Source organism: Actinoplanes awajinensis subsp. mycoplanecinus, assembly GCF_001509495.1.
GTDB lineage: Bacteria > Actinomycetota > Actinomycetes > Mycobacteriales > Micromonosporaceae > Actinoplanes > Actinoplanes palleronii.
Map to the genome: position 1 here is coordinate 1 of NZ_LLZH01000352.1, position 56,289 is coordinate 56,289.

The following is a 56,289-nucleotide window of genomic DNA, read 5'->3' on the forward strand; positions in this document are numbered from 1 at the left end:
CCCCCGCCCGGCCACCGCCACCCCGACACACCGCTGAACCCCAGCCACCACCGGAACCCGGCTGGCCCTGAGGGGTGCCTCGACAGTGTTGAGACACCCCTGAACACCAGCCGGGACCGCGACCCGCGCCGCTGCCGGAAGTTGGCTGGTGCTGGCGGCTGTTTCGACGGGCATGAGAGGACCGTGGGCGCCAGCCGGGGTCGGGCTGGTTACATTCGGGATCGGAGGACGTCCACCTCGCAGCCGGGGGCCGAGGGGTCGAAGCCGTTCTCGGAGAGCCAGCGGATCACCACGAGGCTGCGCAGGGACCACCAAGCGCGGATCAGGTCCAGGTCCACCTCCGTGCCGTAGCCGCGGACCACGTCGGTGAGGCGTTCCTCGTGGCCCAGCGTGAGGATGGCCAGGTCGAACAAGGGGTCGCCGGGGGCGGCCTCGGACCAGTCGAGCACGCCGGTGAGCTCGTCGCCGTCGGTGAACACGTGGGTGAGCTGGAAGTCGCCGTGGATGAACGCCGGGGACCACGGCCGGAGCGCGGCCTCGGCGATCCGGCGGTTGCGGGTGATCAGGGCGGTGGGCAGGACCTCGTTCATGATCAGCCAGGTGCACTCGCGGTCGAGTTCGGACGCCCAGTCGTCGACGGTCCGGCCGGGCCAGGGCGGCAGCGGCGCGTCGTGCAGGGTGCGGGCGGCGGCGCCCGCGGCGGCCCACGCCTGCGGTGACGCCGGGGACGGTTCGCCGAGCAGGCCGAGCGCCGTCCCGGGCAGGGCGGCGAGCGCGAGCACCGGCGGCTTGCGCCACAGGATCGCGGGCGTCGGCAGCGGCGCCATAGCCATCGCCGCGACCTCGGCGTCGGTCCGTTTCTGATCAGCGTCGACTTTCAGGAACACGTCACCGACGCGCAGGGTGGCGCGCTCCTGATGGGCGACGACGACCTCGATCGAATCCACGTCGGTAAGTATCGCGTCCGGATGGGCCGGACTGTGTACCGTGGCGGGATGCCGACGACCGGGACGGCGCCTGCAGCGGATCCCGGGCGAGTTGGTGCGGCAGTGGTGGCGCCAGGTGAACGGGGACGGCCCGTCCGGCGTGATCCTGACGGTGCGCGCCTCGGCGTGAGCGGGTCCTCAGTCGAACTGCAGGCTCTGGCCGTAGACGTGGGTGACCTTGAGGGCGAGCAGCACCCGGCGGTCGCTGACCATCACGGCGCGGTACTCGTCCCAGTCCGGGTGCTCGCCGGAGGCCTTGCGGAAGTAGTCGACGAGCGCCTCCACCTCCGGCCCGTGCGGATCGTCGCCGGGGCCGATCAGCGTGACGTCACCGTCGGCGGTCGCCCAGGAGCGCCCGTCCGCGCCGGTCACCTCGATGGCCGCGCGCGGGTCACGGCGCAGGTTCTGGGTCTTGGCCCGTCCCTCGGTCACCGAGACGTAGATCGTCTCGGCTTCCCGGTCGTAGAACGGCAGGATCGGTGAGAGCTGCGGCCGCCCGTCCTTGCGGAGCGTGGCGAGGATCCCGAGTCGGCTGTCCGCGATCAGGGCCCGCGGATCGAAAACGCTGGTCATATCTGTCGCCAAGTCCGTTCTCACCGCCGGTATTCCGAGGGTCACCGCTCGGCTAACCTCCGGGCGTGTACTTCGTCTACCGATCGCACTACGAGGGTCCGCTGGGCAAGCTGGTCCGGCGGCTGCCCGACGCCACCGTGCTGGGGTGGTTCCGCCGGGGCTGGGACTGTGACGATCCCCGGGCGTGGATCGTCGGCGAGCTCGGTGCCCCCGTCTACGGGCTGAGCTCGATCTTCGAGGCGGCTCGCCAGCATCAGCTGCCCCGGCCCGAGACGACCGATCAGCTGCGGACACTGCTGCACGAGCATCTGTACGTCGAGGGCGACCGGGACTACATCCGGCTCGACGAACACAGCCTGCGGGTTCGTACCGATGACGACGAGGTCGAGCTCGCCTACTTCTTCCTCGATGACGTGATCGTGGCGGGGCGGCCGGAACGGCTGGCGTATCTCGTACACGAGAAGTGGCCGTTGCCGGACGGACCCGGCGGTGAGCCGGATGCCGGGCCCACGACGTACGCGATGTTCTTGACCTTTTACGACGGCGCGAGTCTGGAGATCGAGCCGGTGGTCGTCTTTCCCGGGATCGGGCTGGCGGACCTGGCGACCGAGTTGCGGCGCGGTGATCGGGCGGAGTGGCCGGCGGAGTTGCGCGTGCTCGCGGCGCTGACCCCGGATGCTCCGGATCCCGGCGGGATTCCGCTGTGGGGCGAGCCTGCGCCGGCCGTGGATCCGCTGCTCGTGGCGTTGCGGCGGGCCAACCGGTGGCCAGGATTCGACCTGAGCGCCAGCGGGCCGCTGCCCACCGGGGAGTCGGCGGAGGCCGAGGAACTGGCGCAGGCCGGCGAGTTGGTGGCGAAGGCGACATTCACCGGCGGGCGGCGGCCCGAGGAGTCGCTGATCCGGGTCGGTCAGCAGCTCGCGCAGGTGGCCATGCACTGCAGCGCCGAGTTCGGGTATCAGCAGTGGTTCCTGTTCGACAACCGGTGGGTCGCCGGCCACCCGGACCTGGCCGCGTCGCTGCTGCACTACGCCGCGGATTGGGATCCGCTGTCGTGAGCGGGCCGTGGCCGCCGGACGGATCCGAGAAATTCGGTTCCGGGTGGCTCGATAATCGGGGCATGAAGCTGCTGATCGACGACCTGCGGTCGTTCGTGGACGGGCGGGTCGCGGAGGTGGCGCGGACCAGCGTGGACGGGGTGGCGCTGCTCGAGCGGCATCGGGACGACCCGCTCGACGAGGTGTGGCTCGATCACGACCTGGGCGGGGACGACACCATCTGGCCGGTGGTGGAGGTGCTGGAGCGGGCGGCGTTCGACGGGCGGCCGTACGACATCGGTCTGATTGTGATCCATTCGGCAAACCCGGCGGGAGCGGCGAAGATGGGTCAGGCGCTGCGGCACTGGGGGTATCGGGTGCGGCTCGCGTCCGGGTCGCCCGCGGTCGGGTATGTGGACCCGGCATGAAATTGGCCGCCTGCCAGACGCCGGAGATCCTCGACGCCCGCCGGACCGGCTCGCGCTCGACCCGGCGGGCCGGCTGGTCGCCCGGGTGCCCACCGGCACGACCGGCCTGGTCACCGCGCGCGTCACACCCGGGCCGGGTACTGCGGGACGGTGAACTCGTCGGCCGGTGGGGTGAACAGGCTGCCACCGAGCCGCCGGCCCGGCCCGCTCCCCGCGATCCGCAGGCCGGTCTGCAGCAACCGCACACCGAGGCCGCTCATCGGCGTCGCGACGCGCGGGACGCCCGGCGGGAGCTTCTGCGCCTTGGCGACGTACGGCCGGAGCAGCGCCTCGTACGACCGGAACGCCTCGCGATGATCACCCCGGGTGGCGATCTCGCCGGCCAGCACGTACGCGCCGGTGAGTGACAGGCTCGTGCCCATGCCGCTGATCGGGGACGCGCAGTAGGCCGCGTCGCCGACCAGCGCGACCCGGCCCCGGGACCACGACTCCGCGTACACCTGAGCGGTTCTCTGCAGATAGAAGTCGGAGTGATCAGCGGTGAACGCGTCCAGGATCCGCGCGGACTGCCACCCGCCGTCGGCGAACACGTCGCGCAGCACCGCGATCTGACGCTCCGGCGCAAGGTCCTCGTAGCCGCTCGGCGGCGCCAGGAACGCGAGCGACGCCCGGGTGGTGCCGACGTTGTCCGGGCGCAGCATCACCGCGCGGCCCCGCCCGGCGACGCACCAGCGCCACCACCGGTCGTCGGCGGCGGTACGCGGGATCGTCCCGTACGCGGTGTACTGCCCCAGGTCCCGCACGCGCACGGTGTCGCCGAAGAGCAGCCGCCGGGTACGGGAGCCGATGCCCTCGGCGATCACGACGAGGTCGAACCGCCGTACCGGCCCGCGGGCGAAACTGACGTCGACCCCGTGCTCGTCCTCCTGCACCGCGGTGATCTGGTCGTCGTAGACGTACTCGGTCGTGCCGGCGGTCTGCTCGACCAGCAGCCGGACCAGCTCGCCGCGAATGATCTCCAGCTCCGCGGTCGCGCCGTCGCTGTCACCGGTCCCGGCCGGGAACTCCGCGAGGGTACGGCCGCGCCGGTCGAGGAAGCGGGTGCCGACCTCGCCGGTGCCGGCCGCGGCGATCGCGTCCTCGAGGCCCATCAGCCGGGCGACCTGGCGGCCCGCACCACGGACGTCGACGTTCTGCCCGGAGGCACGCAACGCGGGCGCCCGTTCCACCACGGTCGCCTGCCATCCGTAGCGGTGCAGCCAGTAGGCCAGCGCGGGTCCGGTGATGCCGGCGCCCGAGATGAGGATGGAGCCGTGACCGGTCATGCGACACTCCTGACGTCGGAACTAATCGCTAAGCAGCTTAGCTACTAAGTAGGTGAAATACCATCTCTGCCCCGACGGACGGGTTCGACAACCCGTCACCCACCATGACCGCCGTACGGGCCCTGGTCACCGAGGCCGTCGCGCTGCGCCGGACGCTGTCCCGGCGCTCCGGGCTGACCGAGACCGAGCTGGACGCCCTCGATCACCTGGTGGAGTCCCCGTCGACGCCCAGCGAGCTGGCCCGGCTCCTCGACGTCAGCACCGCGGCCTCGACCGGCGTGGTGGACCGCCTCGAACGCCGGGGCCACGTGGAACGCCGCAAGCACCCCACCGACCGGCGGCGTCTGGAGATCCACGTCACCGACCACGGCCGCGCCGAGCTGCTGCGGTACCTCACCCCCATGCTGCACGCCCTGACCGAACTCGATCAGCGAATGAGCCCGGACGAGCGGGCCACGGTGATCCGCTTCCTGACCGGGGCGCAGGCGGCCTTCCGGGCGGTGGACGGACGATGACGGAGCTGCTGGACGATCGGGCACTGCACGCGTCGTCGGTGGTGGCGAACTGCGCGATGAACCGCGAGCGCCAGCTGGCCGGGGTCAACAGCTACGCGCGGGAGCTGGGCTTCGACCCGGTCGAGTGGCTCGCGGCGCTGCCCGGAGAGGGCGTCGGATGGCTGGATCTGTGCTGCGGGAGCGGGCGGGCGCTGCTCCAGGCCGCCGAGCGGGTGCGGGCGGACGCCCAGCTCGTGGGGGTGGACCTGGTGGACGCGTTCCTGACCCAAGGAGGCCGGCCGACGCTCGTCGCCGCGCCGGTCGAGAGCTGGACACCCGATCGGCGGTTCGACCTGATCACGTGCGTGCACGGGTTGCACTACGTCGGGGACAAGCTGGGTGTGCTCGGCCGGGTGGTGAGCTGGCTGACCCCGGGCGGGCGGTTCGTCGCCGACCTGGATCTGGACAGTGTCCGGGTAGGTGACGGGCGTGCTGCCGGGCGACGGCTGGTGGCCGGACTGCGGGCGGCCGGGATCGACTACGACGCGCGGCGGAAAAGGATCAGTTGTGTGGGTGCCAGGGAGCTCTCCCTGGCGTACCAATATCTCGGAGCCGACGACCGCGCCGGGCCCAACTACACCGGCCAACCGGCGGTGCATTCCCACTATCAACCGGTGTGACCAGCGGAAAATTGGCATGCTCGACGGGTGCGCCTCCGCCGGACAGCCGCCGTCGCCGTGATCATGGTCGCGGCAACGGCAACGGCGGCTGGCTGCGGCACGAAGGCAGAGCCACCGGCGGCCTCAAAGAGCACCCCGACCGCCTCGCCCTCACCGACCCCGCCGACATCTCCGACCCCGCCGTCATCTCCGAGCGCCGGGCCGTCCCTCACCACGACCACCAAGCCCCGGACCAGCACCGGCTGGGAGATCACCGTCTACTACACCGCCGTCGAGGACTACCACGACGGCACACCCACCCCGGTGACCGGCTGCCCCACCCTCAACTGCAAGAACGGCACCGACAACCTGGGCACCTACCCCGCCGACTTCGTCCAGGCCGTCCAGGACGAAGGAACCGGCCGCACCAGCTCAGGCACCTACCTCAACTGGTCCTACGACATCGGCTACTGGCTCGACTCCGTCCCCCGCACCAGCGACGGCCAGTCCCTGTCCCCGTTCGTCTCCGCCGCCGCCGACCCGGACGTCCTCCCGCACGGCACCCGCTTCACCATCGCCGCCTGCGGCACCCAGGACGACGGCTCCACCCCGCCGTCCGCGGTCTGCGCCGCCCTCAAGGACGCGTCCTGGGAGATCACCGACGAGTTCACTCCCGGCCTCGGCGGCTCCCGGCACATCGACGCCTACATCGGCCCGGAGACCGGCGAGCACTTCACCGACTCCGACTGGTACATCACCCTGACCGGCGCCCGGATCAGCATCGGCTGACGCTCAGCGCAGTTCGCCGTCCAGCAGGCCCATGAGGTGCACGTCGCGCCACTGCCCGTCCCGGCGCGACGCCTGGCGCAGGCACCCCTCGTCCACAAAGCCGATCTTCTGGTAGATGTGGTGCGCCGCCTCGTTCCCGACCACCACGGTCAGCCAGATCCGGTGCAGCCGCATCCGGTCGAAGCCGTACCGGCACGCCGTCCGCATCGCGTCGGTGGCATACCCCTGCCCCCAGTAGTCCTTCTCACCGAGGTAGATGTCCAGCTCGGCGATCCCGGTCTCCGGCTCCGCGCCGTGCAGGCTGATCAGCCCGATCAGCACACCGTCCTTGCGGCTCTCCACCCCGAACAGCGTGTCACCGTAGGTGTTGCGCGGCCGCTCGGTGAGAAACTTCGTCACGGTCTCCGGCGTCTGCGGATACCCCTCCACCATGAACCGCATCACCTCCGGATCATGGTTCCACCGCCACAGCGACTCGGCGTCCCCCGCCCCCATCGCCCGCAGTTCCACAAGTTCACCTAAGACATTCAAGAAAACCCCCATTTTGTACGATCGACGAGCGCCCGTCCGTAGGCTACGAGCCGCGTCCCGTGATGGTCTCGCGCATGACCGCTGTCAGTCCGGACCGCTGCGCGCCCCGGTGCTGACGTCATGGCCGAAGAGCAGCCCGTGCCCGCTCCCCGCCGCCCGGCACGCCATGATCCGGACGAACGACAGTGTCAGCTCCGGCCAGGGGTGCCCGGCACCCCGCAGCACGTCACCGTGCGCCGCATTCATCGCGGCATCCGTCGGCTCGACGACCGGCAGGTCCAGCCGGTCGAGCCCACCGGCCAGCTCGGCCGCCTCGGCCGGCACCAGCCACCCGTGCACCCCGTCCGCGCCGGACGGCACGTGACCGAGCCCGGCGCCCCGCCCGCCGAGCGCGACGAGCAGCTCGGCCACCCGCCCGTCCGGCACCGGCGGAAGGGCACCCAGGGTCATGTTGCGCCCGAGGAATCGTCCCTCGCCGACGCAGCACTCCCCCACGACCGCCTCGAAGAGCCAGAACAGCATCTCCGGCGTGTCCCGATCGGCCCGCTCGTGCAGCAGGCAGCGCGCCCGTTCCGGGCAGCTCCCCGACGAGCAGCGGACCTGTTCCCAGCGCCCGGTCCGGCGCCAGTCCACCCGCGACTCCGGCAGCGCACCGAGATACCGCAGGTCGTCACCGAGCCAGCCGCAGTGCGCCACCAGGTCGACCGGCGCGGCCCGTGACGCGTCGGCCAGCTCGAGCCACTCCTCCGCGAAATGCTCCCCGCGCCGCCGGCACACCCCGTCCAGCCACGGCGTGACCCCGGCACCCCCGATCACCTCGACCAGGCCGGGCACCGCGGTCCGCCGGTACCGGTCGTAGTCGAAGACGAAGATCTCCGCGTCCGCGCCCATCGATGTCTCCTCCCCGGTTCCGTCCTCGCCGATGCCGCGCGGACCCTACCCGGCATGGCAGGATCGGTCGCATGGATTTTCGGTATGTCGGTGGCAGCGGCCTGCGGGTCAGTGAGTTGTGCCTGGGCACGATGACGTTCGGCAACGAGGCGGACGAGGACGTCTCGCACGCCCTGCTGAACCGGTACGTCGAGGCCGGCGGCAACTTCGTCGACACCGCGGACGTCTACAACGACGGCGCCTCCGAGGAGATCATCGGGCGTTGGCTGGCCGGGCAGAACCGCGACGACCTGGTGGTGGCGACGAAGTTCTTCTGGCGGACCGGCTCCGGGCCGAACGACCACGGCGCCGGCCGCAAGCACATCCTCGCCGCGGTCCGCGACAGCCTGCGCCGGCTCGGCACCGACTACCTCGACCTCTACCAGGTCCACGCGTTCGACGAGGCCACCTCCCTCGAGGAGACCCTGTCCACCCTGGACGGCCTGGTCAAGGCGGGCACCGTCCGCCACCTCGGGGTCAGCAACTACGCGGCCTGGCAGCTGCAGAAGTCCCTGGACGTCGCGAAGTTCCGCGGCCTCGAACCGTTCGTGGCGCTGCAGCCGCTCTACAACCTGATCGACCGCGAGGTCGAACACGAGCTGATCCCGGTCTCGCTGAACGAGGGCGTCGGCATCATCCCGTGGGCGCCGCTGCGCGGCGGCTGGCTGACCGGCAAGTACCGCCGCGGCATGACCGAGGCCCCGGCCGACACCCGGTGGGAGGGTGACAAGCAGTCCTGGCTCGGCCGCTGGGACCGCAGCGTCGACGAACGCACCTGGTCGGTGACCGACACCCTGCTGGCCGTCGCCGGCGAACTGGACCGCACCCCGGCCCAGGTGGCGCTGCGCTGGCTGCTGCAGCGCCCCGGCGTGACGTCCCCGATCGTCGGCGCCCGCAGCCTCACCCAGCTCGACGACAACCTCGGCGCCCTGGGTTGGTCGCTAGACGACAAGCAGATGGACCGCCTCACCACTTCCGGCGACCAGCCCCTCCCCTACCCCTACGGCTACCTGGCCGGCTCCCCCCGCCGCCGCTGACCAGCCCCCTCCCACCGGCTACCCGGCCGGCTCGCTCCGCCGCCGCTGACCGCCGCGGCGCTTCCAGCGCACCCCGGCGACCAGGGCGGCGATGGCGAGCGCCGCCCCGGCCAGCCACCACCAGGCGTCCGGGCCGATCAGGAACGGCGGATCGCCCGCGCGGGTGCCGCCGCTGCTGATCGCCTGGGCGGCCAGGTCCACATCGGTGATCGCCAGGTCCACCGTGGTCACCTGCACCGGAGCCCCCGCGCCCGGCGACAGCGCCAGCACCTGGTTGCCCTCGCCCGCCTCGCGCCTCAGGTAGAGCAGTGCGGTGCCATCAGGCCGCCAGCCGAGCAGCCCGGCCGCCACCACACCACCGGAGACCGCGGGCAGCGCCGGTCCGGCGACCGGCTGGCCGGTACCCGGGTCGAACCAGCGCGGCGCCCACGCCGCCGACGCGACAAGTGCCAGCGCGCTCCCGTCCGGCGTCCAGGCGCCCTTGCCCGCCAGCCGATACCCGCTCGGCGCGGTGAACGCCACCAGTTCCCGGCCCGCGCTGTCCAGCACGTGCACCCGGCCATCGGCCAGATACGCGAGCCGGTCGCCATCGGCCGAGAACGCGACGCTGAACCCGGCCTCGCCCGCGGTCGCCACCGTCCGGACCTCGCCGCCGGCCACCTGTCGGAGCACCAGCTCCACGCTGTCCGGCGCGGCGCCGAGCGTGCTGCCGACGATCTGCCGGCCGTCCGGTGACCAGGCCAGCGGGGTGAGCGCCAGCGGCGTGCTCCGGCCGGTGGACAGGTCGACGAGCGTGCCCTCGTCCGCCGCGAACCGCCCGTCCGGCGACAGCAACGGCGCGCGCCGGCTCGCGATGCCGACGTCGATCGTCCGGTACTGCTCCTCGTACGCGCCGACCAGCCCGCCCAGCTCCGACTCGCCGGAGAGCAGGCCCAGTCGCCGGCTGTCCCCGATGAACGAGACCGAGGCGGCACCCAGCCGCGGCCGGTCGTCGACGTCGAGCGAACCGTAGGCGGGCAGCCCGATCCGGTCCGGCAGGCCCGGCGCCTGGCCGGCGGCGACCGGGATCACCGCCGGACGGATCGCGACCGGCACGGCCACCGCCAGCACGGCCACGACCGCCGCCCAGGCGGCCGCGGTACGCCGCCGGGTGCGCCGCGCCGTCGCCACGGCCCGCTCGTACACCGGATAAACCGGAGCCGAATCGGCCGTGCGCCGCAGCTCCTGCCGGAGTCCCTCGGTCATCGCGTGCTCCTCTCCGTCTCGTGCAGCAGCTCGGGAGCGATGTCCCGCAGCCGGCGCAGCGCGTCGTGCGCGTGCCGTTTCACGGTGCCGACCCGGCACCCCAGCAGCTGCGCGGCCTGTGCCTCGGTGAGGTCGTCGTAGAACCGCAGCACGATCACCGCCCGCTGCTTGGGGCTCAGCCGGCTCAGCGCCTGCGTCATGGTGAGCCGCAGCACGGTCGCCTCGGCCGGATCGGCCTGCGCCGTCTCCCGGTGCCCACCGGTGAGCTGTTCCGGCACCCGGCGGCGCCGCCACCAGCTCACGTGCTGGTGATACATGGCCCGGCGCACATACGCCTCCGGGTCCCCGTCACGCACCCGCCGCCAATGCCGATACGTGCTGGCCAGCGCGCTCTGCAGGAGATCCTCACCCAGATGGTGATCCCCGGTGAGCAGGTACGCATGACGTGACAACGCCGCGGAACGCCCCCGGACGAACTCCCGGAACCCGTCAGCCTCAGCCACTTACCCACCCCCTTCACCACCAAGAACGCCCCCGCCCACCCAAATGGTTGGGGCCCCGGGAGTCCGCTCCAAGATCAATCCAACAGAGCCCGCTCCGGCTGGTTGTCAGGGGTGTGTCGAACGGAGTGAGGCACCCCTGACAACCAGCCACCACCCGCGCACACGCACGGCCGCGGGCAGGCAGAGACTCCGGCTGGCGCTGAGGGGTGTCTCGACGGGCGCGAGACACCCCTCAGCGCCAGCCACAGCGGCACCATCGGCCGCACCGGGGAGTGACCGGCTGCCGACCGGGTAGAACCGACCGATACTTTTGACAGCGGTCGGCTATGGGTGAGGGGACAAACCTACGGTGAGCGACGTCTTCGCAGCGGACGCCGAGGTCGGGCGTGCCCTGGCCGCGGTCGACTGGGCGGCGACCCCGCTCGGCCCGCCCGAGGGCTGGCCGCAGAGCCTGCGGACCGCGGTGAGCATCCTGCTGTCGTCGCGGTTCCCGATGTGGATGGGCTGGGGACCGGAGCTCACCTTCTTCTGCAACGACGCGTACCGCCGGGACACCCTGGCCAGCAAGTACCCGTGGGCGCTGGGCCGGCCCGCCCGCGAGGTGTGGGCGGAGATCTGGGGCGACATCGGCCCGCGCATCCAGAACGTGCTCGACACCGCCCAGGCCACCTGGGACGAGGCGCTGCTGCTGTTCCTGGAGCGCTCCGGATACCCGGAGGAGAGCTACCACACGTTCTCCTACAGCCCGCTGCGCGACGACGACGGCGACCTCGTCGGGTTCCTCTGCGTGGTCAGCGAGGACACCGACCGGGTGATCGCCGAGCGCCGGATGGCCACCCTGCGCGACCTCGGCTCCGACCCGAACGTGATCCGTACCGAGCAGGAGACCCTGGCCTTCGCGAACCTGCAGCTCGAACGGAACCTGCGCGACCTGCCGTTCACCCTGACCTACCTGTTCGACGACGACGGGCGGGCGAGGCTGCGCGCCACCTCCGGCATCCCGGCCGGGCACCCGGCCGCACCCGAGGTCACCGAGCCGGGCCAGGCCGGGCCGCACGGGACGGAGTCCACGCTCATCGAGCTGGACGAGCCGGGGCTGCCCACCGGCGCCTGGGCCGACCCGCCACGGCAGGCGCTGCTGGTGCCGCTGCTGCGCCAGGGTGACGCGCCGTACGGGTTCCTGGTCGCCGCGCTGAACCGGTACCGGCCGGTGGACGAGGCGTACCGGGGTTTCGTCGAGCTGACCGCCGGTCACCTGGCCGCCGGGATCGCCGGCGCCCGCGGCTATCAGGCGCAGCAGCGCCGGGCCGAGGAGCTCGCCGAGCTGGACCGCGCCAAGACCACGTTCTTCTCCAACATCAGCCACGAGTTCCGCACCCCGCTCACCCTGATCATGGGACCGCTCGACGAGCTGCGCACCCGCCTGGACGACGCCGACCCGGCGGTCCGCGCCGAGCTGGACGTGATCCACCGCAACGGCCTGCGGCTCGGCAAACTGGTCAACGCGCTGCTGGACTTCTCCCGCCTGGAAGCCGGCCGGATGCAGGCCCGGTACGAACCGGTCGACCTCGCCGCCACCACCGCCGAGCTGGCCAGCGTCTTCCGTTCCGCGATCGAACGTGCCGGGCTGACCTTCGAGGTGGACTGCCCGCCGCTGCCCGAACCGGTGCTCGTCGACCGCGGCATGTGGGAGAAGGTGGTGCTCAACCTGCTCAGCAACGCGCTCAAGTTCACCTTCGACGGCACGATCCGCGTCGCCGCCGGCGTCGAGCCGGGCTTCGCGGTGATCACCGTCGCCGACTCCGGGATCGGTGTGGCGGCCGACGAGATGCCGCGGCTGTTCGAGCGCTTCCACCGGATCGACACCGCCCGGTCCCGCTCCAACGAGGGCAGCGGCATCGGCCTGGCCCTGGTCCAGGAGCTGGTCGGGCTGCACCGCGGCACGGTCACCGCGGCGAGCGACCCGGACAAGGGCACCACGTTCACGATCCGGCTGCCGTTCGGCGCCGGGCACCTGCCGCCGGACGCGGTGGTCGCTCCCGGCGCGTCCGGGCCGGGCGGGCCGGCGGCCGCCACCACCGAGCCGTTCCTGCAGGAGGCGAGCCGCTGGCTGCCCGGCGACACCCCGCTGGTGACGCCGGCCGCGAGCCCGGCCGGCCCGGACGCCGCCACCGTCCTGGTCGCCGACGACAACGCCGACATGCGCGACTACCTGACCCGGCTGCTGCGCGCGGCCGGGCACCGGGTCACCGCGGTCAGCGACGGCCGGTACGCACTCGACGCGATCCGCGCCGACCCGCCGGACCTGGTGGTCAGCGACGTGATGATGCCCCGGATGGACGGCCTCGAGCTGCTCGCCGCGCTGCGCGGCGACGTCCGGACGGCCGGCGTCCCGGTGCTGATGCTCTCCGCCCGGGCCGGCGAGGAGGCCTCGATCGAGGGCCTGGAGGCCGGCGCCGACGACTACCTGTTCAAACCGTTCTCGGCGGCCGAGCTGCTGGCCCGGGTGCGGGCCAACGTGGAGCTGGCCCGGCTGCGGAACCACCACGCCCGCTGGCGGGCCGCGCTCGTCGACTCGCTGCAGGAGGCGTTCTTCGTCTGCGACTCCGACGGCGCGGTCATCGAGATCAACAACGCGTTCGCCGAGATCATCGGGTACGGCCCGGAGGGGCTGCCGTACGCGCCGACCCACCCGTGGTGGCCGGACCGGGCGACCGACCCGGAGGCGTACGCCGAGGTGGTCACGGCCTTCGACATGCTGCTGCAGGACCGGCAGGGCGGGTACCGCATCCCGGTCAACCACGCCGACGGGCACCGGCTGTGGGTGGCGGCCGCGTTCAACCAGGTGCGGGACCCGGAGACCGGCCGCCGGGTGGTCGTCGGCACGTTCCGCGACGTCACCGACGAGCACTACGCGATCCAGCGGGAGACCGCGCTCGCCTCGCTCAGCGTCCGGCTGTCCGCGGCTGATCACGTCAGCGACGCGGTCGCCGGCACCCTCGACGAGCTGCGCGGGCTCTGGCAGGCCCGGTACGTGCTGGCGGCCGTGTTCGACGGTGACGACCCGCCGACCCTGACCGCGACCGACCCGGATCTGCGCTGGGACGACCTCCCGCAGGATCGGCTGCGCGCGCAGCGCGACCGCCCGCTGCTCACCCCGGTCACCGAGCACACCGCCGGGGCCGGGATCACCCTGGAGCACCCGCAGGGCACCATGGTCCTCTGGGTCGACCTCGGTCACCGGCGCCCGTTCACCGAGCAGGACCAGACCCTGCTGGCGTTGCTCGCCGGGCACCTCGGCCAGGGTCTGCGCCGGGTGCACCAGATCGACCAGCAGCGCGAGACCGCCCTGGCGCTGCAGCGCGCCATCCTCGGCCCGGCCCAGCTGCCGGCCGGCTTCGCGGTCCGCTACGAACCGGCCACCCGCCCGCTCAAGGTCGGCGGCGACTGGTACGACACCATCCCGCTCCCGGACGGCCGGATCGGCATCGTGGTCGGCGACTGCGTCGGCCACGGCCTGCAGGCGGCCACCGTGATGGGCCAGCTCCGCTCGGCCTGCCGGGCGCTGCTGCTGCAGGACTCCAGCCCGGCCCGGACCCTGATGGCCCTGGACCGGTTCGCCGCCCTGCTGCCCGGCGCGCACTGCGCCACGGTGTTCTGCGGCGTGCTCGACCCGGAGACCGGTCACCTGCGCTACTCGGCCGCCGGGCACCCGCCGCCGATCGTCGCGCTCGCCGACGGCACCACGCACCTGCTCGACCAGGGCCGGTCCCGGCCGATCGCGGTCCGCCCGGCGCAGGAGCGGCCGGAGGCCGAGTACACGATGGCGCCGCGCACCACCCTGCTGCTCTACACCGACGGCCTGGTGGAACGGCGCCGGCAGCCGCTGACCACCGGGATCGAGCAGGCCACCGCCGCGGTGCAGCTGGGCCGGCAGACCCCGATCGACGACCTGGCCACCGAGGTGATGGAGCGCCTCGCCCCGGCCGGCGGCTACGACGACGACGTGGCCCTGCTGCTGTACCGCCAGCCCGGCCCGCTCGAGCTGGAGTTCCCGCCGGAGTCGACCCGGCTGGCCCCCGTCCGGAACGCGCTGCGCGACTGGCTGGAGCGCTGCGGGGTCGACCCGGGCACCGCGCAGAACGTGCTGGTCGCGGCCGGCGAGGCCTGCGCCAACGCGATCGAACACGGTCACCGGGACCTCACCGGCGGCCTGATCAAGCTGCGCGCGGCGGTCACCGCCACCACCGTGCGGCTGGTCGTCACCGACAGTGGCACCTGGCGGGTCCCGCGCCCCGCCGAGAATCCGCACCGGGGCCGCGGCATCATGCTGATGCGCGCCTTCATGGGCGAGGTCACCATCACCACCGGCACCACCGGGACCATCATCGACATGCAGACGGAGATCGCGTCATGACCACCGCGCTCACGCTGACCACGGGCAACGACTCCGCGGGGGCCCCGGTGCTCACCGCGGTCGGTGAGATCGACATGAGCAACGCGGAGACCTTCGCGGCCGCGCTGATCGGCGCGGTCACCTCGGCCGGGCGGGCGCTGCTCGTCGACCTGACCGCGGTGGAATACCTGGACAGTGCCGGCCTGGCCGCGCTGTTCCACCACGCGGACCGGATCGAGGTCGTGACCGGCCCGCTGCTGGCCCCGCTGCTGGCCGTGTCCGGTCTGGCCGATCTGACGACCGTGCACCGTCGCTGACTGTTCGTTCATGTTCGGACACTGACCACCCCGTTCGCCGGGAGTCACCCATGGTGACCTTTCCGTCGCAGTGCTGCCGTTACGTAGCCGTTAGCCGGGTAGCTCTTGACTGCCGCTCCGCATCCCGGGTTGACTCTGGCTGTTCGTGAGTGATCGCGTCGGAATTTGTGCGCTCCATATCCAGTCGACATCTGCGAGGAGGAGACGCATGCACCTCTCGACCTCCCGGCGGCGCGCGGTCCGGGCCGCCGCTTCCGCGGCCGCATGAACCGGATGCGGGTGGACCTCACCGCCGACCGCTCGGTCACCGTCGCGGCCGGGGACACCACCCTTTTCCGGTACGCGTACGGAGCACCGCAACCGCACCTCACCGGCGGCCTGCTCCCCTCGCCGGTCAGCTGGTCCCCGCCGCAGGACAGCCCCGGCCACGCGCGGCACGTGACCCTGACCGAGCTGTCCGCCACCGCGACCACCGCCACGATCGCGCACCACCTGCAGTGGCCCGCCGTCGACGAGTGGCGTTCGCTCACCGCGTCCGGCGCCGGCCGTGACACGTGGCTGCTGCTGCTGGAGAACACCGTCACGAACGCCACCGGCCAGCCGCTCCCGCTGGACGGCCCGGCCCTGTCGCTGCCCGCGCTCACCGCGCCACCGGCCGGCCGGGCCGAGTGGCGGGCCGCGCACTCGGCCACCGCCACCGTGGTGGTCGTCGACGACAACGCCAACCTGCAGCACCCGCCGCGCTGGTCGGCCGGGTTCGGCCCGGCGCCGCTGGAGGGGGTGAGTCTGGGCGCCGAGCGCACGGCCGCCTTCCGGTACGCCGTGCTGATCGCCCCGCCCGGCCACCACGCGCCCACCCTGGCCGGTCTCGGCCGTGACGCGCTGGCCGGTCCGCTGCTCCCCGCCCCGCGCGGCCACCACTGCCACGCCGACCTCACCAGCCGCCGCCAGCCCTACCGGCGGCGCACCCGGGTCCTCACCCGCCAGTGCGAAACCCGCACCACCCCACCCAGCCCCTGAGCGAGCACCCCGCGCGCGGGGGGTCCCGGCTGGCTCTCAGGGGTGTGTCGAACGCCGTGAGACACCCCTGACGACCAGCCGGCATCGGGAGTCGCGGCCGGGCCGTGAATGGCTGCGGTGTCGCGCCGGCCTCACGGGCGGGACTCGGCTCGTAGCCTACGGACGGGCGCTCGGTACTCGTACCACATCGGGGGTGACAGCGGACATCGACGGCCTCGAACGTGCGGCGCGACGTCTCCCCCGGATTTCATGCTTTCGCATGACAGTGCCGGGCCCTCCCCGGACGGAACCGGGGAGGGCCTCGGACGGCTACGGCTGGGTGTCCCCGGCTCCGGTGCGGCGCTGCGCCTCGTCCACACCCTTGTCGATGTGCGCGGTGTACTTGCCGTCGGTGCGCTTGTCGACCTGCTCACCGACCTTGTCCAGGGCCTTGTCGACGTGCTCGTCGTGCTTGTCGATGAAGTCCTTCGCCTTGTCCAGGAAACTCATCTTCAGGGACCTCCTTGACGCTGTGGCCGGCAGAAGTGCCCCGGTCAGGCACCGTCAAAACCCTACGCCGCGTGGCGGCTACAAGACGGTGGGCACATGCCGTACGTAATAAGAAGGGTGACAGGAACGCCTGCCTCGCCGCCCTCTAGCATTTGCGGCGGTTCGGCACGCGGTGGAAGCGAGGCGACATGCGGTGGCTCCGAGGGATCGGCAAACGGCGGGATCCGCAGGATCCTGCCCGGCAGCAGGAAATCCTGCGCGAGCTGCAGCATGGATTCGGGCCGCACGCACCGGGCAAGTTCGCCGCCCAGGTCGTGCGGGCCTCCGCGCTCATGGAGGGCGTCGACGGGCTGGTCGTGGCGGCTGCCGTGCTGCGTGAGTTCGCCGACGGCGCGGCCACCAACATCGCCGCGCAGTGCCGCGCGCTCGGGCTGACCCCGGACCGGCGCAACTACCGGGCGTTGTGGGAGACCGCCGGGAAGCGGATGAACTCGCCGCTGTTCGCGTCGCCGTCCGGCATGCACCCGTACGTCCACGTCGCCGCGGCGGTCACGGTCGTGGGTGGACAGGCCGCCCAGACGGTCCGCGCGGTCGACCCCCTGCCGGTGCTCACCCACCTGTTCGAGGTGCTCGACCTGACCATCGCGGGCTGGGAGTTCGGCCGGGTGCTCGTCGACGTGAACGGCGCGACCCTGGCGGTCAACCTGATCACCGCGGCCACCGCGATCCGGGGCGAGATGTCCGACCCGCCGCCGCTGCCGGCCGCCACCCGCGCGCAGATGCGCCGCAACAACAGCGTGAACGTGCTCGACCCGGCGGTCAGCCGGATCGTCGGGCAGTGGAACCCGGGCAAGCAGATGCGCGAGTGCCTGCTGGCCTGATCCCCAGCCGATTCCTCAACCCGGCCCGCCGGGTGCCGATCTTCGCGGCATCCGACGGGAGGGAAGAGACATGCCGCAGAACTCCGCACGAGGCGTTCCGGCGCGGGCCGACGGCTGGCGCCCCCAGGATCCGGTGCTCAACAACCTGATCCACAAGTGCATCGAGGACGCGCAGCGCCGCAAATCGGAGACCGGCAGCATGACCGCGTTCTTCGGCGGCGGCATCGTCCTGACCGTCCTCGGCGTGATCCTGGCCGTCGGCACCGGCAGCCCGCTGCTGGCGCTGATCGTGGCGGTGCTGCTGGCCGGCGCCGGCCTGTTCTACGCCGGGATCAGCACGCCGACACCCCCGGCCGACCCGATGCGCGTGCTCGACGTGATGGGTGGCCCGGGCAACCTGCCGGCCGGCTACCTGGTCTACGCGCCGGCCTGGCGGGCCGGTCTGACCGAGCTGCTGGCCCGGGTCACCGACCGGGAGCTGTCGGTCGCGGTCCGGTTGTGCCGCGAGCACCCGGGTTCGGTCGCCGACCTGATCCGCCTGGTGCTTGCCGCCGAGAAGCACGCGCACGACCACGCCTTCGGCCACACGGTCACCGAGGCCGACGTCTTCCGGGTCGCGCAGCGCGCCACCACCGAGTGGGCCCGGATCTCCCCGACCACCATGCTCGCCGCCTGACCACCCGACCACCGCACGGCCGCCGGCTGACGCCGGCGGCCGTTTCGCCGTGCCCGGAACTGTGCCAGGATATCGATGCAAACGTTTCCACAAACCTTCAACGGATCGTGGGAGGCACCATGCCGGACCCCGCCGAGCTGCGCGAGGTGGCGCTGCTCCTGCGTGACGGCGACGACGTCGCGGTCGCCACCCAGGACCTCGCCGAGGGTCGCGCGCTGCGGCACGCCGGCGCCGACCTCACGATCGGCACGCCGGTCCCCCGCGGCCACAAGGTCGCGCTGCGCGACCTGCCCACCGGCGCCCAGATCCACAAGTACGGCCAGGTGATCGGCCGGGCCACCGCACCGATCCGGGCCGGCGACCACGTGCACGCGCACAACCTCGGGATGGACGCCGTCGCGCACGACTACGAGTTCGGCACCGCCGGCGTCGTGATCACCCCGGCTGCCGAGGTCCGCACGTTCCAGGGCTATCGGCGCGCCGACGGCCGGGTCGGCACCCGCAACTACGTCGGCATCGTCACCTCGGTCAACTGCTCCGCCTCGACCGCCCGGATGATCGCCGACCAGTTCCGCGGCCCGCTGATGGACGCCTACCCGCACGTCGACGGCGTCGTCGCGCTCGCCCACGACTCCGGCTGCGGCCTGGTCCCGGCCAGCGAGGGCGGTCAGATCCTGCAGCGCACCCTGCGCGGGTACGCCACCCACCCGAACATCGGCGGCCTGCTCGTGCTCGGCCTCGGCTGCGAGATGATCGCCGTGCAGACCCTGCTCGCCGACCTGGACGCGTCCCCCGACACGCTGATCGAGCGGATGACCATCCAGGAGACCGGCGGGGTGCGCGCCACCGTCCGGGCCGGCGCCGAAGTCGTGCGCACCATGCTGGTCCGGCTGGACGAGCGCCGCCGCGAGACGGTGCCGGCCTCCGCGCTCGTGCTCGGGCTCAACTGCGGCGGCTCGGACGGCTACTCCGGGATCACCGCGAACCCGGCCCTCGGCCACGCCTCCGACCTGCTGGTGGCGCAGGGCGCGACGACCGTGCTGGCCGAGACGCCCGAGGTGTTCGGCGCCGAGCACCTGCTCACCCGGCGCGCGGTCACCCGCGAGGTCGGCCAGCGGCTGCTGGACCGGATCGCCTGGTGGCACACGTACGTCGAGGCCGGCGGCGGCACCCTGGACAACAACCCGTCGCCGGGCAACAAGGCCGGCGGGCTGACCACCATCCTGGAGAAGTCCCTGGGTGCGGTCGCCAAGGGCGGCTCGGCCCCGCTGACCGCGGTCTACGAGTACGCCGAGCGGGTCACCGAACCGGGCTTCACGTTCATGGACACCCCCGGCTACGACCCGGTGTCGGTGACCGGGCTGGTCGCCGGCGGGGCCACCGTCGTCTGCTTCACCACCGGGCGCGGCTCGGTGCTCGGCGGCAAACCCGCCCCGGTCCTCAAGATCGCCACCAACTCGGAGATCTACCAGCGGATGCGTGACGACATGGACCTGGACACCGGCGGCATCGTGGCCGGGACCACCACCATCCGGGCGGTCGGCGAGGAGATCTTCGAGGCGGTGCTGGCCACCGCCTCGGGCCGGCTCACCGCCAGCGAGGACCTCGACCTGGGCCGCGACGAGTTCGTGCCCTGGCAGTTGGGCGCGGTCACCTGACGCCCTAAGATCGCCGGATGACCACGGCGGTGACGGAGCGCAAGTCCGTAGTGCCCGAGCTCGTCCGGCGACGTCTGTCGACGCTGGACACCCGGCTCGATCCGTACTCCTGGCTGGTCACCGCGGTGATCGTGGCCGCCGCCGCGATCCTGCGGCTGAGCGGGATCAGCAACCCGCAGAAGCTGGTCTTCGACGAGGTCTACTATCCGAACGACGCCTGGGACATGCTGCACCGCGGCGTCGAGTGGGACGAGAAGACCAACGGTCCCGGCTACGTCGTGCACCCGCCGCTCGGCAAGTGGATGATCGCCATCGGCGAGAAGATCTTCGGCAACACCGAGCTGGGCTGGCGCTTCCCCACCGCGATCGCCGGCACCCTGATGATCCTGATCCTGATCCGGGTCGCCTACCGGATGTTCCACTCGATCATCCTGGCCGGGATGGCCGGTCTGCTGATGATGCTGTCGCGCACCTCGCTGCTGGACATCTTCCTCGGCCTGTTCATCCTGCTGACCTTCGCGTGCGCGGTGCTCGACCGCGACCACTACCGGCGCCGGCTGCTGCGCGCCCTGACCGACGGCGCCGATCCACGCCGCGCGGCCCGGGTGCCGTGGTGGCTGCTGGCCACCGGGATCAGTTTCGGCCTGGCCTGCGGCGTGAAGTGGAGCGCGCTGTTCTTCCTGCCGGCCTTCGCCGCGCTGATCGTGCTCTGGCGGGTGCAGGCGCGCCGCTCGGCCGGCCTGGCCCGCCCGCTGCGCTCCGGCCTCGTCGGCGACCTGGGCTGGGGCCTGACCAGCTTCGCCCTGTCCGCCGTGTTCTACCTGGCCACCTGGACCGGCTGGCTGCTCACCGACACCGGCTACGACCGGCATTTCCGCGCCGACAACGGCCTGAGCGAACCACCGGTCCTGGGCGCTCTGCTCAACCTGTGGCATTACCACGACTCGGCCTACGGTTTCCACAGTGGGCTGACCACCCCGCACCGCTACCAGTCCTGGCCGTGGCAGTGGCTGCTGCTGGGCCGCCCGGTCGCGTTCGACTGGGCCACCCCGACCGGCTGCGGCGCGCCGAGCTGCGCCAGCGAGATCCTGCTGCTGGGCACCCCGCTGCTGTGGTGGTCGTTCCTGCCGGCGCTGGCCGCCCTGCTCTGGCTCGGCATCGCCCGCCGCGACTGGCGCGCCACCGCGATCCTGGCCCCGGCCGCGGCCGGCCTGCTCCCCTGGTTCTACTTCGCGGTCGCGGACGGCCGGACGATGTTCTCGTTCTACGCCCTGCCCGCCCTGCCGTTCCTGATCCTCGCCGTCGTCTACGTCCTCGGCGCGATCATGACCCCGCCCACCGGCATGGCCACCGGCCCGGCCCGCACCGACCACCAGCTGATCGGCACCGTCGTGGTGGCCGTCTACGTCACGCTGATCGCCGTCTGCTTCGCCTACTTCTACCCGATCTTCGTAGGCCACCTCCTGCCCTACGAGGACTGGCACGCCCGCATGTGGCTGGGCGACCGCTGGATCTGACCGATTTTTTTCGGTACGGATACCGAGCGACCCGCCGCAGGCTACAAGCCACGCTCAGGGCCGGTCCCGCGCCAGACCGCTGCCACTCCCGGCTCAGCCGCGCCCCAGGGCTCCGGCTGGCTTCCAGGGGTGTCACACAGCCTCCGAGACACCCCTGGAAGCCAGCCGAGGACCCGGCAGCGTGCAGCGGCCGCGGGTCACGAGAGCTTGGAGCCGGTCACCTTCGGCGAGCCGGCGCCGAGGTAGAAGATGCCGGGCAGGCCGTCGGTCTCGAAGCCGGCGCTCGGGTTCTTGCGCAGCTTCGAGTTCCGGATGATCAGGTGGCCGGAGCGGTCGTTGCTGACGAAGAAGATCGCGCCACCGCCCTCGGCCGCCTTGTTGTTCTCGATGACCGTGCCGTCCAGGGTGAGCGTGAACGTGTCCCCGTCGAGGTAGATCGCGCCGCCGCTGCCGCCGCCCGGTGTGCCGGAGCGGGCCGGGTTCGCGCCCTTGCCGACCGCCGCGTTGCCGGCGAAGTAGCTGTTCAGCACGGTCCAGGACACGCCGATGCTGCTCAGCGCGGACCCGTTCGAGCAGGTGCCACCGGTGAACGTGCTGCCGACCACGTAGACCGGGTCGTCGCCGCCCTGGTCGAGCACGCGCAGCGCGGCGCCGCCGAGGTCCGGGCCGCTGCGGTCGCACCGGTTGCCGGTGAACCGCGAGTTGATCACCTTGAGGTGCCCGCCGCGGACGAAGACCGCGCCGCCGCCCTCCTCGCCGGTGTTGTTGCCGCCGGTGAACGCCATGTTCTGGATGGTCAGGCGGGGCGAGTCCTGGTCGTCGCAGTGCGAGGTGGTCCAGCCCTGCGCCTCGTCGCACGTGTTCATGTAGAGGATCCGGCGCTTACCGGCCCCGTTCAGCGTGATCTTGCCGCCGCCGTCCAGCACGATCGGGGAGTTCGCGTTGCGGACCTTCGCGGTCGCGGCCATCGTGATGGTGACCGGCGCGGGCCCGCAGTCGAAAGTGATCACGCCACCGGCCGCGACCGCCTTGACCACCGCGGCCGAGGTGCAGCCGGCCGGGGTGCCCTTGCCGACCGTGCGGTCGGGGTTGCCGGTGTCGACCGCCCGGGCCGCCGCCGGGATCGCCGCCCCGCCACCCCGATTGCCGGGCCTCGGCAGGGTGGTCTCCTTGACCGGCTTCTTCGACGGGGACACCTTCGTAGAGGGCGACACCGCAACCGACGGAGCGGCCGAGGGCGACACGGCGGCCGACGGTGAGGCGGCGGAGACCGAGGGCGGAGGTGCAGATGCGACCGGCGGGTCGTCGGCCCCGCAGGCGGCCACTGAGCCCATCGTGAGCAGGCTCAGCACTCCGGCCAGCAGTCCCCGTCGTTTGCGCACCGGGCGATGCTACGGCCTGCCACCTCGAAAAACTACGGCCGCGCCACCCCGGACGACGCCCGCACCACCAGGCCGGTCGGCAGCACCATCTCCCGCTCGGCGGTCGCACCGGTCCGCCCGAGCAGCAGGTCCAGCCCGACCGCGCCGGCCCGATCCTTCGGTACGGCCACACTCGTCAACGGCGGGTGGCTCATCGCGGCCAGGCTCACGTCGTCGAACCCGACGACGCTCATCCGCTCCGGCACCACCGCTCCCCGCGCCGCGAGCCGGTGCAGCACCCCGAGCGCGACCAGGTCGTTGTAGGCGAGCACCGCCGTCACCGGACTGTCCAGCACCAGGTCACCGGCGAGCAGCCCGCCGTCGAAGGTCGGCGCCAGCCCACCCAGCGGCAGCAGCTCGAGGTCACCGGCGGTGGACAGCGCCGCGAGCCGCTGCTGCGCGGCCCAGGAGTCCTCGGGTCCGCAGACGTACGCGATCCGCCGGTGACCCAGCGCCCGCAGGTGCCGCACCGCCTGCCGGATCCCGCCGGCGATGTCGGCGACCACCGACGGCAGCCCGGGCACCCGCCGGTGCAGCAGCACGGTGGTCTCCGGGTCGGCCGCCGCCAGCAGGTCCGCATCGGACGCCCGTGGCGAGCAGAGCAGCACCCCGTCGGTGTTGCGCCCCAGCGTGGCCAGCGCCTCCAGCTCGGCGACCGGGTCCTCGTCGGTGTCGGTGATGAACACCCCGTGGTCGACCGCCCGTGCTCGCGCCGTCACCCCCTTCGCCACATCAGCGAAGAACGGATTGCGCAGGTCAGGCACGATCAAACCCAAATTTCCGGTACGCCCGGTGATCAGCCCGCGGGCGGCCCGGTTCGGCTGGTACCCGAGCCGGGTGGCGACCTCGAGCACCGCCTCGCGAGTGGCCGGGCTGACGATGCCGCCGGTCAGCGCCCGGGACACGGTCGACACCGAGACACCGGCCGCCCGTGCGACGTCCTGCACGGTCGTGCGCACCACGTGGATTCCCCCACCCTCGTCACCGGCCCGCGCCAGCATAACGAGCCCGGCGGGTGGACACCGTCGCACACGAGGTGGCGCTTGCCGCCGGAAGTGGTGTGGGGCCTATATTTGCGGCATGGCAACCAATGCGACCTCCGATCGCGTACTCGATGTGCTGATCGTCGACGACGACGACGCCGACACGCTGATGATCGAGGAAGCGCTGCTCGCGGCGGCACCTCCGCCCGCGGTGCACCGGGTCGCCGACGGCAGCGAGGCGATGGACTATCTGCTGCAGCGTGGCGCCTACACCGACGCGACCCGGCCGGACCTGATCCTGCTGGACCTGAACATGCCCCGGATGAGCGGGCACGAGGTGCTCGCCGCGGTGAAGAGCAACGACGCGTTGAAGCGGATCCCGGTGGTGGTGCTGACCACGTCGACCGCGCTGCCGGACATCACCGCGAGCTACACCCGGCACGCGAACGCGTTCGTGACCAAGCCGATGGACCTGGACGGGTTCGAGGAAGCCGTACAGAAGATCAAGAACTTCTACAACGACGTCGCGATCCTGCCGGACTGACCCGGCCCCTACGCCGGCCCCGACGCCCGTTCGGGGGCGGCAAAGCGTGAGACACCTCACCCTGCGTGAAAGTTAGGTGAACCTACCAGCCTGCTGGCGAGGCTCCTACCAGCGCAAACAACCCCGCAATGACCTCGGCGGGCGGCTCCGGCCGCCGACCGACCGGCGAGACGAAACTTGATCTGAACCTAGGTTGAAGTTTTACAGTTCGTGTTCGCCCGGACGTCGATCTTGGCTGGGCTGGAGTGCACGCACGAGTGAGCGAGGGAACGCGACTATGGACCGCCCCCTGAGGGTTGCCGTCATCGGCGCCGGCCCAGCCGGCATCTATGCCGCCGACCACCTCATCAAAGCCGACCCGGACGTCACCGTCGACATCCTCGACAAGCTGCCGACCCCGTACGGCCTGATCCGGTACGGCGTCGCACCGGACCACCCGCGGATCAAAGAGATCATCAACGCGCTCTTCCGGATCCTGGACAACCCGCGGATCCGCTTCATCGGCAACGTCGCGTACGGCGTGGACGTCAAGCCGGAGGAGCTGAGCCGCTTCTACGACGCGACGATCGTCTCGACCGGCGCCGAGAAGGACCGGGCCCTGGACATCCCGGGCATCGACCTGCAGGGCAGCTTCGGCGGCGCGGACTTCGCGTCCTGGTACAACGGACACCCGGACGTCTCGAGGGACTGGCCCCTGGAGGCCACCGAGGTCGCCGTGATCGGCGCCGGCAACGTCGCCGTCGACGTGGCCCGGATCCTCGCCAAGACCGCCGACGAGCTGCTGGTCACCGAGATCCCGGACAACGTCTACCAGGCGCTGAAGGCGAGCCCGGTCACCGACGTGCACCTGTTCTCCCGGCGCGGCCCGGCGCAGGTCAAGTTCACCCCGCAGGAGCTGCGCGAACTCGACCACTCGCCGAACGTCGAGGTGATCGTCCACCCCGAGGGCATCGAGTTCGACGAGGGCAGCCTCGAGGCGATGCGGCAGACCCGGCACGTGAAGATGTGCGTCGACATCCTGCAGAACTGGGCGGTCCGCGACCCGCGGGACCGGCCGCGCCGGCTGCACCTGTACTTCCTGCAGGCCCCGGTCGAGGTGCTCGGCGAGGACGGCAAGGTCGTCGGCCTGCGCACCGAGACCCAGGAGCTGACCGGTGACGGCTGGGTCCGCGGCACCGGCGAGTTCACCGACTGGAACGTGCAGGCGGTCTACCGCGCGGTCGGCTACCTCAGCAGCGCGCTGCCGGACCTGCCGTTCGACACCAAGACCGGCACCATCCCGCACGCCGCCGGCCGGGTCCTGGACCTCGACGGCGAGCCGATCCCCGGCATGTACGTGGCCGGCTGGATCAAGCGCGGCCCGGTCGGCCTGATCGGCCACACCAAGGGCTGCTCCGGCGAGACGGTGGCCAGCCTGCTGGCCGACGCCGACCAGCTCGCGAAGGCACCGGCGCACGACCCGGCCGAGGTCATCGCGTACCTGGAGCAGCGCGAGCTGCCGTACACCACGTGGGAGGGCTGGCAGAAGCTGGACGCCCACGAGATCGCGCTGGGTGAGCCGCTCGGCCGCAAGCGGGTCAAGGTCGTCGCGCGCGACGAGATGACCGGCATCAGCAAGCACTGATCCACCGACGAGAAATGGGGGCCCGCCCGGGCCCCCATTTTCGTTCACTACCCTTTACTCCGGAATAGAAAGCGGCCGACCTCCCCGGGAGATCACGCGGAAACCGCGGATCTCAACCTTGAGCGATCGGCCGCCACCTGTCCCAGCAGGCCCGAACCGGGCCGCCGGGCAGTTACATCACAGCGGGCGGATGTTCTCCGCCTGAAGGCCCTTCTGGCCCTGGGTCACCGAGAACTCCACCCGCTGGTTCTCCTCGAGGCTGCGGAAGCCCGAGGTGGCAATGGCGGAGAAGTGTGCGAACACGTCGGGGCCGCCATCATCCTGGGTGATGAATCCGAAGCCCTTGTCGCTGTTGAACCACTTGACGGTACCGGTGGCCATGTTCTACTCCTTGACGACTGGTGAGGGACCGCACCGTGCGGAACCTCGCGTCGCAGCGCCGATTCCCTGGATTCCGAAGCCAACCAAAGGCTTGAAGAATCAACTAAAAACACAAAACGCCTGGCGGGCCGAGATGCCCATCAGGCGTGGGAAAAACGTCTTAGGAAATCAATGCTGCAACGCCGCCAACGGTATCACGGACCCGCGTCAGCGCACCGACCCGAGGACCGAAACCTCGGTGATCCCGGAGTCCTCCGCGGCACCCAGCATGGAGATCCGATAGCTGGTCAGCACGGCCAGCCAGCGGTCCGGGACGTGACCCCGGCCCGGGTCGCCGACCAGCACCCGCGCACCCCGGCCGGTCGCCCGGCGCAGGAAGCCGTGCATCCGGTTGGCCATGTCGGTGTCGTAGAAGGCGTCACCCACCAGGATGACCTCGGCGTCACCGCCGTCACCGTCGAGCAGGTCACCCTCGACCATCCGCAGGTTCACCCGGTTCACGTCGGCGTTCATCGCGGCGGCCGCCAGCGCGTACGGGTCGATGTCGTTCGCGGCCACCGTCATCGCGCCGGACTGGGCCGCCGCGATCGCCACCACCCCGCCACCGCAGGCCACGTCGAGCACCCGCCGGCCGGCCACCTCGTACGGATGATCCAGCACGTAGCGGGCGAGCGCCTGACCACCCGCCCAGGCATTCGTCCAGAACGGGTGGAAACCCGGCCCGACCTGCGACTCGAGGCGCGCGTGCATGACGATCGCGTCGTCCGCCAGGTGCAGCAGCAGCTCCGGCAGGAACGGTGGCCGGACGAGCCGTAAACCGTCGTAACCGTCGGCGCGGGAGGCGAGGAACGGCTCGAGCATGGTTCCCGTGGTTCTGGACATGGCGTGCTCCGATCAGGCAGTGCCGACGGTTGACGCCTGTGCGCAAAGTGGGACAGGCCCGCTCGACAGTACGCGAACGGACCTCTCCCACCAGCAGCGAGTACGCTCGGTCACTCCGCTGGGTCGAGTTGCAACGTCCATCGGTAGGCCTGAACGAGGCGGGTGTCGAAACCGGACGCCGACCCCCACAGGAAGATCCGGAAGCGCCGATACAGCTCCTCGCCCCACCGCGCGGTGATCTCCTCCCGGCGGGCGTCGAGGCGCTGCGCCCAGGCCCGGCAGGTGAGGTAGTAGTTGTGCCGGTCGTCCTCCACGTTGAGCAGTTCGAACGGCGAGCGCGCCACCTGCCGCAGGTACGAGTGCAGCAGCAACGGCGCCGACCGGCCCGGGTAGACGTACTGCTTGAAGAACGTCGAGGCGGTGTGCTTGCGCCGCATCGCGAGCGCGTCCAGATAGACCCGGCCGCCGGGTTTCAGCAGCCTGGCGTAGGTCTGCAGGGTCGCCCGGTAGTCCGGCAGGTGCTCGGTGACACCCATGTTCACGATCGCGTCGAACTTGCGCTCCGACGCGTACCGGAGAATGTGTTCGCGGACCACGGTGACCGGCAGCGCCTCGCGATCGAAGAGGTCCTTGAGGAACCGCTCCGACTCGGCGGCCAGGGTGACCGTGGTGACCTCGATGCCCCGCCGCGCGGCGTGCTCGGCGAACGCGCCCCAGCCGCCGCCCACCTCGAGCACCCGGTCCCCCGGCTTCACCCGGATGTCGTCCAGGGCGATGTCGAGTTTCCGGGTGATCGCGTCCTCGAGGGGCTCGTCGTCACCGGCGAACACCCCCTGGGTGTAACAGCGGTGCCGGGTGTCCAGAAAGGTGAGGAAGAACTCGGAGTCCTCGTCGTAGTGCCGGGCGATCGCCCGGCGGTCGTGATCGGCGTGCCCGTGCACCAGCGACGGCGCCCAGCGGCCGAGGAACGCGACCGGATGCAGGTCGGAGAAGAACCTGCGCATGCTCAGCACGGCCGCGATGTCACCCTCGACGTCGAGGTGGCCGCGCAGGTAGGCCACCGCGATCTGCAGCTGGTCGAGGGAGAGCATGGCGTCCTGGCCCGCGTCGTCCCGGGCCACCAGGCAGAACCGGGCCGGGGTGGACTCGCTGACGCCGAAGGAGAAGGTGGCGCCGTCACGGGTCTGGATCTCGAAGGGAATCGGGGTGCGGTCACGGAAATAGTCGTCGTAACGCCGGCGGAAGACGTCGGCAACGGTTCGCCGCCTCATGCCGTGATGATCCCACCAAAGTCCGCGACCGCGCACCCGTCACATCGACATCTGCCGACTCAGGATCCGACCGCCGCCGTCCGGGTCGCGGCCTGCTCGCGCAGACCCCAGGGCGATCCGTACGCGGTGAGCAGGTCCAGGAAGGACCGCGCCGGGAACGCCTCCGGGCCGAGCACCCCGGCACCGGTCCAGGCGCCGGTGGCCACCAGCTCCAGCGCGACGACCGGGTTGATCGCGGTCTGCCAGACCACCGCCTGACAGCCGTACTCGGCCATCGACCACTCGTTGTCGACCACGTGGTAGAGGTACACCTCGCGGGGCTCGCCGTCCTTGGTGCCGCGCACCCAGGTGCCGGCGCAGGTCTTGCCGCGCATCCGGGCGCCCAGCGTCGCCGGGTCGGGCAGGCTGGCCGCGACCACGTCACGCGGCGACACGGTCACCGGTCCGTCCGGCCCGGGGACGATCACCCCTTCCGTACGATCGAGCCCGATCTGATGCAGGGTCCGCAGCGTACGGATGAAGTCCTCGCCCAGCCCGTACTTGAACGTCACCCGGCGCGCGCCCACCCACCTCGGGATGAGCAGCACCTCCTCGTGTTCCACGTTCACGCACTGGACCGGCCCGATGCCCTCCGGGAAGTCGAACACCTCGGGCTCGCTGAACGGCGCCGTGGTGAACCAGCCGCGGGCGGCCTCCCACACCACCGGCGGGTTCAGGCACTCCTCGATGGTCGTCCAGATGTTGAACGACGGCGCGAAGTCGTAGCCGTCGACGGTCAGGTTCGACCCGTCCCGGATGCCGATCTCCTCGATCTCGTCGAACAGCTCGTCGGCGGCGTGCCGGGCGAACACGTCGGACAGCCCCGGCTCGACACCCATCCCGACCAGCGCCAGCGCGCCCTTGGCGGCCCACGCGTCGCTCTGCGCGAACTGGGCGTCGCCGAGCTTCACCCCGGTCTGCTCGTACGGACGGTCGGGGTGCGGCTTGGACAGCGACATCGCCATGTCCAGATAGGTGGCGCCGGCCTCACCCGCCGCGGTGAACAGCGGCATCACGAACCGCGGATCGGTCGCGTTCAGCAGCACGTCACAGCCGGTCCGCCGCAGCAGCGCGACGACCGCCACCGGGTCGGAGGCGTCCACCCGCTCGGCCCGGAACCGCGGGTCACCGACCGAGTCCACCGCCGCCTGGGCACGGCCCAGGTCGTAGTCCGCCACCACCATCTCGTCGAAGAACGGCCGCCGCGCCGCGATCCGTGTGATCGCCGTGCCGACGCCGCCCGCACCCACCAACAGGACACGCATGTCCTGCTCCTCTCGCATAACCCTTCACTTCAACTGACGGGGGCCCCGCCACTGATCAAACGGGGTGCCCCGACGTAAGGTCAACTGTGTTGGCATAAGAGTTCAGGGAGGTTCCGATGCCGAAGGCCGTGGTCAGCGAGGAGAAACGCCGCCGCAGACGCCCCACCCGCGGCGGCCGGGTGCTGTCCGAACGTCTCATCGTCGACACCGCGCTGCGGCTGCTGCGCGAGCACGGCAGCACCGGTCTGAGCGCCCGCCGGCTCGGTCTCGCGCTCGACTGCGACCCGAGCACGCTGTACCGCTACTTCCGCGGCATGGACGAGCTCACCCTGGCGATCGGCGACACCCTGATCGGCCAGGCCCTGTCCGGCTGGTCACCGACCGGCGACTGGCGCGACGACCTGCGCGCCCTCGGCCGGCGGATCCACCAGGCGTACGTCGCGCACCCGCAGGCCGCGGTCCTGACCACCAGCCGGGTCACCGGCCGCGCCAACGAACTGGCCGCCGACGAGGCGGTCCTCGGGGTGCTGCGCGCGGCGGGCCTGCCGGTCGCGGCGGCGGTCCGGGTGTACCACGCGTTCATCGACCAGACGCTGGCGTTCGCGGCCCTGGACGCGGCGTCGCTGGCGCTGCCGAACGCGGCCCTGCGGGCGGAGGACGAGGTGTGGTCGACGTATGCCCGCCTGCCCGCCAGCACTCACCCGCACCTGGCCGAAGCCGCCCCGCTGCTGGCCACCGAGATGGTCCTGAGCGCGTACCCGTCCGCCCTGGAGCTGCTACTCGACGCCGTCGCAACCCGCCTGTCCGCAGCATAGTCCCGCCGCCACCCAACTTCAGACCCCCAGGCCCGACGCCACTCAACTTCAGACCACCAGGCCCGACGCCGCTCGGCTTCAGACCGCCGGGCCCGGCGCCGCTCGCTGGGCGCGGAGTTGGCTGCCAGGCCGGGCGGCCGGGCGGTCACCGTTGGCTGCGCCGCCCACTGCCCGCAGCGGGGCGCGGCCGTCCCAAGAGGTGAGTGCCCGGTCCCGGAATGCGGTCCGGTCCAGGCCCGGCTGGCCATGACAGCCCTTATCCACCCCCCATAACGGCCCCCAGCCCCAGCCGAGGAACCCCGGCTGGCCATGACAGCCCTTATCCACCCTCCATAACGGCCTCCAGCACCAGCCGAGAGCGCCCAGTGCCACTCAGCTTAAGTTGATCTTGGTGGGCCGTTGGCGGGCCGGAACCGCTCGGCTCGCGAGGTCATCCCCCGGTCCGGGCGGTGGCACGGGTGACCGGATACCGGCGAGTACACGGCCGTGCGCTCGCGGCCGGGTGCAACCGACCCCCCTGCCGGGGTGTAGCCGACCCCGACAGGGCTGAACACGGTGTCTGCCCGGGGAGCGTCGAGCACGATGATCGCCGGCCGGTCGCCCCTCGATCACCCGGTGGCCGGCGAGGGTGCACGTGCCCGCGCGGATCCACCTGTCGCTGCCGGGCGGGGCGGCGAGAGTCCGCAATGCCAGATCGCGTGCGGCTACCGCCCACCTGGGGGCGGTAACCGCACGCACAACGCGACTGCGGACCGCCACCGCCCCCGAACCCGACCCACCGCGGACGGCTGCCGCCCCTCCAACGCCAAGCGCGGACCCCTGCCGCCCCACCGGTACCGAGCGCGGACTTCCACCGCCCCTTCAACACCGAACGCGGACCCCTGCCGCCCCACCGACGCCGAGCGCGGACTTCCGCCGCCCCACCGGGGGCGATCACCCACGCTGACCGTTACAGCGACACCCAGCGACTGGACATCCCAGCCCGCAACAACACCCCTACCCTCCCGCACCGAACACATCGGGAACGAGGCCCCACCGAGATCAAAAAGGGGCTGAGCGACATTGGAGCGACCCCGGCTGGCTGTGACGGCGGCCCTCGGGGCCAGCTGGGGCTAGATGGCGGTGCCGGGTGGGGACTTCAGCATCGGGGTGGCCTCGGGGAGGTGGCCGCCTCGGCCTGTGCGCAGGGCCAGGGCGGCCAGGCGGACCAGGTCGATGTTGACGCCGGCGGCGCCGCTCGGGTCGTGGACCTTCAGGTGTACGTCGAGGCTCACCGGGGTGCCGGCCCAGCCCTGCGCCTCGACGTTCAGGTGGGCGATCTTCTGTGAGCCCAGGTGCGGCAGGTACCCGAGCGGGGCGATCGCCACCTGCTCCGAGCCGAGCGCGTTCAGCTTCGACCGGTGCTTGGTGTTCGGGTGCTCGACCAGGTTGCGGAAGTCCTCGGTGCCGCCGAGGTTGACCTGGTACGAGCTGGTCAGCGTGATCCCCCGCGACGCCAGCAGCTCCAGCAGCGCGCGGTGCAGCACCGACGTGCCGAACTGGCTGGCCAGATCGTCACCGATCAGCGGCAGCCCGGCGTCGGTGAACCGTCGCAGCAGCGCCGCGTCCCGGGCGACCGGGTCCGACGTGGTGTTGACGAACGCCGCGCCCGCGAGCAGCGCCGCCTCGGCATACGCGCGGGCGACCTCCGGGCGACCGCTCGGCGCCGAGTAGAGCACCACCTCGGCACCCTTCAGCACCCCCGCCACCCGATCAAACTCGGTCACATCGGTCAGTCCACGCTGCACCGTCACCCCGCTGGACGGCAGCGGCGAACCGACCCGCGGGAAGTTGTTCGGCGCCGCGAAGATCGCCTCGTGCAGGTCCGCGCCGACCTTGCCCGCAGAGAGCGCGAACGCCGCCACCACGTCGACGTCACCGACACCCAAGCCGTCGATCTCCGGGCGGTGCAGGCCCACCAGGCTGCCGGTCTCCCGATAGAACGCGATCCCCTGCACCAGCGCCGACGTGTTGTTGCCGACGCCCACCACCGCGACCCGCACCTTATCGATCATGGTGAGCAGATTAGGCGACTAAAGCAGCTGCGGAGGGCTACCACGCGGTAACCGTGCGGCGTAGCGTGGCGGCCAGGCTCATCAATGGCATCGAAGGGGATGACCGATGACCACGACCGATCCGCAAGCAGCCGGCGTCTCGGAGAAGCAGGCCCGGCAGGTCGCCGAGGCCGCCCGGGAGGCCGAGTGGCGCAAGCCCAGCTTCGGCAAGGAGCTGTTCCTCGGCAAGTTCCGGCTCGACCTGATCGACCCCTGGCCCTCGGCGCCGGACAGCCCGGACGCCGACGACTTCCTGGCCAAGCTGCAGGTCTACGCGCGCGACGGGCTCGACGGTGACCAGATCGAGCGGGACGCCCGGATCCCCGACGAGGTCTTCCACGAGCTGGCCCGGCTCGGCGCGTTCGGCATGAAGATCGACAAGGAGTACGGCGGGCTCGGCCTGTCGAACCTGCACTACTGCAAGGCGCTGACCCTGCTCGGCTCGGTCAACGCCGCGACGGCCGCGCTGCTCTCCGCGCACCAGTCGATCGGGGTTCCGCAGCCGCTGAAACTGTTCGGCTCCGCCGTACAGAAAAAGGCTTTTCTGCCGCGGCTCGCCGCCGGCGAGGTGTCGGCCTTCCTGCTCACCGAGCCGGACGTCGGGTCGGACCCGGCGCGGCTGGGCACGATCGCCGAGCCGGTCGACGGCGGGTTCCGGCTCAACGGGGTGAAGTTGTGGGCCACCAACGGCACCCTGGCGACGCTGCTCGTGGTGATGGCGCGCGTCCCGGAGAAGGGGATCACCGCGTTCGTCGTCGAGGGCGACTCGGAGGGGATCACGGTCGAGCGGCGCAACGCGTTCCTCGGGCTGCGCGGCCTGGAGAACAGCGTGACCCGCTTCCACGACGTGTTCGTGCCCGAGGGGAACGTGATCGGCGGGCTCGGCAAGGGCCTGCGGATCGCGCTGACCACGCTGAACACCGGCCGGTTGTCGCTGCCCGCGATGTGTGTCGGCGCCGGCAAGCGCTCACTCGCCATCGCCCGTGAGTGGTCCGCGGAACGGGTGCAGTGGGGCCGCCAGGTCGGCACGCACGAGGCGGTGGCCAAGAAGATCGCGTTCATCGCCGCGACCACCTACGCGATGGAGTCGATGCTCGACCTGTGCTGCCTGATCGCCGACGACGCGCGCAACGACATCCGGATCGAGGCCGCACTGGTCAAGCTGTTCGCCAGTGAGATGGCCTGGCAGATCGCCGACGAGCTGATCCAGATCCGGGGCGGGCGCGGCTACGAGACCGCGGAGTCGCTGCGGGCGCGCGGCGAGCGCGCGACCGAGTCCGAGCAGATCCTGCGGGACCTGCGGATCAACCGGATCTTCGAGGGCTCGACCGAGATCATGCACCTGTTGATCGCCCGGGAGGCGGTCGACGCGCACCTCGCGGTGGCCGGCGACATCATCGACCCGGACGCCGCGCTCACCCGCAAGGCCCGCGCCGGGGCGCGAGCCGGAAAGTTCTACGCACGGTGGCTGCCGACGCTCGCGGTCGGCCGCGGGCAGAACCCCGTCGAGTACGGCGAGTACGGCCCGCTCGCGTCCCACCTGCGGTACGTCGAACGCGCGTCGCGCCGGCTGGCCCGCTCCACGTTCTACGCGATGTCGCGCTGGCAGGGCAAACTCGAACGCAAACAGGGCTTCCTGGGCCGGATCGTGGACATCGGCGCGGAGCTGTTCGCGATGTCCGCGGCGTGCGTGCGCGCCAACGCCTCCCCGAACGCACCCGAACGGGAACTGGCCGACCTGTTCTGCCGGCAGTCCCGGCTCCGCGCCGACGCGCTGTTTGCCGCGCTGTGGGACAACACCGACCGCCTCGACACCAAGGCTGCACAGCGAGTGATGGCCGGGCGGTATGCGTTCCTGGAGGAGGGTGTGGTGCATCCGACTTCCGACGCAGCTTGGGTGACTCCTTGGCAGCCCGGACCGGCCACCGTCGCCGACGTACGACGGCGGATTACTCCCGATCAGTAACGCTCCGTGTCAATCCCGAAACCTTCGTCGGGTACGGTTCCGCAGAGGACTACGACGGTCAGGATGGGGTGTCACGCGGGGTGGGAAAAACCGATCAGATCGCGGTGACGCATGCCCGGCGCCTCCGCCGCCCCGAGAACGACGGCCATCACGAGCTGCAGCGCCCGCCCGGCCGGCAGCGCGCCCGGCACACCGGCAAGTGGGGTTTCTGGACGCCGCCGGTGGATCGCTCCGGTCGTACGGTGACGTTGTCCGGCGAGGCCGAGCGGGTCGAGCTGAAGGTGGTCTCGTCCGAGCGGCAGTGCCGCGCGCTGGACCTGGAGCGGTACGCGGTGCAGACCCGCCGGGTGTTCTTCCTGGACACGCCGGATCGCGCGCTGGACCGGCACGGCCTGATCATCCGGATCCGGGACATGGGTGACCGCCCGGACGACGCGGTGGTCAAGCTGCGCCCGATGGCCTCGCACACCGTGCCGAAGTGGCTGCGCCGCACCAGCCGCCTCGAGGTGGAGATCGACGCGATGCCCGGGCACCGGGTCTGTTCCGGCTCGCTCAAGGTCCGCCTGGGCCGCGGCGTCGTCGGTCGCGCGCTGAGCAAGGGCCGCCCGCTGGCGAAGCTGGTCGCACCTCCGCAGCGCCGGTTGCTCGCCGCCTGCGGGCCGGCCGGCGTGTCACTCACCGACCTGATCGTTTTCGGACCGGTGGAGGTCCAGAAGTACAAGCTGCAGCCGACCGGCTTCGACGGGCAGCTCAGCGCGGAACGCTGGGCGTTCCCGGACGGCTCGACGATCCTGGAGCTGTCCACCCGCTGCCCGGTCGGCGAGGCCCCGGCGGTGGCGGCCCGGCTGACCGAGGTGCTCGCCGCGCACGGCGTCGAACCGGCCGAGCTGCAGGTCACCAAGACCGCCACGACGCTGCGTTATTTCGGCTGACATAAAGCCGCAGGTCAGCGCGGGTCCGTGCCAACCCATGGGCGAAGATCGAGCGGGATCGCTAGGAATAGACCCATGGCCAACGAGATCGCCGTACCCCTGCTGCCCTGCGCGTCCATCGACGAGATGGCGGACTTCTACCAGGCGCTCGGCTTCCGGACCACCCACCACCAGACCCGCCCGAATCCGTACGTCGCGATGCAGCGCGAGGACCTGCACCTGCACTTCTTCGGGATGCCGGACTACCTCCCGGCCGACTCGTACAGCACCTGCCTGGTCCTGGTCCCGGACACCGAGGCGCTGCACCGGGAGTTCGCGGCCGGTCTGCGCGCCAGGTACGGCCGGGTGCCACTGGCCGGCATCCCGCGGATGACCCGGCCCCGGGCGCGCAAGAACGCCGGCGGGACCTCCGGGTTCAGCGTCGTCGACCCGGGCGGCAACTGGATCCGGATCACCTCGAACACCCCGCCGCCGGCCACCGTCACCTCGCCGCTGGCCACCACGATGGCCAACGCCGTGGTCCTCGCCGACTCCAAGGGTGATCACCGGCAGGCGGCCCGGATCCTGGACGGCGCGCTCGGGAGGCCGGCCGCCGGCGACGATCCGGCCCTGGCCGAGGTGCTGCTCTACCGGGCCGAACTCGCCGTGACGCTGTCCGATCCGGACGCCGCGCGGCTCGCCCTGGCGCGCGCGGCCGGGCTGCCGCTGACCCCGGATCAGCGCGCGGTGCTGGACGAGCTCAGCGACTGACGGGCCGCGCGCCGAGCGAGGTGATCACGATCGGCGCCCGGTGATGTGCAACTAGTTGCCTATCACCGGGCGTTCGCAAGTCGGCATCAATGTCCTGAACACCTGCTAATAAATCGTTGATCGTCAATCAAAGGTTCCCTCCTAGCCTCATCCACAGGCGCCAATCAGACGCCGCAGATCGGGAGGAACCCATGCGCTCCGTACGCCACCCCCGCGCCGCCGCCGTCCTCGTCGGCACCGCACTCGCCGTCGTCGCGACGGCGCCCGCCTACGCCGCCGAGGCGACCGGCACCGTCCTGCACGCCGGCAGCGCCACCGCGGTCGACGGCACCTACCTGGTCACCTTCAAAGACGGAGTGCAGGCCGACAAGTCCCGCGCCGACCGGCTGTCGGCCCGCTACGGCGGCTCGGTCGCCCGGGTCTTCGGCCACGCCGTCGAGGGTTACAGCGCGCACCTGACCGCCCGGCAGGCCGCCCGGCTCGCCGCCGACCCCTCGGTGGCCAGTGTGGAGGCCGACCAGACGGTACGGATCGCGGACACCCAGAGCGCCGCGCCGTGGGGCCTGGACCGGATCGACCAGCGGGCGCTGCCGCTGAGCGGGACGTACACGTACGGGCCGAGCACCGGCACCACGGTCTACGTGATCGACACCGGGATCCGGATCACCCACCAGGACTTCGGCGGCCGGGCCAGCTACGGCTACGACGCGGTCGACGGCGACAGCATCGCGCAGGACGGCAACGGGCACGGCACGTTCGTTTCGGCGGTCGCGGTCGGCAGCACGTACGGCGTGGCCAAGAGCGCGAACGTGGTCGGCGTCCGGGTGCTGGACAACAACGGCTCGGGCACCACGGCCGGGGTGATCGCCGGCATCGACTGGGTGACCGCGCACGCCACCGCCGGACGTTCGGTGGCTAACCTCAGCCTGGGCGGCGGCACCAGCACCACGCTCGACGCCGCGGTCCGCCGCTCGATCACGGCCGGGATCCCGTACGCCATCGCGGCCGGCAACTCCGGCGTCAACGCCAGCACCAGCTCACCGGCGCGGGTCACCGAGGCGCTGACCGTCGGCGCGACCAGCAACACCGACGCGAAGGCGTCCTGGTCCAACTACGGCGCGGTGCTGGACCTGTTCGCCCCCGGCGTCTCGATCACCTCGGCGTGGCGTACCAGCGACTCCGCGACGTACACCGGCAGCGGCACCTCGTTCTCGTCGCCGCACGTGGCGGGCGCGGCCGCGCTCTACCTGACCGCCCACCCGGGCGCCACCGTGGCGACGGTCAACACCGCGATCGTCAGCGCCGCCACCACCGGCGTGGTCACCAGCCCCGGCTCCGGCTCACCGAACCGTCTGCTCTACACCGGCTCGCTGTCGAGCTGACCCTTCGTACGCAAAAGCGCCCGGCGCCGGGAAAACCCGGCGCCGGGCCTGCGGCCGGTCATCCCCACGGGCGGGCGAACAGGTAGCCCCAAAAGCTCTCGGCACCACTCGTCAGGATCGGATCGCGATGAACGAGACGTCGCATCACCGCCTCGGCTCGCCGGACGGCCTTCCTCTCCCGCACCCGGTCCGCGAAGTCGCGCTCGGTCGGCAGCGAACCGCCGACCTTGTCGAGGAAGTAGAAGAAGAGCGTCACATCGGAGTTGACCGGGAGCGGGTCACGACCCCGGAAGAGCTGCCGGACCGCACCGTCGACCGCGCTGATCCCGACATGCCCGCAACCACAGTCCGGATCGAGCGACGCTCCGTGCGGATGGTTCCCGACCGGCTCCCGGCCCAGGAGGTAGTAGGGCGGGCACACAGGCTCACCGGCGCGTTGCGGGCCGGGCCGGAAGTAGCCGAAGGACGGCAGGCCGACCTCGGTGAGGAGCACCCGCGCCCGGTCGTCCACCCGCCAGCCCGCGACGGTGTCCCGGTCCAGGCGCACGACGCCGCCGGACGACCAGAGCGCCAGGCGCGCCTGCCAGTCGGGGATCGACCGTCCCATGATCTTCGTCGGTCGTGGCGAGGTCATGACCGACAGCCTGACAGGACCTGGCGCGGTGCAGGCGACCGGCGCCGGACCCGCAAGCGCCCCGGACCGCCGGCAGCGCCGCCGCACGGGCGGCGGCGCCGGGCGGGGTCAGCCGACCTGCTCCTTCTCCGGTTTCGATGCCGCCTCGAGCACGCGGTCGTGCTCGAGCGACGTGCGGGCCGTCTCCTTCGACGCCAGGACCGCGATCACGGTCAGCACCGAGGCGACCGTCATGTAGATCGCCACCGCTGTGGTGTTCGGGTTCGTCACGTCGCCGAGCAGGGTCAGCGCGATGATCGGGGCGAGCGCGCCGGCCAGGATCGAGGCCAGCTGGTAGCCGACCGACGCGCCGGTGTAGCGCACCGACGTGCCGAAGAGCTCCGCGAAGAACGCCGCCTGCGGCGCGTACATCAGAGCGTGCAACACCAGGCCGACGACCACCGCAAGGATGATCTTCGGTTCGGACCGACTACCCACAAGACCGAAGAAGACGTACGACCAGAGCGCGATCCCGATCGCCCCCGCGAGATACAACGGCCGCCGCCCGACCCGGTCGGAGACCGCCCCGAAGACCGGGATCAGCACGAACTGCACGGCCGAGCCGATCAGCAACGCCGTGAGGATCTTCCCCTTGTCCGCGGCGGTCCCCGCGAACGTCGTCAGATACGTGATCGAGATGACGGTGACCAGGTAGTACGCGATGTTCTCGGCCAGCCGCATGCCCATCGCGAGCAGGATCTCCCGCGGATAGCGGCGGATCACCTCGAGCAGCGGCTGATGGTCCCGGGTGGTCAGCGCGGCGCGCGCCTGCTGGAACAGCGGCGACTCCTCGATGCTCAGCCGCACCCACAGCCCGACCAGCACCAGCACCGCGCTGAGCAGGAACGGGATCCGCCAGCCCCAGGCGTTGAACGCCTCGTCCGGCTGGACCAGGGCGAGCAGCCAGAGCACCCCGGTGGCCAGCAGGTTGCCGAGCGCGACCCCGGCCTGCGGCCACGACGACCAGAACCCGCGGCGCGCGTCGTCGCCGTGCTCGGCGGCCATCAGCACCGCGCCGCCCCACTCGCCGCCGACCGCGAAACCCTGCAGCAGCCGGCAGAGCAGCAGCAGGATCGGGGCGGCGACGCCGACCGAGGCGTAGGTGGGCAGCAGTCCGATGGCGACGGTCGCGGCGCCCATCAGCATCAGCGAGACGACCAGCATCTTCTTGCGGCCCACCCGGTCACCGAAGTGCCCGAAGATCACCCCGCCGAGCGGCCGGGCCACAAAACCCAGCGCGTACGTGCCGAACGCCAGCAGGGTGCCGGTGACCGGGTCGGACTTGGGGAAGAACAGGGTGCCGAAGACCAGGGCGGCGGCGGAGCCGTAGAGGAAGAAGTCGTACCACTCCACGGCGGTGCCGACCAGGGAGGCGAAGACGACCTTGACGATCGGGGCACGTGCGGTGGTCGACATGTGCGTCCTTTCCAAAGGTGTGACGTAGGTAACGGGACGCTACGTCCGGGCACCCCGGGAAACCCATGGATCGGATCGACACATCGAACTGGCTCTAGGTGTGGCCGTCCGCCAGGGGCTGTGACGTGTGGCCGTCCGCCAGGGGTGCGCGCAGCCGGTGCAGGCGCAGGGCCAGCTGCAGGTCCAGCACCCGGCGCGGGTGCTGCCAGTCGTCGCCGAGCAGCTGGGCCACCCGATCCAGCCGCTGGGTCACCGTGTTGACGTGCACGTGCAGGACCTCGGCCGCCCTGGCCAGGCCACCGCCCTGATCGAAGTAGGCGTCCAGTGTGGTGATCAGGGCGGTGCCGCGGCGCTCGTCGTAGTCGAGGACCGGACCCAGCACGCCGTGCACGAAACCGGTCACGTCGCGGCGCTCGCCGAGCAGCAGGCCGACGTACCCCAGCTCGGCCGTGCCCGCGCCGGACCCGGCCCGGCCCAGCGTGACCAGCGCGCTCAGGCACTGCTCGGCCTCGCGGTGCGCGGTCGCGACCCCGGCGGCGCCCCGGCCCGGACCGGCGCCGCCCGCGGTGACCGGCCGGGCCAGCGCGCGGCTGAGTTCCCGGGCGACCAGCCGCGCGGTGCCGGCCGGATCCTCGCCGGGCAGCAGCAGCGTGACCCGGCCGTCCCGGCTCATCGCCAGCCCGCGCCGGTTGGCGACGAACGTGCGTGCCCAGGAGACGGCGCGTTGCCGCAGGCCGTCGCCGGTCTCGTCGCCGGCCGCCACGATCACGTAGGGCGCGTCCAGGTCCAGGCCGAGCCGGGCGGCGCGGTCCCGGACCGCCTCCGGGTCCCGGACCGGGCGGCTGATCAGGTCGTCCAGCAGCTCGCCGCGGACCTGCGCCTCGGCCGCCGCGACCGTGCGGCGGAACAGCAGCAGCAACGCGGTGACCTGGGCGGCCCGTTCCAGGATCCGCTGGTCGGCGGCGGCCAGGGGCCGGGCCGGCCGGAACAGCACCGCGCCCAGGTTGTCCGCGCCGGCGACGACCGCCGCGATGATCAGGTCGTCCCGGCGTACGCTGCGCCCCTCCCCGCGCGACGCCGCCACCGCCTCGTCCACCACGGTCTCCCCGGTCTCCGGCAGCGGCACGTCGCAGCCCGGCGTCCGGGCGGTGGCCAGCACCCGGCCCTGCGCGTCGATCACCAGCAGCGCACCCGGCAGCACGTCGACCAGGTCCGCCGCGACGTCGTCGACCCCGCCGCCGCGCAGCACCACCGCGGTCATCCGGTCGTGGGCCGCCGCGGCGCGTTCCACCGACGCGCTGTGCGCCTGGATCGTCGCGTTCGCGGCGGACAGCTCGGCCAGCGCGGTCTGCGTCTCGCTGAGCAGCCGGGCGGTGTCCAGCGCGACCGCGGCGTGCGCGGCCAGCGACAGCAGCAGGGCCACCTCCTCGCGGGCGAACGGCCGCTCGGCGCGGTTCGCCGCGAACAGCACGCCGATCACCGTGGAGCCCAGCCGCATCGGTACGCCGAGGATCGCCACCAGGCCCTCGTCGCCGACACCCATGTCGATGTCGGTGGTGTGCGCGAACCGCGCGTCGGTCGGGTAGTTCGCGGTCGCGTACGGCGTGCCGGTCTGCGCGACCAGCCCGCCCAGCCCGGCGCCGGGTGCCAGCCGCAGCCGCTGGAAGCTGGCCGCCACCGACCCGTCGGTGATCCGCATGTACGTGTCGCCGCGCTCGGCGTCGTTCAGCGTCATGTAGGAGACGTCCACGTTGAGCAGGGTCCGCACCCGGTGCACGATGGCCCGCAGCACCGCGTCGACGTCGCGCAGCCCGGCCAGGTCACCGGCCGTGTCGTAGAGCGCCGACAGCTCCTCCTCGCGCCGGCGACGGCGTTCCAGCAGCGCGCGCACCCGCAGGGCGAGCAGTTTCGCCCGCTCCACCTCGTCGAGCCCGGTGGCCGGGAGGCCGGCCGCCCGGGCGGCGATCACCGGCCGTTCGAACTCCACCAGGGCGGCCTCGCGGGCGAGCAGGTCCAGGTACTCGAGTTCACCGGCCGGCGTGGTCATGGCCGACACCCTACGAGCAGGGGTGGCCGCCGTCACATGTGTCTGTCAGCCATGCCGGGCCAGCGCGGTATGGGTGTCGGACACAGCGGGCACGAAGTCGCTGGTGACCTGGGCCCGGCCGGCGCTCTTGCTGGCGTACATCAGCTGGTCGGCCTTCTCCAGCAGCTCGGCGGCGCTCTGCGTGCCGTCCCAGCGGGCCAGCCCGGCCGAGAACGTCTGCCCGTACGGCGTGACCGCCAGCAGCCGCTCCACCACCACCCGCGCCTCCGGCTCGGAGTAGCCGGTGAGCAGCAGGCAGAACTCCTCGCCGCCGTACCGGGCCAGCACGTCGTCGCGGCGCAGCCCGGTCCGCCAGGCCACCGCCGCGTCCTTGAGCAGCTCGTCGCCGGCCGGGTGGCCGTACGTGTCGTTGTACCGCTTGAAGTGGTCGAGGTCGAACAGCGCGACGATCAGCGGGTCGCCGGTCAGCGTGCCGTGCGCGAGCGCCGCGTCCAGCCGCTCGTCCCAGCGGCGCCGATTCGCCAGCCCGGTCAGCGGATCCTTGTTGACCAGCACGGACAGCGTCCGGGCCTGGCTCTCCACCCGCGCGACCAGCCCGACCATCCGCAGCGTGACCAGCACGAACAGCACGATCGAGCACAGCCCGGTGGCCAGCCAGTCGCGGCTGATCGTGCCGGTCGCGCCCTGATAGAGGCTCACCGTCGGCGCCAGCAGGATGGCGACGGCGAGCAGTGCCAGCCGCGGCCGGACGAACGCCGGCGGCCGGTCCAGCGGCACGGTGAGCCGCCGCATCGACGGGTGCAGCGCGGCCGCGGCGATCACGAAGCTGGACAGCACCAGGGTCAGGTCGGCCGGCCCGCCCTGGTACAGCTCGCCGCTGGGCGCGGCCATCACCAGGATGTCCGAGACGCCGGTCAGGGTCAGCGCGCCGAGCATCAGCCGGTAGCTGCTCGTCCGCGCGCCCGGCGTGGTCACCAGCAGCGACACCAGCACGATGACGCTGATGTCACCGACCGCGAAGAGCGAGGCCAGCAGCTGGTCGCCGCCGTCGACGGTGCCGTCGGTGAGCGTGTCACCGATCACGAACGTCCAGTAGAGCAGCGCCAGGCCGGCACCGAGGATCCCGGCATCGATCAGCACGGTACGGCCGTCGGCCCGGGCCCGCCCGCGGATCATGCCGACCAGGGTCCAGCCCAGCAGCGGATAGCCGGCCGCCGAGAGCAGGCCGGCGACCAGCGACCACGGGTCGGCGCCGGTCACCCGCAGGATCAGCGAGCTGAGCACCCACAGCGCGGAGCCGGCCGCGATCGCGTACCAGGTCGACGGGTGCTGCGGCCGGTACCGGCGGGTGGCCACCACGACGAGGGCCACACAGGTGAACGCGCTGATCCCGTACAGGATCGCCCGCCAGGGCCCGCTCGCGGGCAGCACGGCGTAGCCGGCCGTGGTGACCGCACCGGCCACCAGGGTTCGTTTCCACGCCGCTGTTCGCACGGACCCTCCCATCGGCAGGACGCCGTCCGGATTGAGCCCGGATCCCGCGGGTTTCGCCTTTTCCCGCGGCCCGGGCTGCCGATGGTGACCATGAGGACCACCACCGAGAGGACCGTCAGGCCCGATGCGACTTCCGTACCGCCCTGCCCGCGCGGCCGGCCTGCTGGTCGCCGTCGCGGTCGGATGGCTGCTGGTCGCGGTCCTGCTCGGTGTGGCCGGGGTGGTGGCCACGGTGCCGGCCTGGTCGCTCTGGCCGGTCGCGGTCGCCTCGTCGCTCACCTCGACGGCCGGGTGCCTGCTGGCCGCCGCCACCGGCACCGGCGCGGGACGCGTGTTCTGGCGCCGGATGGGCGCCGCGTTCGTGGTGCTCGCCGCCGCCCTGATCAGCCAGTCCTTCGACACCATGCGTCACCTCGACGAGACGGTGGCGATGGGCCCGCTCACCGGTGTCCTGCTCGCCGCCGCGGTCGGCATCGTGGTGGTCGCCCTGATCCGGTTGCCCGGCGAGCGCCGCACCTGGCGGGCCACCGTCCCGATGTGGCTGGACGTCAGCATCGTCATGCTCGCCGCCAGCCTGGTGATGATGCAGGTCCTGATCGAGTTGCCGGTGCCGGTCGAGGAGGGGCCGCTGGCCGGCGTGCTGCGGCTGATCTCGGTGGGCGCCGCCGTCGCCGCGGTGCTCGCGATCGTCCGGGTCGGCATGAGCCGCACCGGCTCGGTGCACGGGCGGGCGCTCTGGATCCTCAGCCCGGTCGGTGTGCTCGGGCCGGTGTCGATGTACCTCGCCGTGGCGTTCGACCGCTGGGACCACCTGAACGCCACGGTGGCCATCCTGCCCCCGCTCGGGGTGCTGGTGACCGTCTCCACGCTGACACAGACCCGGGCCAACCGGATCGGCGCGGCACCCGGCCCGGTCCTGCCGCAGGGGCGGCGCGGCGACGTCCGCAAGCCGGGGATCAGCCGGATCCCGTACGTCGCCGTGGCGTTGACCGCGGTCATGATGGTCGGTGTCACGGTGCAGCGCGGCTACCTGCCGGCCGGTCTGGCCGGCGGCGCGGTCTGCCTGATCGTGCTGGTCCTGATCCGCCAGCACGCCGCGCTCAGCGACAACAGCCTGCTCGCCGACCGCCTCGCCGACCAGGCCCGCTACGACGACCTGACCGGCTGCCCGAACCGGCGGCACTTCACCGACGCCCTGCACCAGCGCACCGCGGCCACCACGGTCGCGGTCTGCGACCTGGACGACTTCACCGCGCTCAACGACCGGCTCGGCGACGACACCGGCGACGAGATCCTGCGCCAGGCCGCCGAGCGGATCGCCGGCACGGTCGGCGAGGCGGCGCTGGTCGCCCGGCTGCTCGGCGACGAGTTCGGGGTGCTGCTGCCGGACGGGCATCCGCTCGCCGAGGGTGACCGGCTCGCGGTGGCGCTGCTGCTGGCGTTCCAGGAGCCGCTGCCGGTGGACGAGCACGACCTGCTGGTCACCGTCACGGTGGGGGCGGCGGCCGGGCGGGACGAGGTCGTACCCGATCTGTTGCGCCGGGCCGAACTGGCACTGCAGGCCGCGCAGCGGGTCGGGACCAACCGCTATCAGGCGCACACGCCGGACCTGGACGCCTCCGCGCAGCATCACGCCGACGTCGCCGCGGCCCTGCGCCACGGCATGGAGCGCGGCGAGTTCCGGCTGCTCTACCAGCCGATCGTGGAGCTGCCGCTGGGCACCATGCGCGCGGTCGAGGCCCTGGTCCGCTGGCATCCGGACGGCGGGAAGCCGGTCTCGCCGGCCGAGTTCATCCCGGTCGCCGAGCAGACCGGCCTGATCGTCGACCTGGGCGCCTGGATCCTGGACACCGCCTGCGCCGACGCGGCCGACTGGCAGCGCCGGCACGGTGCGTCCGCGCCGCTGATCAGCGTCAACGTCTCGGCCCGCCAGCTGCTCGACCCGGACCTGCCCGACCTGGTCGCGGCCACCCTGGTGCGGCACGGCCTGGACCCGGACCAGGTCACCCTGGAGATCACCGAGACCGCGGTGTTCGCCGGCGGCACCGCCCTGAACACCGTGCACGCGCTGCGCGACCTCGGCGTCGGCATCGCCCTGGACGACTTCGGCACCGGGCACTCGTCGCTCACCCTGCTGCGCACCTGCCCGGTCACCACCCTCAAGGTCGACAAGTCGTTCATCGACGAGCTGAACGGCAGCCCGCAGCAGGAGGCCATCGCGGCGTCGCTGAGCGGGATCGCCGCCACGCTCGGGCTGCGCGCGGTCGCCGAGGGCGTCGAGACCCAGAACCAGGCCGACCGCCTCTACGTGCTGGGCTACCGCTACGCGCAGGGCTTCCACTTCGCCCGCCCGATGCCGGCCGCCGACATCGACGCCTCCCTGCTGACGACCGTGGGCTGATCGCGCGGGGCATCGAGCGCACCCGCTTTGTGGGATAGTCCCCGGTCATGATCGAGACCATCGAGCTGACCAAGACGTACCGGTCGGTGCGGGCGGTGGACGGGCTCTCCTTCACCGCGCGGCCGGGCCGGGTCACCGGCTTCCTCGGCCTGAACGGGTCCGGCAAGACCACCACGCTGCGGATGCTGCTCGGGCTGAGCCGGCCGACCTCCGGCGCCGCGCTGATCAACGGAAAGCCGTACGCCGAGCTCAGCACGCCGTTGCGGCAGGTCGGCGCGGTCCTCGAGCAGGGCATCAGCCATCCCGGGCAGAGTGGGCGGGCACACCTGATCGGCCAGGCGATGCTGGCCGGCGCGAGCCGGGCCCGGGTCGATCAGCTGCTCGACGCGGTCGGCCTGGCCGACGCCGGGCACCGGCGCACCGGCGACTACTCACTCGGCATGCGGCAGCGGCTCGCGGTCGCCACCGCGCTGCTCGGCGAACCGCAGGTGCTGGTCCTGGACGAACCGGCCAACGGGCTCGACCCGGAGGGCATCGCCTGGCTGCGGTGGCTGCTGCGCGGGCACGCCGACGCGGGCGGCACCGTGCTGATCTCCAGTCACCTGCTGGCCGAGCTGGCCCAGCTCATCGACGACGTGGTGATCGTCGCGAACGGGCAGGTCCGGCGCGCGACACCGCTGACCGAGCTGGCCGGCGCGGACGGCGTGCGGCTGCGGGTGCGCGGCCGCGACCCGGTGCGGCTGTGGCGGGCGTTCGAGGACGCCGGCGGCAAGGTCACCGCCGACGAGCAGACCCCGACGCTGGAGGTCGCCGGTCTCACCGCCGAGGAGGCCGGCGAGGCCGCTTTCCACGCGGGAGTTCCGTTGTACGAATTGAGCACCGACGCCCCGAGCCTCGAACAGATCTTCCTGGAACTGGCGGCCGCCTGATGCTCACCCTGGTCCGTAGTGAGCTGTATCGGATGGCGACGATCCGCTCCAGCTGGGTGTCGATCGCCCTGTTCGGGGCGGTGACGGCGGCGGCCGGTGTGGTCGACGCCGACTGGTGGGCGCTGTTCGCCGGGATCGGCGCGTTCGGCATCTCGGTCATGACGGTCACCCAGCACTTCCAGCACCGCACCGCCGCGCTGCTGTACCTGGCCCGCCCGCAGCGGTTCACCGTGCTGCTGGCCCAGGTCGTCACGACCGTGGTGATCTCCTGGCTGGTGGCCGCGGTCAGCGGGGTCACCGTGGTGTCCAAGTGGGGCACCTGGACGTATTACCACGCGCTCGTCGCCGTACCGATCATGGCGGTTTTCGGTGCCGCCCTGGCGGCCGTGGTGCGCCGGTCGGTCTGGTTGCTGAGCGGATTCGGCGTCTGGTTCGTGATCGTCGAGGGTGTCGCCGGCCAGTTCAAGTACCCGCTGCCGATGACGTCCTACCTGGACGCCTCGCGCGGCGACGCGTTCGGCATCGAGATCTTCCTGGTCTGGGCGGTGGCGGCGCTCGCCGTCGCGGCCGTCGCCCTGCGCCGCGACCTCAGCGGCGACTGACGCCGTCCCGGCAGCAAGAAGCCTCCTTTTCGGGGGCACCGAGAGGCCCCCGTTCGGATAGCAAGAAGCCCGGTCCGCTTCTCAGCGGACCGGGCTTCCCGTGATGAAAGCGGACGTCAGCAGGCGTGCGCGACGACCTTGGACTTGCCCGAGGTGCTGGACGGCACGGTCACACAGGCCACGCTGCGGCCCGAGGTGACCTCGGCGACGCCGGAGCGGACCACCTTGACGGTGATGCCGGGCATCGCCATGTTCTTGGCGGCCTCCTTGAGGTGCGAGGCCGGCTTGCCGCCGTCGCTCAGCGCCATCAGCACCGACTGCGTGCCGACCAGCTCGGCCCAGGTCTTGGCGTCGCCGCCACCGAGGCCGCCCAGGTCGTCGGAGCCGCCCAGGTCGCTTCCGACAGCAGCGTCACCGGCGAACGACTCGAAGATCTTGCTGACGTCGAGCTTCTTGGCGTCGGTGGGCGCGGCGATCGCCGCGCCGCCGGCCAGCTCGACCCGCAGGCTCGCCCGGCCGGTGTTGCCGTCGACGAACTGCAGCAGGTTGATCTCGAAGGCCTTGAACACGCCGTTGTCGACCCACAGGTCCATGACGATCGGCTTGTCCGCCGGCGGCTTGTCCAGCTCGTCGCCGAGCGCCTTGTCCAGCGTCTCGCCGGCCGGTGCGCCGGCGATCGTCTTCAGCGACTCGATCAGGCGCTTGCCCTGCTCGTACGCCTTGACCGTGGTGGTGGTGACGGTCAGGTGGGTCTTGTCCTTGTCGTCACGGACCACCTCGGCGCCCTCGATCAGGGCCTCCGCGCTGGTCTTCAGCTCGGCGGCGAGCTTCTCGCTCTGCGCCGGGTCGGTGCTCGGCGCGATGCTCGGCGCGACGCCGACGGTGCCCTCGGTGATCTTCTTCAGGTCGTCCGCGGCGACCGACACCCAGCCGCCGTCGATCAGGGTGACCACACCCGGGATCTCGGAGCCGACGTCCTTGCGCATCGAGTCGATCTCGGCCTGCGGCGCGCCGAACTTCGCGGCCAGCTCGGTGATCGGCGCCTTCACGTAGGTGACCCCGTTGACCACCCGGATCTCGAGGCCGGTGACCCCGTCGACGGTCGCGTTGATCAGGGCCTTGTCGTCGGCGGTGCCGTCACCCGCCTTGTCCCAGGCGATGGTGATCGACGAGTTGAACAGCTTGCGCAGCATGTCGGCGTCCTCGTCGGTGAAGGCGTCCTCACCGGTGCCGGAGTCCTTCTTCGCCAGCGCGATCACGTCGTCGACGCTGCCGCCCGCCTTGAGCGTGAAACCGGACGTACCGGTCGCACCCAGGGCCTCGGCCGCTTTCTTGATCTCCAGCTTCGGTTCGAGCTGCTGGAGCTGCTTGGCGCACCCGACGGTCAGGGTCAGGGCGGTGACACCGGCGAATACGCCGGCCAGGAGGCGCTTCATGCGCACAGATCTCCGTTCGGGGCAACGCGACACTCCCCCGGCGTCGCGGTTGGCAGTGTACGACCGTGCATCAATGTCTCGTACACCCGTCCGGATATCGAACACTTTCCAACACCACTATCGATGTTGACCATCCCCATTGACATCGTTCGTCAATGTTGCGAATGTGCGTCCAGCATGTTTCTTGTGTGAACTTGTGAACTTGACCTCTAGGAGAGGCTCGATGTCACCGACTACTCGCCGCTTCCGCCACGCGGGCACCGCTCTGCTCGGCACCCTACTCTTGACGCTGGCGTCTGTGAACGTTCCCACATCGGCTTCAGCAGGGACTTCACCGCACGCCGACACCTCCTGCGCCACCACCGGCTCGGTCGATTTCGGCGTTGATCTGGCCGGCGCCGGCTGGAAGTTCAGCACCGGCGACGACCCCGCCTGGTCCGACCCGTCCTTCGCCGACACCACCTGGCGGGACTGGAGCGTCCCGGACAACTGGGGCGCCCAGGCCGACCTGTCCTCTTACGACGGGTTCGCCTGGTACCGCAAGACGTTCACCCTTCCGGAGCGGCCCGCCGGGATCACCGACGCGGCAGTGGTCGCCGCGCTCGGCAAGATCGACGACGCCGACCAGGCCTTCCTCAACGGTCAGGAGATCGGGCACACCGGCGGGTTCCCGCCGAACTTCGACTCCACCTGGGAGGTGCCGCGCGAGTACTACCCGGCCGACGGCCTGCTCCGCTGGGGCGCCACCAACGTGCTCGCCGTCCGGGTCTACGACGGCACCGGTGGTGGCGGCTTCTACCAGGGCCCGATCGGGCTGTTCTCCAAGGCCCGGCTGCGCGCCCTGTCCGGCGCCACCGGCACCGCGGCGACCCGCGCCCAGCTGGCACACGCGTGCGCCGTCCTGAACCAGCAGCACCGCGCGGTCGCCACCGGCGATCTCCGCGGGTACGCCGCGACCCTGGCACCCGGGTTCTTCCACCAGGGCGACACCGCCGACCGGCGTCTCGCCGACCTGCGGGAGCTGCGGAAGGCCGGCCCGGTGACGCTGACCGACACGCAGGCCGAGGTGTTCGTCGACGCGCAGGGCCGGCTCGTGGTGGACACCATCCGGACCTGGACCGGCTCACCGGCGACCCGGGAGCTGCTCTACCTGGACCCGCGCAAGCCGCTGGAGCTGGGTGACCACGCGCGCTTCTTCCGCGACGACTACGTCTCCGCGGCGATGGGCCGCCGGACCCAGTTCAACGTGTACCTGCCGAAGGGCTACACCCGCACCAGCGCCAAGCGGTTCCCGGTGGTCTACATGCTGAACGGCTTCAACGGCAGCAACATCGAGTGGGAGGCCCGCGACATCGGCACCGTGCTCGACAAGCTGGTCACGGCGAACGGCCTGGAAGAGTCGATCGTGGTGTTCCCGGACGGCGGCAGCGGCTGGTACGTCGACACGTCGGCCGGCAACTACCGCACGATGATCGTCGACGAGATCGTGCCGCTGGTCGACCGGTCGTACCGCACGATCGCCGACCGCGACCACCGCGGGATCAGCGGCGTCTCGATGGGCGGGCAGGGCGCATTCACCCTCGGGCTGAAGAACCCGACGGTGTTCAGCTCGATCGCCAGCCACATGGGCGCGCTGAGCCTGCCGCCGCTGGTCGGTACGGCCACCGAGCAGGCCGCCAACGCCGGGTTGCGCCCGCTCACCCTGGTCGCCGGGATGACCGCGGCCCAGCTGAACGAGCACCGGTACTACTTCGACGGCGGTGACTCCGACGACTACCGGTTCGGGGTGGCCGCGCAGCAGATGAGCACGGCCCTCGCGGCGAAGGGGGTCCGGCACGACTACCAGCTCGGCGCCGGGCGGCACGACGACGCGTACTGGATGCCGAAGCTGGACCGGTCGTTCGGCCTGCACACCGAGCAGTTCCGGGCACACCCGGTGAAGCAGCCGCGCGAGCCCAGGCCGGTGAAGACGCCGTACCTCTGGCCCTGACCCCGGGCACCCGGCAGGCGTCGGCGGAGTTCCGCCGGCGCCTGCCGCTCGTCATGCCCGCCCGGCCTGCTTCTCGGCCTCCCGGGCCATCGCCCGCAGCGTCGCGCCGAAGCCGATCCGGCCGGCCAGCGACAACAGCGGCCCGGCGAACCGGGTGAGCCGGTGCGGCGTCACGGTCACGTCCTCACCCCAGTCGACCCGGCTCCGGTCGCCGGGCAGCGGGACGACCGAGAACCAGGCCGTGCCGAGAACCACCCGGCCCCGTTTGACGATCTCGCAGCGACCCGGCTCGTCCCCGCTCGGCGGATGCCACCGGGTCACCGTCATCGGATCGTCGAAGGCCAGCGGGCCGATGCCGGTCCTGGCCACGAACGCGGCACCCACCCCCGTGGCATCCGCGGAGGTGACCCGCACGCTGGTCAGCGGCGCCCAGTCACCGTGCCGGGGCCAGTCCACCAGGACGGCCCAGACCGTGGCGGCGGGCGCCCGGACCTGCTGCGTGACGACGAACTGGGTCATGCGAAAGCTCCTGTGCTCAAGAGTGCCGTTGCGGTCGCTCGACACCTAGATCTACTATGCCTCGCAGTTCTAGGTATAGAAGGGAGGCGCCCGTGCGGGTGACCAAGGATCTCGTGGCCGCGTCGGCCACCCCCATCGTGCTCGGCATCCTCGCCGAAAGTGAGAGTTACGGCTACGCCATCCTGCGGCGGATCAGCGAGCTGTCCGGCGGTGAGCTGGACTGGACCGAGGGATTCCTCTACCCGCTGCTGCACCGCCTGGAGAACCTCGGCCACGTCGAGTCGAGCTGGCAGACCGTACCCGGTGAGCGCCGGCGCAAGTACTACCGGATCACCAAGCAGGGTCTGGCCGAGCTGACCGAGCACCGCCGCCAGTGGGAGACGGTCGTCGACGCGCTCAAACAGGTCTGGCCGCACGTCGGCTTCATCCCGCTGGGAGGCACCGCATGACCGAGGTTGCCCTGGAAGCCCAGTTCACCCAGTGGCGCGAGTACGTCCACCGCCGCCCGGAACTGGTCGCCTCCGACGCCGACGAGCTCGAGGACCACCTGCGCGACTCGGTCGACGGGCTCATCGCCCTGGGCCTGCGCTCCGACGAGGCGTTCCTGATCGCGGTGAAACGGATGGGCGGGCTGGACGAGCTGTCCCGCGAATTCGCCCGGGAACACTCCGAGCGGCTGTGGAAACAGTTGATGTTCACCGGCGACGATCCGCGCAAGGCCCGATCCGGGCGGGACCTGATCGCCATGCTGATCTGCGCGGCCGGCGCCGCGGTCTCCATCAAGATCCCCGAGCTGTTCGGGCAACGGTACGACGGCGACGGCATGTTCTACGCCACCAACTTCGCCCTGTTCGCACTCCCCTGGCTGGCGGCCTTCCTGGCCTGGAAGCGCCGGCCCGGTATCCGCGTGTACGCCGTACTGCTGGGGTTGTTCGTCCTCGGCGCGGTAGCGGCGAACGCCTACCCGGTCGGCGACGAGTCCCAGTCGGTCGCCCTCACCGCCAGCCACCTGCCCCTGGCCCTGTGGCTCGTGGTCGGCCTCGCCTACGCCTCCGACAACCTGCGCTCGTCCCGGCGGCGGATGGACTTCATCCGCTTCAGCGGCGAGTGGTTCGTCTACCTGGTCCTGATCGGTCTCGGCGGCGGGGTGCTGATCACGTTCCTGTACGGCACGTTCGAGGCCATCGGCGTCGAACCCGACCAGTTCATCTGGGCCTGGCTGACCCCGTGCGGCGGGGTGGGCGCGATGGTCGTCGCCGGGTGGCTGGTCGAGGCGAAACAGGGTGTCATCGAGAACATCGCTCCGGTGCTCACCCGGCTGTTCACGCCGCTGTTCGCGGTGGCGCTGCTGGCCTTCCTGGTCACCATCGGCGTGAACGGCCACGGCATCGACGTCAACCGGGAGACGCTGGTGCTGTTCGACCTGCTGCTCGCGGTGGTGCTGGCACTGCTGCTCTACTCGATCTCGGCCCGGGATCCGCAGGCGCCCCGCGGGATGTTCGACGTGCTGCAACTGGTGCTGGTGGTGAGCGCACTCGCCATCGACGCGGTGGTCCTGATCACGATGACCGGCCGCATCGCGGAGTACGGGACGACGCCGAACAACGTAGCGGCGCTCGGCGAGAACATCGTGCTGCTGGCGAACCTGGCCTGGGCGGCGTGGTTGTTGCTGCGGTTCGTCCGGCGCCAGGGCGGTTTCCCGGCGGTGGAGCGGTGGCAGACGGCCTACCTGCCGGTTTATGCGGTGTGGCTGTGGGCGGTCGTGCTGATCCTGCCCCCACTGTTCAGCTTCCGCTAGCGCGCGGTCCGGGGCCGGCCGGCATCCGGGCGGCATCCGGGCGGCATCCGGCCGGTGGCTCCGGTTGCGGATGGCTGGGGCTGGTCGCCAGGCGGCGCAGCTGGTGAGTCCCGGCCCGTTGCGCCACTCACCGCCCGCACCAGCGCACGGTCGCCCCACCAGGCGGGTGCCCGGTCCGGAGGACGGCCCGGTCCGGAGGACGGCCCGGTCCGGAGGACGGCCCGGTCCGAGTCACCAGGGCACCGAGCCCCCGCGATTTTCAGCACCCCGGACGGCCGCCGCGCGCGTCGCGGCCCGGCTGGCTCTCACGGCCCTGTTCCGTCTTTACCGACCCCCAGGGCCCAGCCACACTCACCGAGCTGGCTCTGGCAGCCCTAATCCGACCCCCATAACGGCCACCACAACCAGCCACACTCACCGAGCTGGCTCTGATAGCCCTAATCCGACCCCCATAACGGCCGCCACGACCAGCCGAGCGAATCCAGCTGGCCCTCACAGCCCTAATCCAGCCCGCATAACGGCCGCCAGGCCCAGCCGGGCGAGTCCAGCCGCTCGTCACGACCGCTCGCCGACCCGATCCAGCGAGCCCTCGAGCCACCAGACCACCTCAGCCCGCACCGGGCGCCGCCCGGGACAGCGCGTCGATCAGCTTGTCCAGCACGCCGGGGAACGCCGACGCCGTCACCTGCGGCAGATCACCGCGCACCGCCGCCAAATGCGGATACTCCTCCGCCGGCAGCGACGCATAAGCGGCCGCCAGCGCCCGGTCCTCCGTTTGCTGCTGACTAGGCGTCAATTCCGCTGCATCCATGGTCGCCAATGCTAAAGCCGTATCGATGAAGTCCCGGAAATGCCGCACGGCATCCGATCCGGCAAATCCCGCACTGAGCAGCAAACCGATGCCGATATCGTCCGCCCGCAATTCATTGGGCCCGGCCGTGAACCGCGTCGACCGCAGTTGCACCAGCCGCGGGTGCTTCAGCATCGAACGGTGAACTCGCTCACCCAGCTCCCGCAGCGAGACCAGCCAGTCCGGCCCCGCCTCGAAGCCGGCCAGCGAGTCCCCGATCAGCCGGTCCGCGATCGCGAGCAGCAGCGCGTCGAGATCCCGGAAGTACCGGTAGATCGCCGACGGGTCCGCACCCAGCTCGACGCCGAGACGGCGGACAGTGAGCGCGTTGCCGCCCGGCGCCTCGATCAGCCGCAGCGCGGCATCGATGATCATGTTTGGATCCAGCACCACGCCGGCCCGGGTCGGCCGTCGCCGGACCCGCTCGGAACCCACCCGTGCCATGAAAACTCCTTATGTCAACGCATTGACCTAAGCATAGCTCTGCTGTTTCCTATGGCTCTGACCAGGGAGGATCAGCATGCAGGCGGACACACCGGCCTACGACCTCGACATCCGGACCGACGAGAAGCGCATCCGTGCGGCGCTCGCTGATGCGGCCCGGACCCCGTTCTGGCTCGAGGATCCCGGTCGCCCCGCCCCGCTGCCCGCACTCATCGGCGCCATCGAGACCGACCTGCTGATCATCGGCGGCGGTTACTGCGGGTTGTGGACCGCGTTGCAGGCCAAGGAGCAGGATCCGAGCCGCGACGTCGTCCTGGTCGAGGGCGAGGAGATCGGCTGGGCGGCCAGCGGTCGCAACGGCGGGTTCGTCGAGGCGAGCCTCACGCACGGGCCGGAGAACGGCGCACGCTACTTCGCCGACGATCTGAAAGTGCTCTCCGGGCTCGCCGAGGAGAACTTCGCCGCGTTCCGCGACTCGCTGACCACGCACGGCATCGACGCCGAGTTCGAAGAGCACGGATCACTCTCGGTCGCCACCGAGCTGCACCAGATCGAGGAGCTGCACGCCGACGGCGGCCGCTTCTACGACCGGGACGAGCTGACCGCCCTGGTCCGCTCGCCGCTCTACCGCGCCGGAAGCCTCCGGGAGACCGGTGCCGCCCTGGTCCACCCGGCCAAGCTGGCCTGGGGTCTCAAGGACGCCTGCCGCAAGCTGGGCGTCCGGATCTTCGAGCACACCCCGGTGACCCGGCTCGCCGACCGCGGCCGCACGGTCCGCGCCACCACCGGCATGGGCACCGTCCGCGCCCGGCAGGTCGTGCTGGCCACGAACGGTTTCCCGTCGCTGCTGCGCCGCAACCGGATGCTGACCATCCCGATCTACGACTACGTGCTGATGACCGAGCCGCTCACCCCGGCGCAGCTGGACGAGATCGGCTGGCACGGCCGGTTCGGCATCGGCGACTGCTCGCGGCAGTTCCACTACTACCGCAAGACCGCCGACAACCGGATCCTCTGGGGCGGCTACGACGCCGTCTACCACCGCGGCGGCGGCATCCGGCCCGAATTCGATCAGCGCCCGGAGACGTTCGCCCGCTTGGCCGACCACTTCCTGCGCACGTTCCCGCAGCTCGGCGACATCCGCTTCACCCACGCCTGGGGCGGCATGATCGACATGTCCACGCAGCTGGCCGCTTTCCAGGGCGCCGCGATGGGCGGCAAGGTCGCCTACAGCAGCGGCTTCACCGGTCTGGGCGTCGCGGCCACCCGCTTCGCCGGCGCGGTGATGCTCGACCTGCTGGCCGGCGCCGACACCCCGCTGACCCGTCTGCGCATGGCCACGAAACGCCCGCTGCCGATTCCGCCGGAACCCATCGCCTACCCCGCGGTGCAATTCATCCGCCGCGCCATCGCCCGGTCCGACCGCAACGGCGGCCGCGACGGATTCATCCTCAAAACCGCCAACCTCATGGGCTATTCGTTCGACTCCTGACCGCCATTCGCTGTGGGTCACGGCCCGGCCTTCCCGCCGGGCCGTCCCTTTTTTTCGGTACGAATACGGAGCGCCCGTCCGTAGGCTACAAGCCACGTCCCGTGGTGGTCTCGCGCGACGCCGCGACCGTTCCGGGCCGCAGCGCGCCTCCCGGCCCCGGCTCCCCGGACTGCGCCGCCGGGTCAGCTCGGCCCGAGCTGACCCGCCGCGACCAGGACCTCGGCGAGCCGCCGGGCCACGTCCGGCTGGGCGATGAGCTCCGCATACGCCGCGGTCAGATCCGGCTGCCGCCGCCGCGCCACCGCCGCTGCCGCCGCCGCCACTGCCGCATCCACCGCCGCCGCCGTCGCGGGCGCAGA

Annotated in this window: 49 protein-coding genes and 1 pseudogene (1 of these 50 only partly in view); 27 read left to right on the forward strand and 23 right to left on the reverse strand. The window is 71.6% G+C overall.

Going from position 1 to position 56,289, the window contains the following annotated elements; all coding sequences use genetic code 11:
• Nucleotides 1-209: 209 nt before the first annotated feature.
• Together ADL15_RS50435 and ADL15_RS50440 are read right to left on the reverse strand one after the other, a co-directional pair.
• Entirely contained in the window at nt 210-947 is a 738-nt protein-coding gene (locus ADL15_RS50435) for a phosphotransferase family protein (protein WP_067708616.1), read from the reverse strand.
• Nucleotides 948-1,124: 177 nt separating this feature from the next.
• Nucleotides 1,125-1,559 carry a PPOX class F420-dependent oxidoreductase gene (locus ADL15_RS50440; protein ID WP_067708619.1) on the reverse strand — a complete coding sequence of 145 codons (435 nt, stop codon included), beginning with the start codon at nt 1,557-1,559 and terminating at the stop codon, nt 1,125-1,127.
• Nucleotides 1,560-1,624: 65 nt separating this feature from the next.
• On the opposite strand from ADL15_RS50440, the gene ADL15_RS50445 reads away from it, so the two are divergent.
• Together ADL15_RS50445 and ADL15_RS50450 are read left to right on the forward strand one after the other, a co-directional pair.
• Entirely contained in the window at nt 1,625-2,617 is a 993-nt protein-coding gene (locus ADL15_RS50445) for a hypothetical protein (RefSeq protein WP_067708622.1), read from the forward strand.
• Between the two features lie 62 nt (nt 2,618-2,679).
• A complete protein-coding gene (locus tag ADL15_RS50450; RefSeq protein WP_067708625.1) occupies nt 2,680-3,024 on the forward strand; it encodes a cyclic-phosphate processing receiver domain-containing protein in 345 nt (114 codons plus the stop codon).
• 122 nt (nt 3,025-3,146) lie between these two features.
• Here the strand turns inward: ADL15_RS50450 and ADL15_RS50455 are convergent, their stop codons facing one another.
• On the reverse strand, nt 3,147-4,349 hold the full coding sequence (locus ADL15_RS50455) for an FAD-dependent monooxygenase (RefSeq protein ID WP_067708630.1): 1,203 nt from the start codon (nt 4,347-4,349) through the stop codon (nt 3,147-3,149).
• A gap of 104 nt (nt 4,350-4,453) precedes the next feature.
• Here ADL15_RS50455 and ADL15_RS50460 point away from each other — a divergent pair, with 104 nt between their 5' ends.
• From ADL15_RS50460 to ADL15_RS50470, 3 genes are read left to right on the forward strand one after another with little or no spacing between them, the layout of a single operon-like run.
• On the forward strand, nt 4,454-4,864 hold the full coding sequence (locus tag ADL15_RS50460) for a MarR family transcriptional regulator (protein WP_083972691.1): 411 nt from the start codon (nt 4,454-4,456) through the stop codon (nt 4,862-4,864).
• Nucleotides 4,861-5,523 (forward strand): class I SAM-dependent methyltransferase, encoded by a 663-nt coding sequence (locus ADL15_RS50465; RefSeq protein ID WP_157442119.1) that lies wholly within the window; start codon nt 4,861-4,863, stop codon nt 5,521-5,523. The genes ADL15_RS50460 and ADL15_RS50465 overlap by 4 nt, the downstream gene beginning before the upstream one ends.
• Before the next feature lie 27 nt (nt 5,524-5,550).
• A complete protein-coding gene (locus ADL15_RS50470) occupies nt 5,551-6,291 on the forward strand; it encodes an RlpA-like double-psi beta-barrel domain-containing protein (RefSeq protein ID WP_198171369.1) in 741 nt (246 codons plus the stop codon).
• A 3-nt stretch (nt 6,292-6,294) separates the two neighbouring features.
• Here the strand turns inward: ADL15_RS50470 and ADL15_RS50475 are convergent, their stop codons facing one another.
• Together ADL15_RS50475 and ADL15_RS50480 are read right to left on the reverse strand one after the other, a co-directional pair.
• The gene (locus ADL15_RS50475) at nt 6,295-6,801 is read right to left on the reverse strand and encodes a GNAT family N-acetyltransferase (RefSeq protein ID WP_232345135.1); all 507 of its coding nucleotides are present in this window, start codon (nt 6,799-6,801) and stop codon (nt 6,295-6,297) included.
• Between the two features lie 105 nt (nt 6,802-6,906).
• The gene (locus tag ADL15_RS50480) at nt 6,907-7,713 is read right to left on the reverse strand and encodes a hypothetical protein (RefSeq protein ID WP_067708638.1); all 807 of its coding nucleotides are present in this window, start codon (nt 7,711-7,713) and stop codon (nt 6,907-6,909) included.
• 71 nt (nt 7,714-7,784) lie between these two features.
• Between ADL15_RS50480 and ADL15_RS50485 the strand changes: the two genes are divergently transcribed.
• Nucleotides 7,785-8,789, forward strand: a complete 1,005-nt coding sequence (locus ADL15_RS50485) for an aldo/keto reductase (RefSeq protein WP_067708641.1) — start codon at nt 7,785-7,787, stop codon at nt 8,787-8,789.
• An 18-nt stretch (nt 8,790-8,807) separates the two neighbouring features.
• Here the strand turns inward: ADL15_RS50485 and ADL15_RS50490 are convergent, their stop codons facing one another.
• Complete coding sequence (locus tag ADL15_RS50490) at nt 8,808-10,034, reverse strand: TolB family protein (RefSeq protein ID WP_067708644.1); 1,227 nt, start codon at nt 10,032-10,034, stop codon at nt 8,808-8,810.
• Nucleotides 10,031-10,537: a SigE family RNA polymerase sigma factor gene (locus ADL15_RS50495; RefSeq protein WP_067708648.1), complete on the reverse strand. Its 507-nt coding sequence runs from the start codon at nt 10,535-10,537 to the stop codon at nt 10,031-10,033. Before ADL15_RS50495 ends, ADL15_RS50490 begins: the two co-directional genes overlap by 4 nt.
• Before the next feature lie 349 nt (nt 10,538-10,886).
• On the opposite strand from ADL15_RS50495, the gene ADL15_RS50500 reads away from it, so the two are divergent.
• The 3 genes from ADL15_RS50500 to ADL15_RS50510 all read left to right on the forward strand — a co-directional run bounded on the left by ADL15_RS50500 (nt 10,887) and on the right by ADL15_RS50510 (nt 16,270).
• Complete coding sequence (locus tag ADL15_RS50500) at nt 10,887-14,954, forward strand: SpoIIE family protein phosphatase (RefSeq protein WP_067708652.1); 4,068 nt, start codon at nt 10,887-10,889, stop codon at nt 14,952-14,954.
• Nucleotides 14,951-15,250: an STAS domain-containing protein gene (locus ADL15_RS50505; protein ID WP_067708655.1), complete on the forward strand. Its 300-nt coding sequence runs from the start codon at nt 14,951-14,953 to the stop codon at nt 15,248-15,250. Before ADL15_RS50500 ends, ADL15_RS50505 begins: the two co-directional genes overlap by 4 nt.
• Before the next feature lie 264 nt (nt 15,251-15,514).
• The gene (locus ADL15_RS50510) at nt 15,515-16,270 is read left to right on the forward strand and encodes a hypothetical protein (RefSeq protein WP_198171371.1); all 756 of its coding nucleotides are present in this window, start codon (nt 15,515-15,517) and stop codon (nt 16,268-16,270) included.
• A gap of 309 nt (nt 16,271-16,579) precedes the next feature.
• Here the strand turns inward: ADL15_RS50510 and ADL15_RS50515 are convergent, their stop codons facing one another.
• The gene (locus ADL15_RS50515) at nt 16,580-16,759 is read right to left on the reverse strand and encodes an antitoxin (RefSeq protein WP_067708661.1); all 180 of its coding nucleotides are present in this window, start codon (nt 16,757-16,759) and stop codon (nt 16,580-16,582) included.
• 188 nt (nt 16,760-16,947) lie between these two features.
• Here ADL15_RS50515 and ADL15_RS50520 point away from each other — a divergent pair, with 188 nt between their 5' ends.
• The 4 genes from ADL15_RS50520 to ADL15_RS50535 all read left to right on the forward strand — a co-directional run bounded on the left by ADL15_RS50520 (nt 16,948) and on the right by ADL15_RS50535 (nt 21,491).
• Nucleotides 16,948-17,640 carry a hypothetical protein gene (locus ADL15_RS50520; RefSeq protein ID WP_067708664.1) on the forward strand — a complete coding sequence of 231 codons (693 nt, stop codon included), beginning with the start codon at nt 16,948-16,950 and terminating at the stop codon, nt 17,638-17,640.
• Between the two features lie 70 nt (nt 17,641-17,710).
• A complete protein-coding gene (locus ADL15_RS50525) occupies nt 17,711-18,316 on the forward strand; it encodes a hypothetical protein (RefSeq protein ID WP_067708669.1) in 606 nt (201 codons plus the stop codon).
• 119 nt (nt 18,317-18,435) lie between these two features.
• Nucleotides 18,436-19,974 (forward strand): UxaA family hydrolase, encoded by a 1,539-nt coding sequence (locus ADL15_RS50530; protein WP_067708672.1) that lies wholly within the window; start codon nt 18,436-18,438, stop codon nt 19,972-19,974.
• Nucleotides 19,975-19,991: 17 nt separating this feature from the next.
• On the forward strand, nt 19,992-21,491 hold the full coding sequence (locus tag ADL15_RS50535; RefSeq protein WP_067708676.1) for a dolichyl-phosphate-mannose--protein mannosyltransferase: 1,500 nt from the start codon (nt 19,992-19,994) through the stop codon (nt 21,489-21,491).
• Between the two features lie 197 nt (nt 21,492-21,688).
• Here ADL15_RS50535 and ADL15_RS50540 read toward each other — a convergent pair whose 3' ends face one another.
• Together ADL15_RS50540 and ADL15_RS50545 are read right to left on the reverse strand one after the other, a co-directional pair.
• Complete coding sequence (locus tag ADL15_RS50540) at nt 21,689-22,825, reverse strand: hypothetical protein (protein WP_067708758.1); 1,137 nt, start codon at nt 22,823-22,825, stop codon at nt 21,689-21,691.
• Nucleotides 22,826-22,905: 80 nt separating this feature from the next.
• A complete protein-coding gene (locus ADL15_RS50545) occupies nt 22,906-23,874 on the reverse strand; it encodes a LacI family DNA-binding transcriptional regulator (protein WP_232345136.1) in 969 nt (322 codons plus the stop codon).
• A gap of 118 nt (nt 23,875-23,992) precedes the next feature.
• Here ADL15_RS50545 and ADL15_RS50550 point away from each other — a divergent pair, with 118 nt between their 5' ends.
• Complete coding sequence (locus tag ADL15_RS50550) at nt 23,993-24,439, forward strand: response regulator (RefSeq protein ID WP_067708682.1); 447 nt, start codon at nt 23,993-23,995, stop codon at nt 24,437-24,439.
• 277 nt (nt 24,440-24,716) lie between these two features.
• Nucleotides 24,717-26,063 carry an FAD-dependent oxidoreductase gene (locus ADL15_RS50555; RefSeq protein WP_198171372.1) on the forward strand — a complete coding sequence of 449 codons (1,347 nt, stop codon included), beginning with the start codon at nt 24,717-24,719 and terminating at the stop codon, nt 26,061-26,063.
• 177 nt (nt 26,064-26,240) lie between these two features.
• Here the strand turns inward: ADL15_RS50555 and ADL15_RS50560 are convergent, their stop codons facing one another.
• From ADL15_RS50560 to ADL15_RS50575, 4 genes are all read right to left on the reverse strand, one after another.
• A complete protein-coding gene (locus ADL15_RS50560) occupies nt 26,241-26,444 on the reverse strand; it encodes a cold-shock protein (RefSeq protein WP_067708685.1) in 204 nt (67 codons plus the stop codon).
• A gap of 207 nt (nt 26,445-26,651) precedes the next feature.
• Nucleotides 26,652-27,326 carry a class I SAM-dependent methyltransferase gene (locus ADL15_RS50565; RefSeq protein WP_067708688.1) on the reverse strand — a complete coding sequence of 225 codons (675 nt, stop codon included), beginning with the start codon at nt 27,324-27,326 and terminating at the stop codon, nt 26,652-26,654.
• Nucleotides 27,327-27,436: 110 nt separating this feature from the next.
• Nucleotides 27,437-28,597 (reverse strand): class I SAM-dependent methyltransferase, encoded by a 1,161-nt coding sequence (locus ADL15_RS50570; RefSeq protein WP_067708691.1) that lies wholly within the window; start codon nt 28,595-28,597, stop codon nt 27,437-27,439.
• A gap of 59 nt (nt 28,598-28,656) precedes the next feature.
• Nucleotides 28,657-29,901, reverse strand: a complete 1,245-nt coding sequence (locus ADL15_RS50575) for a saccharopine dehydrogenase family protein (protein WP_067708762.1) — start codon at nt 29,899-29,901, stop codon at nt 28,657-28,659.
• 116 nt (nt 29,902-30,017) lie between these two features.
• Between ADL15_RS50575 and ADL15_RS50580 the strand changes: the two genes are divergently transcribed.
• Nucleotides 30,018-30,716: a TetR/AcrR family transcriptional regulator gene (locus ADL15_RS50580; RefSeq protein ID WP_067708694.1), complete on the forward strand. Its 699-nt coding sequence runs from the start codon at nt 30,018-30,020 to the stop codon at nt 30,714-30,716.
• A 1,112-nt stretch (nt 30,717-31,828) separates the two neighbouring features.
• On the opposite strand, the gene ADL15_RS50585 is transcribed toward ADL15_RS50580, so the two are convergent.
• Nucleotides 31,829-32,770, reverse strand: a complete 942-nt coding sequence (locus tag ADL15_RS50585; RefSeq protein ID WP_067708697.1) for an inositol-3-phosphate synthase — start codon at nt 32,768-32,770, stop codon at nt 31,829-31,831.
• A 106-nt stretch (nt 32,771-32,876) separates the two neighbouring features.
• Between ADL15_RS50585 and ADL15_RS50590 the strand changes: the two genes are divergently transcribed.
• From ADL15_RS50590 to ADL15_RS50605, 4 genes are all read left to right on the forward strand, one after another.
• Nucleotides 32,877-34,775: an acyl-CoA dehydrogenase family protein gene (locus tag ADL15_RS50590; RefSeq protein WP_067708699.1), complete on the forward strand. Its 1,899-nt coding sequence runs from the start codon at nt 32,877-32,879 to the stop codon at nt 34,773-34,775.
• 80 nt (nt 34,776-34,855) lie between these two features.
• A complete protein-coding gene (locus ADL15_RS50595) occupies nt 34,856-35,707 on the forward strand; it encodes a CYTH domain-containing protein (protein WP_067708702.1) in 852 nt (283 codons plus the stop codon).
• Nucleotides 35,708-35,782: 75 nt separating this feature from the next.
• The gene (locus tag ADL15_RS50600) at nt 35,783-36,457 is read left to right on the forward strand and encodes a VOC family protein (RefSeq protein WP_067708705.1); all 675 of its coding nucleotides are present in this window, start codon (nt 35,783-35,785) and stop codon (nt 36,455-36,457) included.
• A gap of 191 nt (nt 36,458-36,648) precedes the next feature.
• Nucleotides 36,649-37,839, forward strand: coding sequence for a S8 family peptidase (locus ADL15_RS50605; RefSeq protein WP_067708708.1), 1,191 nt, complete (start codon nt 36,649-36,651; stop codon nt 37,837-37,839).
• Nucleotides 37,840-37,897: 58 nt separating this feature from the next.
• On the opposite strand, the gene ADL15_RS50610 is transcribed toward ADL15_RS50605, so the two are convergent.
• The 4 genes from ADL15_RS50610 to ADL15_RS50625 all read right to left on the reverse strand — a co-directional run bounded on the left by ADL15_RS50610 (nt 37,898) and on the right by ADL15_RS50625 (nt 43,469).
• Nucleotides 37,898-38,473: an SUKH-4 family immunity protein gene (locus ADL15_RS50610; protein WP_083972692.1), complete on the reverse strand. Its 576-nt coding sequence runs from the start codon at nt 38,471-38,473 to the stop codon at nt 37,898-37,900.
• Between the two features lie 108 nt (nt 38,474-38,581).
• A complete protein-coding gene (locus ADL15_RS50615) occupies nt 38,582-39,928 on the reverse strand; it encodes an MFS transporter (RefSeq protein ID WP_067708713.1) in 1,347 nt (448 codons plus the stop codon).
• Between the two features lie 94 nt (nt 39,929-40,022).
• Entirely contained in the window at nt 40,023-41,975 is a 1,953-nt protein-coding gene (locus tag ADL15_RS50620) for a helix-turn-helix domain-containing protein (protein ID WP_198171373.1), read from the reverse strand.
• A gap of 45 nt (nt 41,976-42,020) precedes the next feature.
• Nucleotides 42,021-43,469 carry a GGDEF domain-containing protein gene (locus tag ADL15_RS50625; protein ID WP_157442120.1) on the reverse strand — a complete coding sequence of 483 codons (1,449 nt, stop codon included), beginning with the start codon at nt 43,467-43,469 and terminating at the stop codon, nt 42,021-42,023.
• A gap of 124 nt (nt 43,470-43,593) precedes the next feature.
• Here ADL15_RS50625 and ADL15_RS56800 point away from each other — a divergent pair, with 124 nt between their 5' ends.
• The 3 genes from ADL15_RS56800 to ADL15_RS50640 are packed head-to-tail and all read left to right on the forward strand — an operon-like array spanning nt 43,594 to nt 47,401.
• Complete coding sequence (locus ADL15_RS56800) at nt 43,594-45,870, forward strand: putative bifunctional diguanylate cyclase/phosphodiesterase (RefSeq protein ID WP_067708722.1); 2,277 nt, start codon at nt 43,594-43,596, stop codon at nt 45,868-45,870.
• Nucleotides 45,871-45,917: 47 nt separating this feature from the next.
• A complete protein-coding gene (locus ADL15_RS50635; RefSeq protein ID WP_067708724.1) occupies nt 45,918-46,799 on the forward strand; it encodes an ATP-binding cassette domain-containing protein in 882 nt (293 codons plus the stop codon).
• A 32-nt stretch (nt 46,800-46,831) separates the two neighbouring features.
• Nucleotides 46,832-47,401, forward strand: a complete 570-nt coding sequence (locus ADL15_RS50640) for a hypothetical protein (protein WP_157442121.1) — start codon at nt 46,832-46,834, stop codon at nt 47,399-47,401.
• Nucleotides 47,402-47,517: 116 nt separating this feature from the next.
• On the opposite strand, the gene ADL15_RS50645 is transcribed toward ADL15_RS50640, so the two are convergent.
• Complete coding sequence (locus tag ADL15_RS50645; RefSeq protein ID WP_067708729.1) at nt 47,518-48,837, reverse strand: hypothetical protein; 1,320 nt, start codon at nt 48,835-48,837, stop codon at nt 47,518-47,520.
• 298 nt (nt 48,838-49,135) lie between these two features.
• Between ADL15_RS50645 and ADL15_RS50650 the strand changes: the two genes are divergently transcribed.
• Nucleotides 49,136-50,827, forward strand: a complete 1,692-nt coding sequence (locus tag ADL15_RS50650) for an alpha/beta hydrolase (protein ID WP_067708731.1) — start codon at nt 49,136-49,138, stop codon at nt 50,825-50,827.
• Between the two features lie 51 nt (nt 50,828-50,878).
• Here the strand turns inward: ADL15_RS50650 and ADL15_RS50655 are convergent, their stop codons facing one another.
• Nucleotides 50,879-51,346 carry an SRPBCC family protein gene (locus ADL15_RS50655; protein ID WP_067708734.1) on the reverse strand — a complete coding sequence of 156 codons (468 nt, stop codon included), beginning with the start codon at nt 51,344-51,346 and terminating at the stop codon, nt 50,879-50,881.
• Nucleotides 51,347-51,438: 92 nt separating this feature from the next.
• Between ADL15_RS50655 and ADL15_RS50660 the strand changes: the two genes are divergently transcribed.
• Both ADL15_RS50660 and ADL15_RS50665 read left to right on the forward strand, forming a co-directional pair.
• Entirely contained in the window at nt 51,439-51,795 is a 357-nt protein-coding gene (locus tag ADL15_RS50660; RefSeq protein WP_067708737.1) for a PadR family transcriptional regulator, read from the forward strand.
• Nucleotides 51,792-53,144, forward strand: coding sequence for a permease prefix domain 1-containing protein (locus ADL15_RS50665; RefSeq protein WP_067708740.1), 1,353 nt, complete (start codon nt 51,792-51,794; stop codon nt 53,142-53,144). The genes ADL15_RS50660 and ADL15_RS50665 overlap by 4 nt, the downstream gene beginning before the upstream one ends.
• A gap of 607 nt (nt 53,145-53,751) precedes the next feature.
• Here the strand turns inward: ADL15_RS50665 and ADL15_RS50670 are convergent.
• Nucleotides 53,752-54,438: a TetR/AcrR family transcriptional regulator gene (locus tag ADL15_RS50670; protein WP_067708743.1), complete on the reverse strand. Its 687-nt coding sequence runs from the start codon at nt 54,436-54,438 to the stop codon at nt 53,752-53,754.
• 76 nt (nt 54,439-54,514) lie between these two features.
• Here ADL15_RS50670 and ADL15_RS50675 point away from each other — a divergent pair, with 76 nt between their 5' ends.
• The gene (locus tag ADL15_RS50675) at nt 54,515-55,930 is read left to right on the forward strand and encodes an NAD(P)/FAD-dependent oxidoreductase (RefSeq protein ID WP_067708747.1); all 1,416 of its coding nucleotides are present in this window, start codon (nt 54,515-54,517) and stop codon (nt 55,928-55,930) included.
• 182 nt (nt 55,931-56,112) lie between these two features.
• Here ADL15_RS50675 and ADL15_RS50680 read toward each other — a convergent pair.
• A pseudogene (locus ADL15_RS50680) lies at nt 56,113-56,289 on the reverse strand (hypothetical protein) (its annotated part continues 374 nt past the right edge of the window); the annotation flags it as partial.

What these genes read in the sequence shown, in the direction of transcription:
- ADL15_RS50440 (WP_067708619.1), bottom strand. Translation starts at nt 1,559, where the DNA reads ATGACCAGCGTTTTCGATCCGCGGGCCCTGATCGCGGACAGCCGACTC.
- ADL15_RS50450 (WP_067708625.1), top strand. Translation starts at nt 2,680, where the DNA reads ATGAAGCTGCTGATCGACGACCTGCGGTCGTTCGTGGACGGGCGGGTC.
- ADL15_RS50455 (WP_067708630.1), bottom strand. Translation starts at nt 4,349, where the DNA reads ATGACCGGTCACGGCTCCATCCTCATCTCGGGCGCCGGCATCACCGGA.
- ADL15_RS50460 (WP_083972691.1), top strand. Translation starts at nt 4,454, where the DNA reads ATGACCGCCGTACGGGCCCTGGTCACCGAGGCCGTCGCGCTGCGCCGG.
- ADL15_RS50465 (WP_157442119.1), top strand. Translation starts at nt 4,861, where the DNA reads ATGACGGAGCTGCTGGACGATCGGGCACTGCACGCGTCGTCGGTGGTG.
- ADL15_RS50480 (WP_067708638.1), bottom strand. Translation starts at nt 7,713, where the DNA reads ATGGGCGCGGACGCGGAGATCTTCGTCTTCGACTACGACCGGTACCGG.
- ADL15_RS50485 (WP_067708641.1), top strand. Translation starts at nt 7,785, where the DNA reads ATGGATTTTCGGTATGTCGGTGGCAGCGGCCTGCGGGTCAGTGAGTTG.
- ADL15_RS50490 (WP_067708644.1), bottom strand. Translation starts at nt 10,034, where the DNA reads ATGACCGAGGGACTCCGGCAGGAGCTGCGGCGCACGGCCGATTCGGCT.
- ADL15_RS50505 (WP_067708655.1), top strand. Translation starts at nt 14,951, where the DNA reads ATGACCACCGCGCTCACGCTGACCACGGGCAACGACTCCGCGGGGGCC.
- ADL15_RS50510 (WP_198171371.1), top strand. Translation starts at nt 15,515, where the DNA reads ATGAACCGGATGCGGGTGGACCTCACCGCCGACCGCTCGGTCACCGTC.
- ADL15_RS50515 (WP_067708661.1), bottom strand. Translation starts at nt 16,759, where the DNA reads ATGAGTTTCCTGGACAAGGCGAAGGACTTCATCGACAAGCACGACGAG.
- ADL15_RS50520 (WP_067708664.1), top strand. Translation starts at nt 16,948, where the DNA reads ATGCGGTGGCTCCGAGGGATCGGCAAACGGCGGGATCCGCAGGATCCT.
- ADL15_RS50525 (WP_067708669.1), top strand. Translation starts at nt 17,711, where the DNA reads ATGCCGCAGAACTCCGCACGAGGCGTTCCGGCGCGGGCCGACGGCTGG.
- ADL15_RS50530 (WP_067708672.1), top strand. Translation starts at nt 18,436, where the DNA reads ATGCCGGACCCCGCCGAGCTGCGCGAGGTGGCGCTGCTCCTGCGTGAC.
- ADL15_RS50535 (WP_067708676.1), top strand. Translation starts at nt 19,992, where the DNA reads ATGACCACGGCGGTGACGGAGCGCAAGTCCGTAGTGCCCGAGCTCGTC.
- ADL15_RS50540 (WP_067708758.1), bottom strand. Translation starts at nt 22,825, where the DNA reads ATGGGCTCAGTGGCCGCCTGCGGGGCCGACGACCCGCCGGTCGCATCT.
- ADL15_RS50550 (WP_067708682.1), top strand. Translation starts at nt 23,993, where the DNA reads ATGGCAACCAATGCGACCTCCGATCGCGTACTCGATGTGCTGATCGTC.
- ADL15_RS50555 (WP_198171372.1), top strand. Translation starts at nt 24,717, where the DNA reads ATGGACCGCCCCCTGAGGGTTGCCGTCATCGGCGCCGGCCCAGCCGGC.
- ADL15_RS50560 (WP_067708685.1), bottom strand. Translation starts at nt 26,444, where the DNA reads ATGGCCACCGGTACCGTCAAGTGGTTCAACAGCGACAAGGGCTTCGGA.
- ADL15_RS50565 (WP_067708688.1), bottom strand. Translation starts at nt 27,326, where the DNA reads ATGTCCAGAACCACGGGAACCATGCTCGAGCCGTTCCTCGCCTCCCGC.
- ADL15_RS50570 (WP_067708691.1), bottom strand. Translation starts at nt 28,597, where the DNA reads ATGAGGCGGCGAACCGTTGCCGACGTCTTCCGCCGGCGTTACGACGAC.
- ADL15_RS50575 (WP_067708762.1), bottom strand. Translation starts at nt 29,901, where the DNA reads ATGCGTGTCCTGTTGGTGGGTGCGGGCGGCGTCGGCACGGCGATCACA.
- ADL15_RS50580 (WP_067708694.1), top strand. Translation starts at nt 30,018, where the DNA reads ATGCCGAAGGCCGTGGTCAGCGAGGAGAAACGCCGCCGCAGACGCCCC.
- ADL15_RS50585 (WP_067708697.1), bottom strand. Translation starts at nt 32,770, where the DNA reads ATGATCGATAAGGTGCGGGTCGCGGTGGTGGGCGTCGGCAACAACACG.
- ADL15_RS50590 (WP_067708699.1), top strand. Translation starts at nt 32,877, where the DNA reads ATGACCACGACCGATCCGCAAGCAGCCGGCGTCTCGGAGAAGCAGGCC.
- ADL15_RS50600 (WP_067708705.1), top strand. Translation starts at nt 35,783, where the DNA reads ATGGCCAACGAGATCGCCGTACCCCTGCTGCCCTGCGCGTCCATCGAC.
- ADL15_RS50605 (WP_067708708.1), top strand. Translation starts at nt 36,649, where the DNA reads ATGCGCTCCGTACGCCACCCCCGCGCCGCCGCCGTCCTCGTCGGCACC.
- ADL15_RS50610 (WP_083972692.1), bottom strand. Translation starts at nt 38,473, where the DNA reads ATGACCTCGCCACGACCGACGAAGATCATGGGACGGTCGATCCCCGAC.
- ADL15_RS50615 (WP_067708713.1), bottom strand. Translation starts at nt 39,928, where the DNA reads ATGTCGACCACCGCACGTGCCCCGATCGTCAAGGTCGTCTTCGCCTCC.
- ADL15_RS50620 (WP_198171373.1), bottom strand. Translation starts at nt 41,975, where the DNA reads ATGACCACGCCGGCCGGTGAACTCGAGTACCTGGACCTGCTCGCCCGC.
- ADL15_RS56800 (WP_067708722.1), top strand. Translation starts at nt 43,594, where the DNA reads ATGCGACTTCCGTACCGCCCTGCCCGCGCGGCCGGCCTGCTGGTCGCC.
- ADL15_RS50635 (WP_067708724.1), top strand. Translation starts at nt 45,918, where the DNA reads ATGATCGAGACCATCGAGCTGACCAAGACGTACCGGTCGGTGCGGGCG.
- ADL15_RS50640 (WP_157442121.1), top strand. Translation starts at nt 46,832, where the DNA reads ATGGCGACGATCCGCTCCAGCTGGGTGTCGATCGCCCTGTTCGGGGCG.
- ADL15_RS50645 (WP_067708729.1), bottom strand. Translation starts at nt 48,837, where the DNA reads ATGAAGCGCCTCCTGGCCGGCGTATTCGCCGGTGTCACCGCCCTGACC.
- ADL15_RS50655 (WP_067708734.1), bottom strand. Translation starts at nt 51,346, where the DNA reads ATGACCCAGTTCGTCGTCACGCAGCAGGTCCGGGCGCCCGCCGCCACG.
- ADL15_RS50665 (WP_067708740.1), top strand. Translation starts at nt 51,792, where the DNA reads ATGACCGAGGTTGCCCTGGAAGCCCAGTTCACCCAGTGGCGCGAGTAC.
- ADL15_RS50670 (WP_067708743.1), bottom strand. Translation starts at nt 54,438, where the DNA reads ATGGCACGGGTGGGTTCCGAGCGGGTCCGGCGACGGCCGACCCGGGCC.
- ADL15_RS50675 (WP_067708747.1), top strand. Translation starts at nt 54,515, where the DNA reads ATGCAGGCGGACACACCGGCCTACGACCTCGACATCCGGACCGACGAG.